The following is a 57,003-nucleotide window of genomic DNA, read 5'->3' on the forward strand; positions in this document are numbered from 1 at the left end:
TCCACCCGCCGCGCGAGGTCCGCCGCGCCGTCTCGATGGCCGACGTCAAGGCCCTCATGCAGGTGCCCGGCATCGGCAAGAAGGGCGCCGAGCGGCTGATCCTCGAGCTCCGCGACCGGCTGGGCGCCACCACCACCGACACGCCGCTCGACGGGGCGCCGGCCGCCGCGGGCTCGCCGATCACCCCGGTGGCGCCGTGGCGCGACCAGCTGTCCTCGGCGCTGGTCGGGCTCGGCTGGTCCAGCCGCGAGGCCGACACCGCGCTCACCGCCCTGGCGCCGGTCGCCGACGAGCAGCTCACCACCACCGGCCGGGTCGACGTCGGGTCGCTGCTGCGGCAGGCCCTGCAGCTGCTGGGCCGGTCGTGAGCGCGCCGTTCGACCGGTCGTTGACCGGGGAGGTCGATCAGGGCATCGGCCGCGACTTCGGCGTCTCGCCGCAGGCGGGCGACGAGGAGCGGGTGGTCGAGTCGGCGCTGCGGCCGCACTCGCTCACCGACTTCATCGGCCAGCCCAAGGTCGCCCGCCAGCTGGCGCTGGTCCTCGAGGGCGCCAAGCGCCGCGGCCGGCCGCCGGACCACGTGCTGCTGTCGGGCCCGCCCGGCCTCGGCAAGACCAGCCTCGCGCTGATCATCGGCTCCGAGCTCGGCACCGCCGTGAAGATCACCAGCGGCCCGGCGATCGAGCGCTCCGGCGACCTCGCCGCGATGCTGTCCAACCTCGGCCCCGGCGACGTGCTGTTCATCGACGAGATCCACCGCATCGCGCGGCCCGCCGAGGAACTGCTGTACATGGCGATGGAGGACTTCCGCGTCGACGTCGTCGTCGGCAAGGGGCCCGGCGCCACCGCCATCCCGCTGGAGATCAACCCGTTCACCCTCGTCGGCGCCACCACGCGGGCCGGCCTGCTCACCGGGCCGCTGCGCGACCGGTTCGGCTTCGTCGGGCAGATGGAGTTCTACGAGCCGGCCGAGCTGCAGCAGGTGCTCGCCCGCAGCGCCGACCTGCTCGGCGTCGAGCTCACCGACGACGGGTCGGCGGAGATCGCGCGGCGCTCCCGCGGCACCCCGCGCATCGCCAACCGGCTGCTGCGCCGGGTGCGCGACTACGCCGAGGTGGAGGCCGACGGCCGGGTCACCCGCGCGGTCGCCCGGGCCGCACTGGCGCTCTACGACGTCGACGAGCTGGGTCTGGACCGGCTCGACCGGGCGGTGCTCGACGCGCTGGTCACCAAGTTCAACGGTGGCCCGGTCGGCGTCAGCACGCTCGCGGTCGCCGTGGGGGAGGAGCCGCACACCGTCGAGGAGGTGTGCGAGCCGTTCCTCGTGCGCGCCGGCCTGCTCGCCCGCACCCCGCGCGGGCGGGTGGCCACCGAGGCGGCCTGGCGGCACCTCGGGCGGCCGGTGCCGCGCGGCGGGATCCCCCTCGGTGGTGTCACAGCCGTCCCGCGTGACCCGGGTTCGTCGTCGGAACCCCTCTTCGACGCCTAGACTCATCGGCGCTGGCGCGCAAGTCGGCCCCTCGCGGGCCGCACGGGTCCCGGCTCCGCGACCCGGTGTCGGCGGGGGCCGGCCCGCGCGCCACGGCCGACGTACCCGAGCGGTCCCGACCCGGACCGCACCGACCGCGTGCACGCGAGCGCGGAAGAGAGGCACCCCCGCCGTGGAACTGTTCCCCCTGCTCCTGCTCGTGCTGGCCTTCGTGGCGCTGGTGGTGCTGCCCGCCCGGGCCCGCAAGCGCCAGCAGAACCAGACGCAGTCGGCGCTGGCGATCGGCGTGCCGGTGACGATGGCCGGCGGCGTGTACGCCACCGTGGCCGGCCTCGACGACCCGGCCACCATCCAGGTCGAGGTGGCCCCCGGCGTGGTCGTCACCTACGCGCGCCAGGCCGTCATCCAGGTCCGCCAGCCGGCGGGCGCGGTGCCCGGCCCGCTGGCCACCGGCGAGACCGTCGTCGAGCCGGTGGAGGAGCCCCTCCGGGACGACCGTCCCGGTGACGGCCCCTCCGGCAAGACCCTCTGACGGGATCCCCGGTGGCCAACCGCGCACTGCCGGCGCGCCGGTACTTCGGCGCGTTCGTCCTGATCGTGGCCGTGATGTACGGCCTCGTCTTCTTCATCGGCTCCGACCGGACGCCGCAGCTCGGCCTCGACCTGCGCGGCGGCACCACGGTCACCCTGACCGCGCGCACGCCCGACGGGCAGGCGCCGGCCCCGGAGGACCTCGAGCTCGCCCGCCAGATCATCGAGCAGCGGGTGAACGGCCTCGGCGTCGCCGAGGCCGAGGTGGTCACCGAGGGCGACACGAACATCGTCATCTCGGTGCCCGGCGACGACGGCGAGCAGGCGCGCGAGCTCGGCCAGACCGCGCAGCTGCGGTTCCGCCCGGTGATCGGGGCGCCGGAGCCCGCCGCCCCGGCCGAGACGAGCGACTCCGCGACGCCGTCCGACCCCGCCGCGCCGACCGACGGCGCCACCCCCAGCGACCCGGCGGCGCCCACCGACCCGGCGGCGCCCACCGACGCCTCGTCGTCGTCGGCCCCGGCCACCGGCAGCGACGGCGCCGTCAGCGATCCCGCCCTCGACCCGGACCGGCCCGCGGTCACGCAGGAGGAGGCCGCGGCGCAGTTCGCCACGCTGACCTGCTCGGCGGAGGACACCCGCAGCGAGGTCGCCCGCCCCGACGACTTCGTCGCGGCGTGCAGCGAGGACGGCACGACCAAGTACCTGCTCGGCCCCACGATCATCGAGGGCACCGAGATCGCCGACGCCAGCGCCGGCACGCAGCAGACCACCGGCGAGTGGGTCGTGCTGCTGGACTTCAACAGCGAGGGCCGGGCCACCTGGGCGGAGTACACCGCCGCCAACGTCGGCAGCAACGTCGCCTTCACCCTCGACGGCCGGGTCGTCTCGGCGCCCACCATCCAGGGCGCCATCAACGGCCAGACCACCATCACCGGCCAGTTCGACCAGGCCAGCGCCGAGGAGCTGGCCAACCAGCTGCGCTACGGCGCCCTGCCGCTGACCTTCGAGCAGGCCACCGCCCAGTCGATCTCCACCGAGCTCGGCGCGGAGCAGCTGCGGGCGGGCCTCATCGCCGGCGCCATCGGCATCGCGCTCGTGTTCGTCTACGCGCTGGTCTACTACCGGCTGCTCGGCCTGGTGATGATCGCCAGCCTTCTGCTGTCGGCGGTCGTGGTCTACGCCAGCCTGGTGCTGCTCGGCCGCGAGATCGGCTTCACGCTGAGCCTCGCCGGCATCGCCGGGTTCATCGTCTCGATCGGCATCACGGCCGACTCGTTCGTCGTCTACTTCGAGCGCCTCAAGGACGAGATCCGCGAGGGCCGCAGCCTGCGGTCCGCGGTGCCGCGCGCCTGGGTGCGCGCCCGCCGGACGATCCTGTCGGCCGACGCGGTGAGCTTCCTCGCCGCGGCGATCCTCTACTGGCTGGCCATCGGGGACGTGAAGGGCTTCGCGTTCACCCTGGGTCTGTCCACGGTGCTCGACCTCGTCGTCGTCTTCCTCTTCACCCACCCGCTCATGGCGGTGCTGGCGCGCTTCAAGGCGTTCGGGCAGAGCCGGTTCTCCGGCCTCGGCCGCGTCGACCGCTCGCGCCGCGCCGGCGACCCGATGGCGGCCGCCGAGCGGCAGCTCGTCGGCGCCGGCAGCGGCGGGCGCGCCACCCAGGACAGGAGCCAGGCATGAGCCGCGAGCAGGACCGGCCCGACGAGGAGCTCCCCGTCGGCACCGAGGCCGACGAGGCGCGCGCGGCCGACGCCGACGCCGCCCGGGACGCCGCGGCCGCCGCGGACGACGACGCACTGGCCGACGCCGGCCTGCCCGCCGAGGGGGAGACCGGCACGCGCCGGGCGCCGCACCGCGCCTCGCTCGCGCACCGCCTCTACAACGGCGAGGCCGGGCTCGACGTCGTCGGCCGCAGCCGCCTGATCTACAAGGTCACCGCGGTCGTGGTGCTCGTCTGCATCGCGTCGATGCTGTTCCGCGGGTTCAACTTCGGCATCGACTTCGCCGGCGGCAACAGCTTCCGGCTGCCCGGCGAGACGTCGCAGCTGGAGCAGGTCCGCGAGGCCGCCACCGAGGCCGGCGCCGACGTCGCCTCGGCCCAGGTGGTCGGTGGCAACACGATCCTGCTGCGCACCGGGGCGCTCGACAACGCCGCCGAGCGCGACGTCATCGAGGCCGTCGCCGACGCCGCCGCGATCGACCCCTCGCAGGTCAGCCCCGAGTCGGTGAGCGCCGAGTGGGGCCAGGACATCACCGACCAGGCGCTGTTGGCGCTGGCGGTCTTCCTCGTCGCGGTGATCGCGTTCCTCGCCATCCGGTTCCAGCCGAAGATGGCGGTCGGCGCGATCGTGGCGCTGCTGCACGACCTGGTGGTCACCGCCGGCGTGTACTCGCTGATCGGCTTCGAGGTCACCCCGTCCACGGTCATCGGCCTGCTGACCATCCTCGGGTTCTCCCTGTACGACACCGTCGTCGTGTTCGACAAGGTCGACGAGAACACCCGCGACCTGTCCGGCAGCGCCCGGATGACGTGGGGCGAGGCCGCCAACCTGGCGGTCAACCAGACGCTCATGCGCTCGATCAACACCTCGGTCATCGCGCTGCTGCCGGTGGCGGGCCTGCTGTTCGTCGGCGCCGGGCTGCTCGGGGTCGGCACGCTCAAGGACCTCGCGCTGGTGCTGTTCGTCGGCCTCGCCGCGGGCGCCTACTCCTCGATCTTCCTGGCCACCCCGATCGTCGCCGACCTCAAGGAGCGCGAGCCGGAGGTGCAGGCGCTGCGCCGCCGGGTGCTCGCCCGCCGGTCGGCCGCCGCCCGCCAGGGCGGGCGCGCCGCGGCCGGCCCGGTCGCCAGCGCCCGCCGCAACCGCCCCGCTGTCCGCGGGGGAGTGGCGCTCGCCGAGCGGGACGCCGACACGCTCGGGCCCGCGCAGGCCGACGTCGTCGTGGAGTCGCCGTCGTCGGTGGGCCCGGAGGCCGCCCGCCGGGCGCCCCGCGGCGCGACGGCGGCCCCGCGGCCCGGCCAGCGCCCGCAGCGGCCGGGTGCCCGCCCCGGCGGCGCCGGCAAGAAGCGCCGGTGACCGGGCAGCCGCTCCCGGCCGCGGGCGCGCCGGTCGACGAGGTCATCGCCGCCCTCGCCGTCGACGTCCCCGACTTCCCGACCCCGGGAGTGCTGTTCCGGGACCTCACGCCGGTGTTCGCCGACGGCCCGGCCTTCCGCCGCATCGTGGAGGGCCTGGCCTCGCCGGCGCAGGAGGACCCCCGGGCGGCCGCCGTGGCGCACACCGACGACGGCGTCCACGGCGACCCGGGCTTCGACGTCGTGGTCGGGGTGGAGGCGCGCGGCTTCCTGCTGGCCGCCGCGGTGGCGCTGCACGCCGGCGTGGGCGTTGTGCCGGTGCGCAAGGCCGGCAAGCTGCCGCGCGAGCGCGTGACCGCCGACTACGCCCTCGAGTACGGCACCGCGAGCATCGAGATGCACACCGACTCGCTGCACCGCGGCCAGCGGGTGCTGCTGGTCGACGACGTGCTCGCCACCGGCGGGACGCTCGCGGCGTCCGTCGCGCTCGTCGAGGAGCTCGGCGCGGTCGTCACCGCGGTCTCGGTCGTGGTGGAGCTCGCCGCGCTCGGCGGGCGGGAGCGGCTCGCGCCGCACGCCGTGCACGCCCTCTGGACCACCTGAGGGTTCCGTCCCGGCACCCACCCGGGCCGTTCGCGGCACGGGCGCGGCTAGCATGGGAGGGGAGTTCCTCCGCTGAAGGCAGGAGACGCCGTGGCCCCCGACGCGCCCGCCACCCGCGTGGCTGCCGCGCGGCCCGGGGAGCCCGAGGGGACGGTGCCGGAGGACCAGCGCGCGCCCCTGCCGGCCCGCCCGCTGGTCCGCCGCCCCGACGACGTGGGCAGCGAGCCGCCCGAGGAGGGCGCCGCCCCGCGGCCCCGCCGGGTCCGCGACCGGCTGGCCCGCCGCATCGTCGCGGGGCAGCGCAGCGAGGTCCGGCCGGTCCTCGAGCCGCTGGCCGCGCTGCACCGCCAGAGCCACCCGAAGGCCGACCTCGCGCTGCTCCAGCGCGCCTACGACGTCGCCGAGGCCGCGCACGCCACCCAGAAGCGCAAGAGCGGCGACCCCTACATCACCCACCCGCTCGCCGTCGCCACCGTGCTGGCCGGCCTGGGGATGGACACCACCACGCTCGTGGCGGCGCTGCTGCACGACACGGTGGAGGACACCGGGAAGACCCTCGAGGCGATCAGCGCCGACTTCGGCCCCGAGGTGGCCCACCTCGTCGACGGCGTCACGAAGATCGACAAGGTCAAGCTCGGCGACGCCGCCCAGGCCGAGACGATCCGCAAGATGATCGTCGCGATGGCCCGCGACCCGCGGGTGCTGGTCATCAAGCTCGCCGACCGGCTGCACAACATGCGCACGCTGCGCTTCCTCCCGCCGGAGAAGCAGGAGAAGAAGGCGCGGGAGACGCTGGAGATCCTCGCCCCGCTGGCCCACCGGCTGGGCATGAACACCATCAAGTGGGAGCTCGAGGACCTCGCGTTCGCCACGCTGTACCCCAAGCGCTACGACGAGATCGTCCGCCTGGTGGCCGAGCGCGCGCCCTCGCGCGACACCTACCTGGCCGAGGTCACCTCGTCGGTCACCGAGCAGCTCAAGGCCGCCAAGATCGAGGCCGTCGTCACCGGCCGGCCCAAGCACTACTACTCGATCTACCAGAAGATGATCGTCCGCGGCCGGGACTTCACCGACATCTGGGACCTCGTCGGCATCCGGATCCTCGTCGACACGGTCCGCGACTGCTACGCCGCGCTGGGCATCATGCACGCGCACTGGCAGCCGGTCCCGGGCCGCTTCAAGGACTTCGTCGCGATGCCGAAGTTCAACATGTACCAGTCGCTGCACACGACGGTGATCGGCCCGCAGGGCAAGCCGGTCGAGCTGCAGATCCGCACGCACGACATGCACCGCACCGCCGAGTACGGCATCGCCGCGCACTGGAAGTACAAGGAGAAGGCCCGCACCGGCGGCCGCCCCGGGCCCGGCGAGTTCGGCGCCACGAAGGCCGGCTCACCCGACGACATGCTGTGGCTTCGCCAGCTGCTCGACTGGCAGCGCGAGGCCCAGGAGCCCGGCGAGTTCCTCGAGACCCTGCGCTACGACCTCGGTCCGCAGGAGGTCTTCGTCTTCACGCCGAAGGGCGACGTCATCAGCCTGCCCGGCGGCGCGACGCCGGTGGACTTCGCCTACGCGGTGCACACCGAGGTCGGCCACCGCTGCATCGGCGCCCGGGTCAACGGCACGCTGGTCAGCCTCGACAGCACGCTGAACAACGGCGACGTCGTCGAGATCTTCACCTCCCGCTCGCCCACGGCCGGCCCGTCGAAGGACTGGCTGGGCTTCGTCGGCTCCTCCCGCGCCCGCACCAAGATCCGGCAGTGGTTCACCAAGGAGCGCCGCGACGACGCCGTCGAGGCCGGCAAGGAGGCGCTCACCCGCGCCATGCGCAAGGCCGGCCTGCCGCTGCAGCGCCTGCTCGGCGGCGACGCGCTGGCCACGCTGGCCAAGGACCTGCGGCTGGCCGACGTCACCGCGCTCTACGCCGCGGTCGGGGAGAACCAGATGTCGGCGGCCTCGGTCGTCGACAAGCTGATCACCGCGCTCGGTGGCGCGGAGGGCGCGGTCGAGGACATCGCCGAGACCGCGATCCCCACCCGCCGGCCGGTGCACCGCCGCGCCGCGGGCGACCCGGGCATCGTCGTCCACGGCATGAGCGACGTGTGGGCCAAGCTCGCCAAGTGCTGCACCCCGGTGCCCGGCGACGACGTCCTGGGCTTCGTCACCCGCGGTGGCGGGGTCAGCGTGCACCGCACCGACTGCACCAACGCCGCCGACCTGCGGCGCAAGAGCGAGCGGCTGGTCGAGGTCGAGTGGGCCAGCCAGCCCGGGTCGGTCTTCCTCGTCTCCATCCAGGTGGAGGCGCTCGACCGGCACCGGCTGCTCTCCGACGTCACCAAGGCGCTGGCCGACGAGCGGGTCAACATCCTGTCGGCGTCGGTGCAGACCAGCCGCGACCGGGTGGCGGTCAGCCGGTTCACCTTCGAGCTGGCCGACCCGGCCCACCTCGGCGCGGTGCTGCAGACGGTGCGCAACGTCGAGGGCGTCTTCGACGTCGAGCGGGTGACCGCCTAGCGGCGCAGCCGGCGCGCTTCAGGCCCGGCGGGCCACCACGGCCCACAGCGGGTCGCCCGGACCCGGCGGGGTGCGCAGCGACACCGCGGCCTCGCCGAAGGCGCCGCTGCGCCGGACCAGCTCGGCCACCAGGGCGCCGTGCTGCTCGTCGGAGGTGGCCAGCCAGCCCCGCACGGCCTTGGTGGGGAAGCACCGGTTCGAGTACGTCACCGCGAGCACCCCGCCAGGGCGCAGCACCCGGCCCACCTCGGCGAGCACCTCGACCGGCCGCGTGAGGTAGTCGATCGACACGCAGCAGACCGCGGCGTCCACGTCGCCGTCGGGCAGCGGCAGCCGCGGGTCGGCGTTGAGGTCGTGCACCACCCGCTCGGTGGCCGCGGCGTTGGCGGCGAGCTCGGCGGCGTTCATGCCGAGCACGACCAGCTCGGCCGGCGGGGTCCGGAAGTGCGACACCCACGACGACATGAGGTCGAGCACCCGGGTGGGTGCCGGGGCCGACCCGTCGATGCCGAGCTCGGCGTAGAGGTCGCCGACCGCGGCGATCGCGCCGTCGTCGATGTGGGTGACCAGCCGCGGCGGCCCGTAGAACTCCGCGTCGGGCCGCTCGTCGGCGCGGTCGAAGAAGCCGGGCGGGAAGCCGGCGTACGGGTCGCCGGCGTACGCGTCGCCGGCCGCGGGGCCGGTCATCCCACCGGCGCCATCGAGGTGATGGTCACCGGGACGTTCGGGGCGCCGCCGCCCGGCGAGGGGTCCAGCGAGCCGTCGTTGCCGTTGGCGGCCACCGCGTCGAGCACCGCGAGCCCGGCGTCGTCGACCGTGCCGACCACCGTGTAGTCGGGGGAGAGCAGGCTGTCGCCCCACACCAGGAAGAACTGGCTGCCGTCCAGACCCTGCCCGCTGTTGGCCATGGCGATCGTGCCGCGCGGATAGGTCTCGTCGCCGTCGACGTCGGTGGCGAACGCGTACGTGGGCCCGCCCGCGCCGGTGCCGGTCGGGTCGCCGCACTGCAGCACCTGCAGGCCGCCGCCGTCGACCTCGCGGTGGCAGGCCGAGCCGTCGAAGAAGCCCTCCTCCGCGAGGTGCAGCGTGCTGGCCGCGGCGCACGGGGCGCCGGCCCGGTCGAGGACCAGGCCGATGTCGCCCAGCGACGTCGCCATCCGCACCGTCACGGTGCCCTCCGCGGGCACCCGCGCGTCGGGCGGGGCGACGTCGACGGCGTACGGGTTGCCCGACCGGGCCGCGACCCACTCGCAGGTCGCCGTCGCCCCCGTCGGGCCCGCGCCGGTGCCGCCGCCCCCGCCCCCGGTGGAGGCGGGCGCGGCGGACCCGGACACGCTGCCCCCGCACGCGGCCAGGGGCACCAGCGCGCCGGCGAGCAGCCCGGCGCGCAGCCGGCGGCTCATCCGACGACGGTCATCGTCTGGATGGTCACCGGGAGGTTGGGCGCGCCGCCGCCCGGGCTCGGCTCGAAGGAGCCGTCGTTGCCGGCCGCGGCGATGGTGTCGAGCACGGCGAGGCCCGCCTCGTCGACGGTGCCGACGGCGGTGTAGTCCGGGGAGAGCTGGGTGTCGACGAAGCAGAGGAAGAACTGGCTGCCGGTGGAGCCGGGGGTGCCGCTGTTGGCCATGGCGATCGTGCCGCGCGGGTAGGTCGTCTCCGGCGTGACCTCCTCGGCGAACTTGTAGGTCGGGCCGCCGGAGCCGGTGCCGGTCGGGTCGCCGCACTGCAGCACGCCGAAGGTGGGCTGGTTGACCTCGCGGTGGCAGGGGCTGCCGTCGAAGAACTGCTGCGAGGCGAGGTACGCGAAGCTCGCCGCGGCGCACGGCGCCTTGGCCCGGTCGAGGGTGAGCGGGATGTCGCCCTGGTCGGTGCTCATGAGCAGCGAGACGGTGCCGCTGGCCGGCGTCGCGGCCGGGTCGGGCGGGGTGCCGGCCTCGGTGAGGTTCGGGTTGCCCGAGGTGTCCGGCGCGTAGGTGCAGGTCACCGTGCCGTCGGCGTTCGTCGTCGCCGGGGCGGCCGTGGCCTCCGGGGCGGCGCTGGTGCTGGTGCCCGTGGCGGCCGCGCTGTCCGGGTCGTCGCCGCCGCCGATGCCGGCGAACAGCGCCACCGCCCCGGCCACCACCGCGACGGCGACGACGGTGACGACGACGAGCAGGTTGCGGCGGCGCTTGCGGGCCAGTTCGGCGCGGCGCTCGAGCTGCTTCTGCAGGCGCCGCTGCGCGGCAACCCGCCGCTGCTTGTTGGTGGGCACGGGTCGGACACTCCTCGGACGGACGGCTGCGCGGCGGGGGCGCAGATCGGGCCTCGGCCGCGGTCCGCGGTCTCCCCGCTGGTCGGTCCGCGAGTGTAGGTGCCGCGCCTGTGGGCGCCCGGTTGCCGGACCGGAGCGGCCGCGATCACCCGCGTAACCTGCACGGGTGCTCATCCGCTCGTTCCCGGCCGGCGCCTTCGGCACCAACTGCTACGCCGTCGCCCCCGGGCCGCGGTCGGAGTGCGTCGTCGTCGACCCCGGCATGGACGCGGTGGAGCCGCTGGCCCGCGTGCTCGCCGAGGACGGGCTCAAGCCGGTCGCCGTCGTGCTCACCCACGGCCACCTCGACCACACGTTCTCCGTGCTGCCGGTCTGCGACGGCTACGACATCCCGGCCTACCTGCACCCCGACGACAACGGGATGCTCAGCGACCCGGCCCGCTGGCACGGCCCGGCGCTCGCGCCGCTGGTCACCGGCGTCCGGCTGCCCGACCCCGCCGACGTGCGCCCGCTCGACGACGGCGCCGTCCTCCCGCTCGCCGGCGTCGAGCTGACCGTGCGCCACGCCCCCGGCCACACCCGGGGCTCCGTCGTCTTCTCCCTCGACCTCGGGGAGGCCCCCGGCCTGCTCGCCGGCGACGTGCTCTTCGCCGGGTCGGTCGGCCGGGTGGACCTGCCCGGCGGCTCCTGGGACGCGATGCTCACCTCGCTGCGCGAGGTGGTGCTGCCGCTCGACGACGAGACCGTCGTGCTGCCCGGCCACGGCCCCGCGACGACGATCGGCCGCGAGCGGGCCACCAACCCCTACCTGGCCGAGGCCGCCGCCGGGGCCGGGACCGCGCCGAAGGGCCGCGGGCTGTGAACGGCCTGACCGCCCCCAAGGGCACCTTCGACGTCCTCCCGCCGGACTCGGCGCGGTTCCTCGCCGTCCGCGACACCCTCACCGCGCCGCTGCGGCGGGCCGGCTACGGCTACGTCGAGACGCCGGTGTTCGAGGAGACCGCCGTCTTCAGCCGCGGGGTGGGGGAGTCCACCGACGTCGTGACGAAGGAGATGTACACCTTCGCCGACCGCGGCGGCCGCTCGCTCACGCTGCGCCCCGAGCTCACCGCCGGCCTCATGCGCGCGTTCATCGAGCACCGGCTGCACACCGGCCCGCTGCCGGTGAAGCTGTGGACCGTGGGGTCGGCCTTCCGGTACGAGCGCCCGCAGGCCGGCCGCTACCGGCACTTCACCCAGGTCGACATGGAGGCCCTCGGCGTCGACGACCCGGCGCTGGACGCCGAGGTGGTGGCGCTGGCGGTGCAGGGCTTCCGCGACCTCGGCCTGCGCGACTTCGAGCTGCTGCTCACCTCGCTCGGCGACGCCACCTGCCGCCCGCAGTACCGCGAGCTGCTCGTGGCCTACCTGGAGAAGCTCGACCTCGACGAGGAGACGCGGCGCCGCGCGGAGATCAACCCGCTGCGCGTGCTCGACGACAAGCGGCCCGAGGTGCAGGCCCAGCTCGACGACGCCCCGCTCATGGTCGACCACCTGTCGGACTCCACGAAGGCGCACTACGACGCCGTCCGCCAGCACCTGACCGACCTCGGCGTGACCTGGACCGAGGCGCCCAAGCTGGTGCGCGGGCTGGACTACTACACCAAGACGACCTTCGAGTTCGTCCACTCCGGCCTCGGCGCGCAGTCGGCGATCGGCGGCGGCGGGCGCTACGACGGGCTGTCGGCCGCGCTCGGGGGGCCCGACGTGAGCGGCATCGGCTACGCCGTCGGCGTCGACCGGACCCTGCTGGCCGTGCAGGCCGAGGGCCTCGACATCGGCGCGACCGCCGGCGTGCAGGCCTTCGTCGTCCCGCTGGGCGCGGAGGCCAAGCGGCTGGCCGTCCGGCTGGTCGGGCAACTGCGGCAGGCCGGGGTGTCCGCGGACACCGTCTACGGCGACCGCGGGCTCAAGGGCGCCATGAAGGCCGCCGACCGGTCGGGTGCCTCGCACGCGGTCGTGATCGGCGAGCGCGACCTGGCCGACGGCGTCGGCCAGCTGAAGGACCTGCGCACGGGGGAGCAACGCGCCGTCCCCGTGGGCGACCTGTACGAGGCGCTGCGGACTGCCGTGACCCAGGAAGTGGGAGAGAACTGATGGAGACCCGACCCCTCGGACGGACCGGTGCCGACGTCGGCGTCGTCGGCCTGGGCACCTGGCAGCTGGGCGGCGACTGGGGCGACGTCGACGAGCGGACCGCGGCCGACGTGCTCGACGCGGCCCTCGACGCCGGTGTGACCCTGCTCGACACCGCCGACGTGTACGGCGACGGCCGCAGCGAGGAGCGCATCCGCAAGGCGCTGGCCGCCCGGTCCGACCGGCCGTTCGTGGCCACCAAGGCCGGCCGCCGCGCCGACCCCTTCGAGGCCGCCCAGTACACGCCGGAGAACCTGCGCGCGTGGGTCGACCGGTCGCGGCGCAACCTCGGTGTCGAGACCCTCGACCTGGTGCAGCTGCACTGCCCGCCCACCGCGGTGTACTCCGACGAGCGGGTCTACGACGCGCTCGACGCGATGGTCACCGACGGCGCCATCGCCGCCTACGGCGTCTCGGTGGAGACCGTCGCCGAGGGCCTGACGGCGCTGCAGCACCCCGGCGTGCAGACCATCCAGGTCATCCTCAACGTGTTCCGCCGCAAGCCGCTGGAGGAGCTGCTGCCCGCGGCCGCCGCGGCCGGTGTCGGCATCCTCGCCCGCGTGCCGCTGGCCAGCGGCCTGCTGTCGGGGAAGTACGACGAGTCGACGACGTTCGGTGCCGACGACCACCGCAACTACAACCGTCAGGGCGAGGCCTTCGACGTCGGCGAGACCTTCGCCGGCGTCCCCTACGAGGTGGGCGTGGCCGCCGCGCGCGAGTTCACCGCGATCTGCGGCGACCGCTCGCCGGCCCAGGTCGCGCTGCGCTGGGTGATCCAGCAGCCCGGCGTCACCTGCGTCATCCCCGGCGCCCGCTCGGTGGAGCAGGCCCGGTCCAACGCCGCGGCCGCCGACCTCCCGGCCCTGACCGACGGCGAGCTGACCGACCTCGAGCGCCTCTACGACGAGCGCATCCGTCAGCACGTGCACGACCGCTGGTGACCCACCCCCTGAGAGAGGCCCTCTAGTGCTCCGCACCCACGACGCCGGCACGCTGCGCGCGTCCGACGCCGGCTCCACCGTCACCCTCGCCGGCTGGGTGGCCCGCCGGCGCGACCACGGCGGCGTCGTCTTCGTCGACCTGCGCGACGCCTCGGGCTACGTCCAGGTCGTCGTCCGCGAGGAGGAGGCGCACGCGCTCCGCAACGAGTTCTGCGTGCTCGTCACCGGCGAGGTCCGGCAGCGCCCGGCGGGCAACGAGAACCCCGAGCTGCCCACCGGCGAGATCGAGGTGGCCGCCGCCGAGCTGCGGGTGCTCTCGCCGTCGGCGCCGCTGCCGTTCCCGATCGAGACCGACGTCGCCGCCGGCGACGACGTCCGCTACAAGTACCGCTACCTCGACCTGCGGCGGCAGGGCCCGGCGCGGATCCTGCGGCTGCGCAGCGAGATCAACCGGGTCGCCCGCGGCGTCATGGCCGGGCACGGCTTCACCGAGGTGGAGACGCCCGACCTCACCCGCTCCACCCCCGAGGGCGCCCGCGACTTCCTCGTGCCGGTGCGGCTGCAGCCGGGCAAGTGGTACGCGCTGCCGCAGTCGCCGCAGCTGTTCAAGCAGCTGCTGATGATCGGCGGGCTGGAGCGCTACTACCAGATCGCCCGCTGCTTCCGGGACGAGGACTTCCGCGCCGACCGGCAGCCGGAGTTCACCCAGCTCGACTTCGAGATGAGCTTCGTCGAGCGCGACGACGTGCTCGCGATCGTCGAGGACGTCGTCCGGGCGCTGTGGCGCGAGCTCGCCGCCTACGACGTCCCCGAGATCCCGCGGATGACCTACCGCGAGGCGATGGACCGGTTCGGGTCGGACAAGCCCGACCTGCGCTTCGGCGTCGAGCTCACCGAGCTGACGTCGTACTTCGCCGACACCCCGTTCCGGGTGTTCCAGGCGCCCTACGTGGGCGCGGTGGTCATGCCCGGCGGCGGGTCGCAGCCCCGGCGCGCGTTCGACGCCTGGCAGGACTGGGCCCGCTCGCGCGGCTACCGGGGCCTGGCCTACGTCACCGTCGGCGAGGACGGCACGCTCGGCGGGCCGGTGGCGAAGAACATCTCCGACGCCGAGCGCGCGGGCCTCGTGGCCGCGGTGGGCGCGAACCCGGGCGACTGCGTGTTCTTCGCCGCGGGCCCGCGGCGGTCCTCGCAGGAGCTGCTCGGCGCCGCCCGCAACGAGATCGCCAAGCGGCTGGAGCTCATCGAGCCGGGCTCCTGGTCGTTCCTGTTCGTCGTGGACTTCCCGATGTTCGAGGAGACCGAGGACGGCGACTGGACCTTCATGCACCACCCGTTCACCTCGCCCACCCCGGAGTGGCGGGACCGGTTCGCCGAGGACAAGGCCAACGCCCTGTCCGACGCCTACGACCTCGTGGTCAACGGCAACGAGCTGGCCAGCGGGTCGGTCCGGATCGCCGACCCCGAGCTGCAGGAGCGGGTGTTCGAGACCCTCGGCATGTCCCGCGAGGAGGCCCGCGAGCGGTTCGGGTTCTTCCTCGAGGCCTTCGCCTACGGGCCGCCGCCGCACGCCGGCGCCGCGCTCGGCTGGGACCGCCTCACCGCGCTGCTGGCCGGCGTCGACTCGATCCGCGAGGTCATCGCCTTCCCGAAGACCGGGGCCGGCTACGACCCGCTGACCGGCGCGCCGACGCCGATTCCCGACGCGCAGCGCAAGGAGGCGGGCATCGACGCCGTCGCCGAGGAACCCGCGCTGCCCGGCGAGCCCGGCGCCCCGGGGCCGAGTGACCCCTCGAAGTGACCCGGCGACCGGGCCGGCTGCCTCAGCCGGCCCGGTCGGCCACCTCGGGCGGCCACACCACCCGGAACCGCTCGAAGACGACCTCGAGGCCGTCGTCCCACGCCTGTCCGCGGGCGGCGAGCGTGCGGGTGAAGTAGCGCAGGTGGCCCGCGAGCCAGCTCGCGCGCGTCCGGTCGCCCTCGCCCTCGTCGTACGCGAAGGCGTCGTCGACGCTGGACAGCGGGCCGATCCGCAGCTCGGTCGTGCGCAGGACCGCGCGGGGGCGCCCGTCGCCGTCGCAGGCGACCCAGTGTCCGCCGATGCGGGGCAGCGGCTCGCCGTCGTCGGCGAAGTCGGCGACCAGGCCGGCGGTGGCCCGCTTGGTGCCGGCGAGCACCAGGCCGATCAGCTCGTCGGCGAGCGCGCGCCCGTCGCCGAAGCGCTCGACGGGCGGGTCGTCCTCGGGCGGGCCGCCGCCCGGCCGCTGCGCGGTGTACGCCGCCCACATCGCCCCGGCCTCGTCGCGTCGCAGGGCGCCCGGCTCCTCGGTGTCCACCGCCGCATCCTCCCCGCCGCCGGCCGCGGTGCGGGAGGATGCCCGCGTCCGGAGGGAGGCCCGCCGTGCGCGTCCTGGTCGCCGCGATGCCCTTCGCCGGGCACGCGACCCCCATGGCGGCGGTGGCCGCCGAGCTGGTCGCCCGCGGGCACGAGGTGCTCGCGTACACCGGCGCCCGGTACGCCGACCGGTTCACCGCCGCGGGGGCGGCCTGGGTGCCCTGGGAGCGGGCGCCGGACTTCGACGACACCGACCTGCGCGCCACCTTCCCCGAGGTCGGCGACGGCCGGGGCATGCGGGCGACGGCCGCCAACCTCGAGCACGTCTTCCTGCGCACCGGCACCGGGCAGGCCCGGGACATCGAGGCGGCCGGGCCGGTCGACCTGCTGGTGAGCGACCAGCTGGCCATCGGCTGCGGCCTGGTGGCCGAGCGGACGGGCACCCCGTGGGCGACGGTCTCGCTGGTGCCGCTGTCGATGCCCTCGCGGGACCTGCCGCCGTTCGGGTCGGGCCTGCTGCCCGGTCGCGGCCGGCTCGGGCGGGCCCGCGACGCGGCGCTGCGGGCGCTGGTGGCCCGGACGGTGGTGCGGCGGATCGACGTCGTGCTCGGCGAGGTGCGGGCCGGGCTCGGCCTGCCGCCGGCCCGGTCCGGGGCACTGTCCGCCTTCGCCTCACCGCAGCTGGTCCTCGCGCACGGGGTGCCCGAGGTCGAGCACCCGCGCAGCGACCTGCCGCGGCAGGTGCACTTCGTCGGCCGGCTGGCGCCGCCGCCGGCCGGGCACGCGGCGCCCGCGTGGCTGCCCGGGCTGCTGGACGACGGCCGGCCGGTCGTGCACGTCACCCAGGGCACCTACGACGTCGACCCGCGCGACCTGCTGCTCCCCGCCCTGCGGGGGCTGGCCGGTTCCGACGTCGTCGTCGCGGCGTCCACCGGGTCGGGGGCGCTGCCAGCGGACGCGGTGCCGCCGAACGCGCGGCAGGCGGAGTTCCTGCCCTACGACGTGCTGCTGCCGCGCACCGCCGTCGTCGTCACCAACGGCGGCTGGGGCGGCGTGCTGGCGGCGCTGGGCGCCGGGGTGCCGCTCGTGGTGGCCGGCGGGACCCTCGACAAGCCCGAGATCGCCCGGCGGGTGGCCGCCTCCGGCACCGGCGTGGACCTGCGGACCGGGCGGCCGGACCCGCGCCGGGTGGCCGCCGCCGTGCACCGCGTGCTGGGCGACCCCGCCTACCGCGCGCGGGCGGCCGCCGTGGCGGCGTCGATGGCGCGGCACGGCGGGGCGCCGGCCGCCGTCGACCTCCTGGAGCGGCTCGCCCGCGACGGTGGCCCGGTGCCGCGCGCCGACGCCGACCCGTGGGGTGTCGGGGGAGCGGTGCCCGCGGGCCCGCCCTAAGGTGCGGCGCATGCCGCTGCGCGCCCGCACCCTGCTCGGACCCGGCCCCTCCAACCCCTACCCGGAGGCGGCGGTCGCGCTGGCGCAGCCGCTCCTCGGGCACCTGGACCCGGTGTTCCTCGGGATCCTCGACGAGACCTCCGAGCGGCTGCGGACGGTGTTCGGCACCGCGAACCGGCGCACGTTGCCGCTGTCGGCCACCGGGTCGGCGGGCATGGAGGCGTCCTTCGTCAACACGGTGGGCCCGGGGGACGTCGTCGTCGTGGCGGTCAACGGGCTGTTCGGCGAGCGGATGGTCGACGTCGCCTCGCGCTGCGGCGCCGAGGTGGTGCGGGTCGACCACGAGTGGGGGCAGCCCGTCGACGCCGCGCGCGTGCTCGAGGCGCACCCCTCGCCCAAGCTGATCGCCGCGGTGCACGCCGAGACCTCCACCGGCGTGCGCTCCGACCTCGAGCCGCTGGCCGCCGGCAAGGGCGACGCGCTGCTGCTGGCCGACTGCGTGACCTCGCTCGGCGGCATCCCGGTGCGCCTGGACGAGTGGGGCGTCGACCTCGCCTACTCCGGCTCGCAGAAGTGCCTGGGCGTGGCGCCGGGCCTCGCGCCGTTCACCATCTCCGACCGGGCGTGGGAGCGGCGGATCGAGAAGCCGCGCAGCTGGTACCTCGACCTCGGCATGCTCGGCGGCTACGCGGGGGAGGCGGCCGGTTCCGGTGGCCGCACCTACCACCACACCGCGCCGACCGGGATGGTCGTGTCACTGCACGCGGGGCTCGGGCGGCTGCTCGACGAGGGCCTCGAGGCGGTGCACGCGCGGCACGCGGAGGCCGGGCGGCTGCTGCACGAGGGCCTGCAGGAGATGGGCCTGGAGCTGTTCGCCGCGGAGGGGCACCGACTGCCGGAGCTGACCACCGTGCGGGTGCCCGAGGGCGTCGACTCCGCGGCGGTGCGCAAGGAGCTGCTCGAGCGCTACGACCTGGAGATCGGTGGTGGCGTCGGCGCCTACGCGGCCACGGTGTGGCGGATCGGCCTGATGGGCCCGAACGCCGCGCCCGACAAGGTGGCCCTGGTGCTGGCGGCCCTGCGCGAGGTCCTCGGCCGCTGAGGCGCGCCCTCCGCTGCCCGTTGATCATCGTCTCGTTGCCGCAGACACGCGCGGACACACCGCCGCGGGCGGCAACGGGACGATGATTCGACTCCTGACGCCGGGTCCACAGCCGCCCCGGCGTCCACAGGTCCCGGCCGGGCCCGGGGAGGTTGCCTCGACCGCACCACGGTCGCGGCGTGGACGACGTGGAACTGCCGCTGGTCTACACCTGGCGCGAGGCACGGAGCGCCGGTGCACGGCGCCGTCAGATCGCCGGGGACGGACGCCGGGTCCCGACCGGTCTCCACCTGTCCTCCGCCGCGGACGACGGCCTGGCGGTGCGCTGCCGTGCGTGGACGCGGCTGCTCCCACCGGACGCCGCATTCGGTCTCGGCACCGCGGCCACGCTGCTCGGCCTCCGGTCTGACCCTCCAGCTGAGGTCGAGGTCGTCCTCCGGCCGCGTCCGGTCCTGCCACAGCGGCGGGGGCTGGCGGTGCACGTCCGCGACCTGCGCGGGGAGGACGTGGTCGACCTCCGGGGACTGCGGGTGCCCTCGGGCGCGCAGACGTTCCTCGACCTGGCGGCACGGCTGACACCGGCGGAACTGGTGGCCGCCGGCGATGCGCTGCTCCGCGCCGGGCACCTCGACGCCGGGGCGCTCGAGCGCCGCCTCGCCCGTGCGAACGGGGTGCGCGGGGTCGTCCGGGCGCGGGAGTGCGCGCCGCTGCTGTCGGCCCGGGCGATGTCCCGACCGGAGAGCCTGCTGCGCTACTGGTTGGTCACCAGCGACCTGCCGGAGCCCAGGTGCAGGTGCCGGTGAACGACCGCCGGGGACGGGTCGTGGCACATGCCGACCTCGGGTACGCCCGGTACCGCGTGGCGGTCGAGTACGAGGGGCGCCAGCACGCCGATCCCCAGCAGTTCGGCCGGGACGTCGACCGGTACTCGCTTCTGGCTGCTGACGGGTGGCTCGTGCTGCGGTTCGCCGGCCGCCACCTCTCGGGGCCGGCGGTGGTGGTGGAGCGGACGCGGCGGGCGCTGCCCAGCCGCGGCTGGCGCCCCGGGAGTCGATCATCGGACGGTTGCCGCCGACACGCGCGGACACGCCGGTACGAGCGGCAACCATCCGATGATCGACACGGCAGGGGAGCCCGGCTCAGGCGTCCAGGCGGGCCAGCTGCTCCGGGGTGAGCCGCACGTCGGCCGCAGCGGCGGAGTCCTGGATCGTCGCCGGCCGCGAGGCCCCCGGGATGGGCACCACGACGTCGGCCTGCGCGAGGTGCCAGGCCAGCGTCACCCGGTACACCGACACCCCGAGCTCCGAGGCCACCTCCGCGAACGCGGGCGCCGTCGCGTCCAGCGAGCCCGCCGCCGTCACCCCGCCGAAGGGGCTCCACGGGATGAACGCCAGCCCGTGGCCGGCGCAGTGGGCGAGCTCGTCGGCCGAGTGCCGCCAGCCCGGCGAGAACTGGTTCTGCACGCTCACCAGCGCCGGGCCCACGATGGAGCGGGCGACGTCGATCTGGGCGACGTCGGCGTTGGAGATGCCCACCATCCGCACGAGGCCGTCGTCGGCGAGCTGGCGCAGCGCGCCCATCGACTCCTCCCACGGCGTCTCGGGGTCGGGCCGGTGGTACTGGTACAGGCCGATCGCGTCGACGCCGAGGCGCCGCAGCGACGCCTCGCACGCCCGCCGCAGGTACGCGGGCGACCCGTCGAGCAGCCAGTCGCTGCCCTCACGGGTGTGCCCGCCCTTGGTCGCCACGAGCACGCCGGACGTGTCGCCCCCGTAGGAGGACAGCGCCTCGGCGACGAGGGACTCGTTGTGGCCGAACTCCGACTCGTCGCGGGCGTAGGCGTCGGCGGTGTCGACGAGGGTCACACCGGCGTCGAGCGCGGCGTGCACCACCGCGACGGCGTCCTCGCGCGAGGGCCGGTCGGTCTTCGTGGACAGGGGCATCGCCCCGAGCCCGATGGCACTGACGGTCTGGTCTCCGATGCGTCGCTGCTGCACGGGGCTGTCGTGCCCCGCGGGTAGCGTCGCTACCCGTGACGAGCCTGTTCGACGAGCCCGCGGAGGCGGGGGGCGACGTCGTCGACCCGGGCGCCCCGCTGGCGGTGCGGATGCGCCCGCGCTCGCTCGACGAGGTCGTCGGCCAGTCGCACCTGCTCGGCCCGCGCGCGCCGCTGCGCCGCCTGGTGGAGGCCGACGAGCCGATGTCGCTGGTCCTCTACGGCCCGCCCGGCACCGGCAAGACCACCCTCGCGCACGTCATCTCCCTGGCCACCAAGCGCCAGTTCGTACAGCTGTCCGCGCTCGACGCCGGGGTGAAGGAGGTCCGCGCGGTCATCACCAGCGCCAAGCGGGAGCTGACCTACGGCGGCCGGCGCACGGTGCTGTTCATCGACGAGGTGCACCGGTTCTCCAAGACCCAGCAGGACAGCCTGCTGTCGGCGGTGGAGGACCGGATCGTCAGCCTGATCGCCGCCACCACGGAGAACCCGTTCTTCTCCGTCGTCAGCCCGCTGCTCTCGCGCAGCCTGGTGCTCGCGCTGCAGCCGCTGTCCGACGACGACGTCCGCACCCTGCTGCGCCGCGCGCTCACCAGCGACCGCGGCCTCGACGGCGCGGTGACGCTGTCCGCCGAGGCCGAGGAGCACCTGGTCCGCGTCGCCGGCGGCGACGGGCGCAAGGCGCTCACCGCGTTGGAGTCCGGGGCGGGCGCCGCGCGGGCCGCGGGTGCCGGCGAGATCGACCTCGCCACGCTGGAGACCGCCGTCGCGCAGGCCGCCGTGCGCTACGACCGGCAGGGCGACATGCACTACGACGTCGCCAGCGCGCTGATCAAGTCCATCCGCGGCAGCGACGTCGACGCCGCGCTGCACTACCTGGCGCGGATGGTGGTGGCGGGGGAGGACCCGCGCTTCATCGCCCGCCGGCTGGTCATCTCCGCCAGCGAGGACATCGGCATGGCCGACCCGACGGCGCTGCAGACGGCCGTCGCCGCGGCCGACGCCGTCGCCTTCATCGGCATGCCCGAGGGGCACTTCCCGCTCGCGCACGCCGTCGTCCACCTGGCCACCGCGCCCAAGTCCAACGCCGTCACGGTGGCGATCTCCGAGTCGGTGGCCGACGTGCGCGCCGGCCTCGGCGGGCCGGTGCCCCCGGGCCTGCGCGACGCGCACTACGGCGGGGCCAAGAAGCTCGGCCACGGGAAGACCTACGTCTACCCGCACGACGCGCCCGAGGGCATCGTGCCGCAGCAGTACCCGCCGGACGCGCTGGTCGGGCGCGACTACTACCGACCCACCGGTCGCGGGGCCGAGGCCGGCATCGGCGCGCGGCTCGCCAAGCTGCGCGCGATCGTCCGCCGCGCCCGCTGACCGCCGGGGGCCGCGACTACTGTTGCCCCGCCGGGGAGGCGACCCTCCCGGCCGCCGACGCAGAAGAGGAGACGCCGCGTGTCCGCAGGAGAGTGGGCCGGACTGATCGCCGCCCTGGCGCTGGTGCTGCTGGTGGTGCTGCTCGCCGTCCCGCTGCTGAAGCTCGGGCGCACCCTCGACGAGGCGACGCTGACCATCCGGCAGGTCCGCGAGCAGAGCCAGCCGATCCTCGGCCAGGCGCAGACGACGATCGCCCAGGTCAACAGCAACCTGGAGCGGGTCGACGACATCACCGGCAACGCGGCCAACGTGTCGAGCAACGTGGCCGCGCTGACCAGCGTCGTCGCCGCCACCGTCGGCAGCCCGCTGATCAAGGTGGCCGCGTTCAGCTACGGCGTGCGCAGCGCCACGAAGAAGCGCCGCGAGGGCCAGGCGATCGCCGAGGCCGCCGCCCGTGACAAGGCCGACCGGCGCGCGCGCCGCGCCGCCCGGCGGGCCGCCTGATGCGCCGGCTGTTCTGGTTGGCGATGGGCATCACCATCGGCGCCCTCGTCGTCCGCAAGCTGTCCCGCGCCGCCGAGAAGATGACGCCCGCGGGCATCGGCGCCTCGATCGCCGAGGGCCTGCGCGACCTCGCCGACGCGATCGGCGACTTCGGCGCCGACGTGCGCGCCGCGGCCGCGGCCCGCGAGGAGGAGCTGCGCGCCGGCACCGGCCTCGACGCGCCGCTGCCCGAGCGCGACACCACCCAGCTGCAGCTGCCCGGCCGGCCCTCCGGCCGGCCATCCGGCCGACACGGCGCCCACGCGGCCGACCGCTGAGCCGCACCCACCCCCGCGGGCCGCGTCCCGCCCCGAACACCGAGTAGGACATGCAGACCGCCGAGATCCGCCGCCGCTTCCTGCAGCACTTCGAGCAGCGCGGCCACACCGTCGTCCCGAGCGCCTCGCTGGTGTCCCCGGACCCGTCCCTGCTGTTCACCGTCGCCGGGATGGTGCCGTTCATCCCGTACCTGACCGGCCGCGAGCCCGCGCCGTTCCCGCGGGCCACCAGCGTGCAGAAGTGCGTGCGCACCCTCGACATCGAGGAGGTGGGCAAGACCACCCGCCACGGCACGTTCTTCCAGATGAACGGCAACTTCTCCTTCGGTGACTACTTCAAGGAGGGGGCCATCCAGCACGCGTGGGAGCTGGTGACCGGCTCCCTCGCCGACGGCGGGCTGGGCTTCGACCCCGACCGCATCTGGGTGACCGTCTACCTCGACGACGACGAGGCCGCGGAGGCCTGGCACCGCATCGCCGGGCTGCCGGAGGACCGCATCCAGCGCCTGGGCAAGAAGGACAACTACTGGCACACCGGCGCCGACGGCCCCGGCGGACCCTGCTCGGAGATCTACTTCGACCGCGGCCCCGGGTACGGCCCCGACGGCGGCCCGCTGGTCGACACGGCCGGTGACCGGTTCCTGGAGATCTGGAACCTCGTCTTCATGCAGTACGAGCTCACCGACGTCCGGAGCAAGGAGGACTTCCGGATCGTCGGCGAGCTGCCGAAGAAGAACATCGACACCGGCATGGGCCTGGAGCGGGTGGCCTTCCTGCTGCAGGGCGTCGACAACATGTACGAGATCGACGAGGTGGCGCCGGTGCTGCGCCGCGCCGCCGACCTCGCCGGCGTCACCTACGGCAAGGACCACGAGGCCGACGTCCGGCTGCGGGTCGTGGCCGACCACGTCCGCAGCGGCCTGATGCTCATCGGCGACGGCGTCACGCCCGGCAACGAGGGCCGCGGCTACATCCTGCGCCGGCTGCTGCGCCGCGCCGTCCGCTCGATGCGGCTGCTCGGCGTCGACGCCGCCACCCTGCCCGAGCTGCTGCCGGTCTCCCGCGACGCGATGGGCGCGAGCTACCCCGAGCTGGTCACCGACTTCGACCGGATCTCCTCGGTGGCCTACGCCGAGGAGGAGGCGTTCCGGCGCACCCTCACCTCCGGCACGGCCTTGTTCGACACCGCCGTGGCGCAGGCCAAGGCCGCGGGCACCCCGTCGCTGACGGGCGAGCAGGCGTTCTCCCTGCACGACACCTACGGATTCCCGATCGACGTCACCCTCGAGATGGCCGCCGAGCAGGGCGTGACCGTCGACGAGGACGGCTTCCGCGCGCTGATGGAGCAGCAGCGCGACCGGGCCCGCGCCGACGCCCGCGCCAAGCGCACCGGCTCGGTCGACGTCGCGGCCTACCGCCGGCTGCTCGCCGAGCACGGCCCCACAGACTGGCGGGCCTACGACACCCTGCGCACCGACTCGCGCGTCCTCGGCGTCGTCGCCGAGCTCGACGACGAGGGCGGCCCGGCCGAGGCCGGCGAGGGCGAGGTCGTGCGCGTCGTGCTCGACCGCACCCCCTTCTACGCCGAGTCCGGTGGCCAGGTGGCCGACGCCGGCACGCTGACCTGGGACGGCGGCCGCGCCGAGGTGCTCGACGTGCAGCGCCCGGTCAAGGGCCTGGTCGTGCACCAGGTGCGGGTGCTCGAGGGCGCGCTGCGCGACGGCGCCGAGCTCACCGCCGAGGTCGACCGCGAGTGGCGGCTGTCGGCGTGCCAGGCGCACTCGGGCACGCACGTCGTGCACGCGGCGCTGCGCCAGGTGCTCGGCCCGCAGGCGCTGCAGTCGGGCTCCTACAACCGGCCCGGCTACCTGCGGCTGGACTTCGCCTGGCAGGGCGCGCTCAGCCAGCAGCAGCGGTCCGACATCGAGGACGTCGCCAACGCCGCCGTCCGCGCCGACCACCGGGTGCGCGCCAGTTACATGACGCTGCCCGAGGCCCAGGCGATCGGCGCGCTGGCGCTGTTCGGCGAGACCTACGGGGAGTCGGTGCGCGTCGTCGAGATCGGCGGCCCGTGGTCGCGCGAGCTCTGCGGTGGCACCCACGTGTCCGGCAGCGCGCAGATCGGCACGCTGGCGCTCACCGGTGAGTCCTCGGTCGGGTCCGGCGCGCGTCGCGTGGAGGCCGTCGTCGGCCTCGAGGGCTTCCGCTACCTGGCCCGCGAGCGCGACCTGGTCCGCCAGCTCGGCGAGCTGCTCAAGTCGCCCACCGACGGGCTCGTCGACCGCGTCGGCGGCGTCCTGTCCCGGCTGCGCGACGCCGAGCGGGAGATCGCCGACCTGCGCGCCGCCCAGACGAAGGCCGCGGCCGGCCGGCTGGCCGCCGACGCCCGCGACGTGGACGGGGTCGCCGTCGTCACCGCCGCGCCCGCGGGACTCGCCGGCGGCGACCTGCGCACCCTCGCCCTCGACGTCCGCGGCCGGCTCGGCGAGCGCCCGGGTGTCGTCTTGCTCGCCTCCGAGGCCGGGGGCAAGGTGGCTGTGGTCGCCGCGCTGACCCCGGCCGCGCAGGCGCGCGGCCTCTCGGCCGGCGACCTGGTCAAGACGGTCACGCCGCTGGTGGGCGGCCGCGGCGGCGGCAAGGCCGACGTCGCGCAGGGCGGCGGCACGGACGCCAGCGGCATCCCCGCCGCTCTCCAGGCGGGCGAACAGGCGGTCGCGACCGCCGCAGGGAGGTGACCGGAGTGCCCGAGCAGCAGCGCCCCGACGAGACCGGCGACGTGAGCGAGCGGCGCCAGCAGGGCCGCCCGGCGGTGCCGCCGTCGCGCCCCCGGCAGGCCCCTCCGCAGCAGCCGGTGCACCACCGCACCGAGCAGATCGACCTGCGCGCCGGCTTCCCGCCGGTGCGCAACGAGACCACCGAGATCGACCTGTCGCAGGGCCTGCCCGCCGGGCTGCCGCTGCCCCCGCGCCGCACACGGCAGGGGCGGCGGCTCGGCCTCGACGTCGGCACGGTGCGGATCGGGGTGGCGCTGTCCGACCCGACGGGCACGCTCGCCAGCCCGCTGGAGACCGTCGAGCGGCGCCGCGACGGCGGTGACCTGGACCGCATCGTCGCCCTCGTCGAGGAACACGAGGTGACAGAGGTGATCGTGGGGGAGCCGAGGCACCTGTCGGGTGCGTCGGGCGCCTCCGCCCGGGAAGCGCGTGCCTACTCTCGGTCACTCGCCGGGCGCATCGGCAGCGTGCCCGTGCACCTCGTCGACGAGAGGCTCTCCACCGTGACCGCAGCCAGTTCCCTGCGGGCGAACGGGCTCGACAGCCGCGCCCAGCGCCCCGTGATCGACCAGGCCGCGGCCGTGGTCATCCTCCAGGCCTATCTCGACTCCCAGCGGGGGCGCTCATGACCCCGCCGGTCCCGCCCTACGGGCGGGGCCGGCCGGTGTCCGACGGCGTCGGCGGGACCGCCGCCGCCGGCTGGCCCGCGCCGCACGGCGGCGTCGGGCCGGCCACCACCTGGCTGCCCGTCGGGCCGTCCGCCCAGCGCGCAGGCGGCCCCGGCCGCGGCGCCTCGCTGCTGGACCGCGACCCGTACCCGGTGACCGCCGGCCGGCACGCCGCGCCCGACGGCCAGCCCGCCCGCGGTGAGACCCCCGCGGCCGCCGCCGACGAGGACCGCACCGGCCCGGTGTCCGGCGGCGCCCGCCCGGGCCCCGGAGCCGAGGGCCTGCCGCCCCGCCCGCAGGGCGCGTGGTCGCGGCTCTCGAAGCGCCCCGACGCCGACCCGGACGCCACCGTCGCGGCCGTGGTCCCGCACGAGGCCGACGCGCCCACCGAGGCGCACCCGCTCGCCGACGTGCACGGGTACCACGAGGACCACCACGAGGACCACCACGAGGACGACCACGGGGACGACCACGGGGACGACGACGCCACCGGCGGCCTGGACGTCCTCGGGGCCGGCGGCCGCGAGGAGCGCCGCCGCGGACGGCGCGGCCGCCGCGCCGAGCAGCACCACGACGACCCGCACCACGATCACCACGACGAGGACCACCCCGCGACCGACGAGCACCCGGTGCTCGGCAGCGGCCGCGGTACCCGCACCGGCCGGCGCCGGCGCAGCCCGCTGGCCAACCTGGTCGCGCTGCTCGTGCTCGCCGCCCTCGTCGCCGGCATCGTCTTCGGCGGCCGCGCGCTCATCGGCCTGGTCAACCCCGAGGCCGAGGACTTCGCCGGCTCCGGTACCGGCATCGTCGACGTCCGCGTCGGCGAGGGCGACACGCTCAGCGACATCGCCCGCACCCTCGTCGACGCCGGCGTGATCGCCTCCGCCGCGCCCTTCGTCGAGGCCGCCGAGACCGAGCCCGCCGCCATGGGCATCCAGCCCGGCGTCTACAGCCTGCGCGCCGAGATGAGCGGCGCCGCCGCCCTCGACCTGCTGCTCGACCCGGCCGCCCGCCAGGTCTCCCGGGTCACCGTGCCCGAGGGCTTCACCGTCGCGGCGACCCTCCAGCGGATCGCCGAGACCACCGGCCTGCCGATCGAGGAGCTGCAGGCGGCCGCCGCCGACCCCGCGGCGCTCGGCCTGCCCGCCTATGCCAACGGTCAGCTCGAGGGCTTCCTCTTCCCGGCCACCTACGACGTCGAGCCCGACGCCAGCGCCGCCGACGTGCTGCGGGCGATGGTCTCCCGGTTCACCGAGACCGCCGCCGACATGCAGCTCGAGCAGCGCGCGGCCGCCGCCGGGCGCTCGGTGTACGACGTGGTCATCGTCGCCTCGATGGTCCAGTCGGAGACCCGGCTCGACGAGGAGCGGCCGAACGTCGCGCAGGTGATCTACAACCGGCTCAACCAGGGCATCGCGCTCGGCATCGACGCGACGCTGGCCTACGGGCTCGGCAAGAACGGCAACGACCTCACCGTCACCGACCTGCGCACCCCCGGCCCGTACAACACCCGCACCCAGCCGGGTCTGGTGCCCACGCCGATCAGCTCGCCCGGCGAGGCCAGCCTGGAGGCGGCGCTCGCGCCCACCACCGGCGGCCTCCTCTACTACGTCCTCGAGTCGCAGGACGGGCGGCACTTCTTCACCGCCAGCTACGAGGAGTTCATGGCCGCCCGGCAGCGCTGCGCCGACGCCGGCCTCGGGTGCGGTGGCTGACCGGCCGGTGCCCGGAGACGGTCCCGCCGGCCGGGCGGCCGTCCTCGGCCGCCCGGTCGGGCACTCCCTCTCGCCGCTGCTGCACCGCGCGGCCTACGCGGCGCTCGGCCTCGAGGGCTGGACCTACGACGCCCTCGACGTCGGCGCCGAGGACCTGCCCGACCTGCTGGCCGGCCTCGGCCCCGAGTGGCGCGGCTTCTCGGTGACCATGCCGTGCAAGCAGGCCGCCGTCGCCGTGGCCGACGAGGTCGAGCCGCTGCCCCGGCTGCTCGGCGCGGCCAACACCCTCGTGCACACCGGCAGCGGGTGGCGGGCGGAGAACACCGACGTCCACGGCGTCGGCATGGCGCTGCAGGTCGGCGGCGTCGAGCGGGTGGCCCACGCGGCGGTCGTCGGCGCCGGCGGGACGGCGGCCGCCGCGGCCGTGGCGCTGGCCGAGCTGGGTGCGGAGACCGTCGACGTCCTGGTGCGCGAGCCGTCCCGGGCCGCCGACGTCGCCCGGGTGCTCGGCACCCTCGGCGTCGAGGCCGCCGTCCGGCCGCTCGCGCCCGGCCCGGTCGAGGCGCCGGTGGTGGTCAGCACCGTGCCGATCGGCGCCCACCCCGACCTCGCCGGGCTCTCCTGGCGGTCCGGCCAGACCCTGCTCGACGTCCTCTACGCGCCGTGGCCCACCCCGGTCGCCGCGGCCGCGGAGGCGGCCGGCGCCACCGTGGTCAGCGGACTGGAGGTGCTGTTCTGGCAGGCCACCGTCCAGGTGGAGCTCATGACCGGGCAGCCGGCGCCGATCGGCCCGATGCGGGCCGCCCTGGACGCCCGCTGACCGCGCCCGGCTGAGCAGACGACCCGCCCGACCCGTGGACGACGTCCTGCCGCGCGGGGTGCTGCTCGCCCTCGCCGTCCTGACCGCCGCCGCCGGCCCGCTGCTGGCCCGCACCGCCGTCCGGCTGGCCACCCGGCTGCCGTCGGCCCGGGCGACCCCCACCCGCGCCCTGGCCACCGCCGCCGTCCTGGCCGTGCTCCTGTGCGGCGCGGTGCTCCTCGGCGGCGCCCGGCCGGCCACGCTCGCCTACGCCTGGGCGGCGGGCGCCGCCGTCGTCCTCGCCCAGGTCGACCTCGCCGTCCACCGGCTGCCCGACCGGGTCACCTACCCGGCCGCCGCCGTCTGCGGGGCCGCCCTCCTCGCCGACGCCGCGCTGCTCGGCACCTGGCCCGCGTTCCTGCGGGCGCTGCTGGCCGCGGCCGCCGCCGGCGGGATCGCGCTGCTCGCCGCGCTCGCCGGGCCCTCGGGCCTCGGCCTCGGCGACGTCAAGCTGCTCGCGCTGCTCGGCCTGCTGCTCGGCTGGTCCGGCTGGGGCGCGCTGCTGGCCGGGGTGTTCCTCGGCCTGCTGGCCGGCGCGGGCCTGTCGCTGGTGCTGGTGGCCGCCGGCCGCGCGGGCTGGCGCACCCCGGTGGCGTTCGGCCCGCCGCTGCTGCTCGGCGCCGTCCTGGCCCTCCTGGGGCAGGGACCGCTGGCCTGAACCGGGGCCCGGCGGCCCGGCTGGCACAATCCCGTGCATGTTGCGCTGGCTGACCGCCGGTGAGTCGCACGGCCAGCAGCTCACCGCCATCCTCGAGGGCCTGCCCGCCGGCGTGCGGGTCACCACCGCCGACCTCGACGTCGACCTGGCCCGCCGCCGTCTCGGTCACGGCCGCGGCGCCCGGATGTCCTTCGAGCAGGACGCCGTCACCCTGACCGGCGGCGTCCGGCACGGCGTGACCATGGGCGGCCCGATCGCGGTCCAGGTCGGCAACACCGAGTGGCCCAAGTGGACGACGGTCATGGCGGCCGACCCGGTCGATCCCGAGGTGCTCGCCGGGCAGGCCCGCAACGCCCCGCTCACCCGGCCGCGCCCGGGCCACGCCGACCTCGCCGGCATGCAGAAGTACGGCTTCGACGACGCCCGCCCGGTGCTCGAGCGGGCCAGCGCCCGCGAGACCGCCGCCCGCGTCGCGCTCGGCGCCGTCGCGCGCGCCTTCCTGCGCCAGGTGCTCGACGTCGAGGTGGTCAGCCACGTCGTCGCCATCGGGCCGGTCACCGTGCCCGACGGCATCGTCCCCGGCCCGCAGGACAACCCGCGCATCGACGACGACCCGGTCCGCTGCGCCGACCCGGCCACCAGCGCGGTCATGGTCGCCGAGGTCGACGACGCCCGGAAGAACGGCGACACCCTCGGCGGCGTCATCGAGGTCGTCGTGCACGGCCTGCCGCCGGGCCTGGGCAGCCACGTGCACTGGGACCGCCGCCTGGACTCCCGGCTGGCGGGGGCGCTCATGGGCGTGCAGTCGGTGAAGGCGGTCGAGGTCGGCGACGGCCTGGAGACCGCGCGCCGCCGCGGCTCGGTCGCCCACGACGAGATCGTCCGCGAGGGCGAGCGGATGCGCCGGGTCACCGACCGCGCCGGCGGCATCGAGGGCGGCATGACCAACGGCGAGGTGCTGCGCGTCCGCGCCGCCATGAAGCCGATCTCCACCGTGCCGCGCGCGCTGGCCACCGTCGACGTCGCCACCGGCGACGCCGCCGTCGCGATCAACCAGCGCAGCGACGCGATCGCCGTCCCACGCGGTGCGGTGGTCATGGAGGCGATGGTCGCGCTGGTGCTCGCCGACGCGGTCCTGGAGAAGTTCGGCGGCGACTCGGTGACCGAGACCCGCCGCAACGTGCAGGGCTACCTCGACGCGCTCCCGTTCCGGTGACGGGTCCGCTCCTCGTCCTGGTCGGGCCGCCGGCGTCGGGCAAGACCACCGTCGGGACGGCGGTGGCGGCGGCGCTCGGCCTGCCCTTCCGCGACACCGACGCCGACGTCGAGGCCACCACCGGCACCAGCGTCGCCGACCTGTTCGTCACGCACGGCGAGCAGCACTTCCGCGACCTCGAGGAGCAGGCGGTCGCCCGGGCACTCGCCGAGCACGACGGCGTCCTCGCCCTCGGCGGCGGCGCGGTGCTCAGCGCGGCCACCCGGGCGCTGCTCGTCGCCCACGGCCGGGCGGGCGGCACCGTCGTGCACCTCGACGTCGACCTGCCCTCGGCAGCCAAGCGGGCCGGCCTGTCCCGCGACCGCCCGCTGCTGGCCGTCAACCCCCGGGCGATGCTGCGCACCCTGCTCGAGCAGCGCGCCCCCCTCTACGCGGAGGTCGCCACCGTGGTCGTCCCCACCGGGGGTCGCACCCCCGAGGACGTCGTCGCCGACGTGCTCGCCGCGCTGCCCGCGGGGGCCGGGCGATGAGCCGGACGACGAGGCGGGTGACGGTCGCGGGGGAGAAGCCCTACGACGTCGTCATCGGCGCCGGCGCGCAGGCCGAGCTCGGGCTGGTGCTCGCCGGGACGCCGAAGGCCGCCGTCGTGCACGCCCCGCCGCTGGCCGCGCTGGCCGGGGCCGCCGTCGAGACGCTGCAGACCGCGGGCGTCGCCGCCGAGGCCGTCGTCGTCCCCGACGGCGAGGCCGCCAAGACCGCGCAGGTCGCCGCGGCCGCGTGGGAGGAGTTCGGCCGGCTCGGCCTCACCCGCTCCGACGCCGTCGTCGGCGTCGGCGGGGGAGCGGTCACCGACCTCGCCGGGTTCCTCGCCGCCACCTGGACCCGCGGCATCCGCGTCGTCCACCTGCCCACCAGCGTGCTCGGCATGGTCGACGCCGCGGTCGGCGGCAAGACGGGCATCAACACCGCGGCGGGCAAGAACCTCGTCGGCGCGTTCCACCCGCCGGCCGGGGTGCTCGCCGACACCGACGTCCTCGCCGGCCTGCCGGACGCGGAGTTCCGCTCCGGCATGGCCGAGGTGGTCAAGTGCGGCTTCATCGCCGACGGCACCATCCTCGACCTGCTCGCCGCCGACCCCACCGGCCGCCGCGACACCGAGGAGCTCGTCGAGCGCGCGGTGCGGGTGAAGGCCCACGCGGTGGGCCAGGACCTCTTCGACACCGGGGTGCGCGAGTACCTCAACTACGGGCACACCCTCGGCCACGCGATCGAGCGGGTCGAGGACTTCGGCTGGCGGCACGGCGAGGCGGTCGCCGTCGGGCTGGTGTTCGCCGCCGAGCTCGGCGCGCAGGCCGGCACGCTCACCCGCGCCGAGGCCGACCGGCACCGCGAGCTGGTGGCGGCGATGGGCCTGCCGACCACCTACCGCGGCGACTGGGCGGCGCTGCAGGCGGTGATGCGGGTGGACAAGAAGGCCCGCGGCGCGACGCTGCGCTTCGTCGTCCTCGACGGGATCGGCAACCCGACGATCCTGACCGACCCCGAGCAGGCGTGGCTGGACGCGGCGTGGGCCGCGGTATCGGAGGAACAGTGACGATCCAGGTGCTCAACGGGCCCAACCTCGGTCGGCTCGGCACCCGCGAGCCGGAGATCTACGGCCCGACGACGTACGCCCAGCTCGTCGACCTCCTCGAGACGGCGGGGCGCGAGCTCGGCATGGAGGTCCGGGTCCGGCAGACCGACGACGAGGCCGAGATGCTCCGCTGGGTGCACGAGGCCACCGACGCCCGCGACCCGGTCATCCTCAACCCGGCTGCCTGGTCGCACACCTCGATCGCGCTGCACGACGCCCTCGCCGCGCTCCAGTCGCCGCTGGTCGAGGTGCACATCAGCAACGTGCACAAGCGGGAGCCGTTCCGGCACCACTCCTACGTCTCGGCCGTGGCCGACGGCGTCATCGCCGGCCTCGGCGTCGAGGGCTACGTGCTCGCGCTGCAGTGGATGTCGCTGCGGGGCCACCGGTGACCGGGCGTGCCGCCGAGCGGCGGGAGCGGCTGCGGGCGACGGCGGCCGAGCGGGGCCTCGACGCCGTGCTGGTCACCAACCTGCTCAACGTGCGCTACCTGACCGGGTTCACCGGCTCCAACGGCGCGCTGCTGCTGCGCGCCGACGGCGGCGACGTCTTCGGCACGGACGGCCGCTACACCACCCAGGCCGGCACCCAGGTGCCCGACCTCGAGCTGCTCGTCGACCGCGCCACCGTGCCGGCGCTGGCCCGCGAGGCGGTGACCCGCGGCGCCGGCCGGCTCGGCTACGAGAGCCACGAGGTGACCGTCGACGGGCACCGCCAGCTCGAGCGGGTGCTCACCGACGCCGCCGCCGGCGGCACCGTGCCGGAGCTGGTCAGCGTGCAGCGCGCCGTCGAGGCGCTGCGCGCGGTCAAGGACGACGACGAGGTCGACGCGCTGCGCCGGGCCTGCGCGGTCGCCGACCGGGCGCTGGCCGAGCTGGCCGCCGACGGCGCGCTCCGCCCGGGCCGCACCGAGCTGGAGGTCGGCCGCGAGCTCGACGCCCGCATGCTCGCGCTGGGCGCCGAGGCGCCGTCGTTCGAGACGATCGTGGCCACCGGCGCCAACTCCGCCATCCCGCACCACCGGCCCGACCGCACGGTGCTGGCCGGCGGCGACTTCCTCAAGCTCGACTTCGGCGCCACCGTCGACGGCTACCACTCCGACATGACCCGCACCGTGGTGCTCGGCCACGCCGCCGACTGGCAGCGCGAGGTCTACGCGCTGGTCGCCGAGGCGCAGGCCGCCGGCCGGGCGGCGCTGGCGGTCGGGGCCGACGTCGTCGCCGTCGACGCGGCCTCCCGCGACGTCATCGCCGCGGCCGGCCACGCCGACCACTTCACCCACGGCCTCGGGCACGGCGTGGGCCTGGAGATCCACGAGGCGCCGGGCATCGGCCCGCTCGGCGCGGGTAGGCTGGCCGCCGGCATGGCCGTCACCGTGGAGCCCGGGGTGTACCTGCCCGGCCACGGCGGTGTCCGGATCGAGGACACGCTGGTCGTCACGGCGGACGCGCCCGAGTTGTTGACCCTCACGAGCAAGGAACTGCTGGTCCTCTAGATGGCTACCACCAACGACCTCAAGAACGGCATGGTCCTCAACCTCGACGGCCAGCTGTGGTCCGTCACCGAGTTCCAGCACGTCAAGCCCGGCAAGGGCGGCGCGTTCGTCCGCACGACGCTGAAGAACGTGCTCTCGGGCAAGGTCGTCGACCGCACCTTCAACGCCGGCACCAAGGTCGACACGGCCACCGTCGACAAGCGGAACATGACCTACCTGTACCGCGAGGGCAACGACTTCGTCTTCATGGACGGCGACACCTTCGAGCAGATCTACGTCCCGTCCGAGACCGTCGGCGGCGGCGCGGACTACCTGCTCGACAACACCGAGGTCGTCGTCGCGGTGCACGAGGGCACCCCGCTCTACGTCGAGCTGCCGGTGACCATGGAGCTCGTCGTCCAGCACACCGACCCGGGCCTGCAGGGCGACCGCTCCACCGGCGGCACCAAGCCCGCCACCCTCGAGACCGGCGCGCAGATCAACGTGCCGCTGTTCGTCAACACCGGCGACAAGCTCAAGGTCGACACCCGCGACGGCCGGTACCTCGGCCGCGTGAACTGATCGCGCCGCTGCACATGGCCGCACGCACCAAGGCGCGCAAGCGCGCCGTCGACGTCCTCTATGCGGCCGACCTCCGCGGCGCCGACCCGCTGGAGATGCTGCGCGAGCGCGTCGCGCACGCCAACCCGCCGGTGCCCGAGCACGCCGTCCGGCTGGTGGAGGGCGTCGCCGCCCACGCCGGCCGCATCGACGAGCTGATCGAGGAGCACGCCCGCGGCTGGTCGCTGGACCGGCTGCCCGACGTCGACCGCGCGATCCTGCGCATGGCGGTCTTCGAGCTGCTGTGGGCCGACGACGTGCCCGACGCCGTGGTGATCGACGAGGCCGTCGAGCTCGCGCGGGCCCTGTCCACCGACGAGTCACCGGCCTACGTCAACGGCGTCCTCGGCGCCATCCTCGACGCCGAGGTCCCCACCTCCTCCTGACCGGGCGCCGCCGGCTCAGCCGGCGTCGTGCACGGTGACGGCGTAGCCGTCGGGGTCGGCGAAGGTGAACGCCCGGCCGAAGGGGGTGTCGGCCGGCGGCGCCAGGATCGTCACGCCGTCGGCGGCCATGCGGTCGTGCAGCGCCTGGCTGTCGTCGGCGGCCAGCCACAGCGCCACGCCCAGGCCCGGGCGGGGCCGGGCCGCGGCCGGGTCGACGCCGGGCAGCGGCTCGCGGACGGCGAAGGGCACCGGCGTGGTGGCGAAGACGACCGCGCCGGGCGGGCCGGCCGGAGCGCGGCGCAGGCCGAGGGAGTCCGCGTAGAAGGCCGCCGAGCGCTCGAGGTCGGTGACCTGCAGGGCGACGAAGTCGGGTCCGGTGACGGGCATGGCTGCTCCTCCGAGGTATGTCAGGACGTTGACATGGTCGAGTGTGTCAGGATCCTGACATGAGTCAAGGGGACGCGGTCGGCGACGTCGACCGGGCGGTGGGCTACGTGCTCAAGCAGGCCGCGACCGTGCTGCGCGGCGCCATGGACGCCGCCCTGCGGCCGCTGGGCCTGACGGTGTCGCAGTACGCGACGCTGGAGCTGCTCGACCAGCGGCCCGGCTCCTCGGTGGCGGAGCTCGCCCGGGCGGCCTTCGTGACGCGGCAGGCGATGACCGGCGTGCTCGCCGGCCTCCAGGACGGCGGCTGGGTGTCGCGGCCGGCGGTCGCGCCGCAGGGCCGGGCGCTGCCGGCGACGGTCACCGACGAGGGGCGACGGCGGCTGCGCGAGGCCAGCGCCGCCGTCGCCGGGGTGCAGGAGCGGATGCTGGCCGGCCTGACGCCGGACCGGCGCGAGCGCCTGCTGGCCGACCTGCAGGCGTGCGTGGCCGCGCTCGAGCCGGGCGCCTGAGGGCCGGGCGGGCGGGCCTGAGGAGCGGGCCACAGGGGCGGGCTCAGGGGCGGCGGCCGGTGCCCGCGGCGGCGGTGAGCATCGCGGCCATCCGGGCGCTCGACTGCCGCCGGGTGGCCCGGCGCAGCGCCTCGCGGCGGCGGGTGGCGAGCAGCAGCTCGGGGTCGGGCAGGGCGACCGGTGGGCTGGTGTGCACGGGATCTCCTCGCGTCGTGCGCCGTGTGCTCGGCGACGGGCCGGACGCTAGGAGCACCCACCGACAGTTCCGGGACCGAGCGCGGTCACCCGCTCGCGCACCGTGACGGGCGGTGCGCGGAGGACGCCGCGAGCGTCGCCCACCGGGGGAACCCGACGTCGCGACGGCCCGCTGCGTGCACGCAGCGCGGCCGGGGGAGGCCCCGGAGCGCGCCGCGTGCACACACCGCCGCCGGGCCGGGCGGGCGACGCGGCCCGGACGCGACGAGGCCCGCCCCGGCGGGTGCCGGAGCGGGCCTCGGAGGTGTGTCGGGATCAGCGCGGGGCGCGGCGCCGGTCCCAGGTCTCGTCGTCGTCCTCGGCGCCGGCGCCCATGCCGTCCATCCCGCCGGGGTTGAGCACGCCCCACTCGATGAGCCGCGTCGTGAGCTCGTCGGGGCTCATGTCGTAGATGATCGCCAGCGACTTGAGGTCCTCCGCGCGGATGGAGAGGACCTTGCCGTTGTAGTCGTGCCGCTGCGCCTGGATGGTCGAGGCGTAGCGGGCCAGCGGGCCGGCCTCGTCGGCGGGCAGCGAGCCCAGCGACTCGAGGTTGAGCACGATCTTCGTGGTCGAGGTGACCGCCGAGCTCGGCCGCGGGTCGGGCAGCAGCTCCGAGACCGGGACGCCGTAGAAGACGGCCAGCTCCGAGAGGCGCTGCACGGTCACCGCGCGGTCGCCGCGCTCGTAGGAGCCGACGACGACGGCCTTCCAGCGACCGTGCGACTTGTCCTCCACGCCCTGCAGGGACAGCCCCTGCTGGTTGCGGATGGCCCGCAGCCGGGCGCCCAGGGCCCGCGAGTAGTCCGTGCTCATGCGTCTCTGCTCACTGTCCGTCGTGGTGGAGGAGGCTCGTTGGTGACTGAGCGTACTGGTTCGCCGGGAGGTGCGACAGCGGCTCCCTCCTCCTGGGGAATCCTTCACTCCCCGTGCCCACCTGCGGTAGCGCGACGCGCGACGACGGTCACACGGGAGGGTGCAGTACCGTCGACGCCGGTCCACCCCACTCCTTTAACGACCCGTCCCGTGAGGCGGGGAAGGAGGCCTGATGGCCGGCTCCCCGGAGCCCCCTGCCGGTCGCACGTCCGCGCCCGGCGTCCTGCTCGCCCCCGCCGACGTCGCCCGCGTGGTCGACCGGATGGCGCACCAGCTCATCGAGAAGGCCGGCGACGCCCTCGCCGACCTGGTGCTGGTCGGCATCCCCACCCGCGGCGCCCCGCTCGCCCGGCGCCTGGCCGCCCGCGTCGCGGCCTTCAGCGGCACCACGGTCGACACCGGCACCGTCGACATCACGCTCTACCGCGACGACCTGCGGCTGCGCGGCGTCCGGGCGCTGGAGGACACCGTCCTGCCCGACGCGGGCATCGACGGCCGGCTCGTCGTCCTCGTCGACGACGTCCTGTTCTCCGGCCGGTCGGTCCGGGCGGCGCTGGACGCGCTGCGCGACCTCGGCCGGCCCCGCGCGGTGCAGCTCGCGGTCCTCGTCGACCGCGGCCACCGCGAGCTGCCGATCCGCGCCGACTACGTGGGCAAGAACGTGCCCACCTCGCGCGCGCAGAAGGTGCGCGTGCACCTGGCCGAGACCGACGGCACCGACGAGGTGCTGGTGACGGAGGGAGCCGGGTGAAGCGGCACCTGCTGGAGAGCGCCGACCTCGACCGCGACGACGCCACGCTCGTCCTCGACACCGCCGCGCAGATCGACCAGGCGCTGGCCGGCCGCGAGGTCAAGAAGCTGCCCACGCTGCGCGGGCGCACGGTGGTGAACCTCTTCTACGAGGACTCCACCCGCACCCGGATCTCCTTCGAGCTCGCGGCCAAGCGCCTGTCGGCCGACGTCATCAACTTCTCGGCCAAGGGCAGCAGCGTCTCCAAGGGCGAGAGCCTCAAGGACACGGCGCTGACGCTGGAGGCGATGGGCAGCGACGCGATCGTCGTCCGGCACGCGGCCTCGGGGGCCCCGCACCGGCTGGCGAACTGGGTGCAGGGCAGCGTGGTCAACGCCGGCGACGGCACCCACGAGCACCCGACGCAGGCCCTGCTGGACGCCTACACGATCCGCCGCCGGCTGGGCCGCCTCGACGGCGTCCGGGTGGCGATCGTCGGCGACGTCCTGCACAGCCGGGTGGCGCGGTCCAACGTCTGGCTGCTGACGACGCTCGGCGCGCAGGTCACCCTCGTCGCCCCGCCCACGCTGCTGCCGGTGGGCGTCGGGTCCTGGCCGGTGGAGGTCTCCTACGACCTCGACGCCGTCCTGCCCAAGGCCGACGCGGTGATGATGCTGCGCGTCCAGGCCGAGCGGATGAACGCCTCCTTCTTCCCCAGCGCGCGCGAGTACAGCCGCCGCTACGGCCTCGACGCCGTGCGGATGGCCGCGCTGTCCGACGACGCGATCGTCATGCACCCCGGCCCCATGAACCGCGGCATGGAGATCGCCGCCGACGTCGCCGACTCGGTCCGCTCGACGATCGTCGAGCAGGTCGGCAACGGCGTCTCGGTCCGCATGGCCGTCCTGTACCTGCTGCTCGGAGGCAACGCGTGACCACGCTGATCAAGGGGGCGCGCGTGCTCGGCGGCGAGCCCGCCGACCTGCTGCTCAAGGACGGCCGGGTCGCCGCGGTCGGCGGCCGGCTGTCCGCGACCGGCGCCACCGTCGTCGACGCCGACGGGCTAATCGCCCTGCCCGGCCTGGTCGACCTGCACACCCACCTGCGCGAGCCCGGCCGCGAGGACGCCGAGACCGTCGAGACCGGCAGCCGGGCCGCGGCCCTCGGCGGGTTCACCGCGGTGCACGCCATGGCCAACACCGACCCGGTCGCCGACACCGCCGGCGTCGTCGAGCAGGTGTGGCGGCTGGGCCAGGAGGCCGGGCTGGTCGACGTCGTCCCGGTCGGGGCGGTGACGGTGGGCCTCCGGGGCGAGCGGCTGGCCGAGCTCGGCGCCATGGCCGACTCCGCCGCCCGCGTGCGGGTGTTCTCCGACGACGGGCACTGCGTCGCCGACCCCGCGCTCATGCGCCGGGCGCTGGAGTACGTGAAGGCCTTCGACGGCGTCGTCGCCCAGCACGCCGAGGAGCCGCGGCTCACCGTCGGCGCGCAGATGAACGAGGGTGACCGCTCGGCCCGGCTCGGGCTGACCGGCTGGCCCGCCGCCGCCGAGGAGGCGGTGATCGCCCGCGACGTGCTGCTCGCCCAGCACGTGGGCGCGCGGCTGCACGTCTGCCACGTGTCCACGGCCGGGTCGGTGGAGATCCTGCGCTGGGCGAAGTCCCGCGGCGTCCAGGTCACCGCCGAGGTCACCCCGCACCACCTTCTGCTCACCGAGGCCTGCGCCGAGTCCTACGACCCGGTGTTCAAGGTCAACCCGCCGCTGCGCACCGACGAGGACGTGCACGCCCTCCGCGCGGGCCTGGCCGACGGCACGATCGACGCCGTCGCCACCGACCACGCGCCGCACGCGGTGGAGGACAAGGAGAGCGAGTGGGCGCAGGCCCGGCCCGGGATGCTCGGGCTGGAGCAGGCGCTGTCCGTGGTGCTCGAGACGCTGGTCGAGCCCGGTCTGCTCGACTGGGCGGGCGTCGCCGACCGCATGTCGGTGCGCCCGGCGGCCATCGGCCGCCTGGACGGGCACGGGCGCCCGCTGGCGCCCGGCGAGCCCGCCAACCTCCTGCTGCTGGACCCCGCGGCCCGGGCCACCGTCGACCCGGCCGCGCTGGCCAGCCGCAGCCGCAACAGTCCCTACGCCGGCCGGGAGCTGCCCGGCCGGGTCGTCGCCACGTTCCTGCGGGGCGAGGCGACGGTGCTCGACGGAAAGGCAGTGAAGTGACCGAGGCGATCCTCGTGCTCGAGGACGGGCGGACGTTCCGCGGCGAGGCCTACGGCAAGGTCGGCACGACGGTCGGGGAGGCGGTGTTCGCCACCGGGATGACCGGCTACCAGGAGACGCTGACCGACCCCAGCTACGCCGGCCAGATCGTCACCATGACCGCGCCGCACATCGGCAACACCGGCGTCAACGGCGAGGACGACGAGAGCCGCCGCATGTGGGTGGCCGGCTTCGTCGTCCGCGACCCCGCCCGCCGCCCGGCCAACTGGCGGGCCACCGGCAGCCTCGACGACGAGCTCGCCGCGCAGGGCGTCGTCGGGATCAGCGGCATCGACACCCGCGCGCTCACCCGCCACCTGCGCGAGCGCGGGGCGATGCGGGCCGGGATCAGCAGCGAGTCCACCGACCCCGACGCGCTGCTCGCCCGGGTCCGGGCCGCCGAGGGCATGACCGGCGCCGACCTCGCGCCGCGGGTGAGCACCGGCGAGCCCTACGTGGTCCCGGCGGTGGGGGAGCGGCGGTTCACCATCGCCGCGCTCGACCTCGGCATCAAGACGGCGACCCCGCGGCACCTGGCCGCGCTCGGCGTCGAGACGCACGTGCTGCCCTCGACGGCGACCGCCGCCGACCTGCTGGCCCACGGCTCCGACGGCGTCTTCCTCTCCAACGGCCCCGGCGACCCGGCCGCGGCCGACTACGCCGTCGCCGCGGTGCGGGGCGTCCTCGACGCCGGCCGGCCGCTGTTCGGCATCTGCTTCGGCAACCAGATCCTCGGCCGCGCGCTGGGCCTGGGCACCTACAAGCTGCGCTTCGGCCACCGCGGCCTGAACCAGCCGGTGCTCGACCGGGTCAGCGGCACGGTGCGGGTGACCAGCCACAACCACGGCTTCGCCGTCGACGCGCCGCTGGACCGGACCACCGACACCCCGTACGGCCGGGCCGAGGTGAGCCACGTGGGCCTCAACGACGACGTCGTCGAGGGGCTCCGGCTGCTCGACGCCCCGGCGTTCAGCGTCCAGTTCCACCCGGAGTCGGCGGCCGGCCCGCACGACGCCGCGCCGCTGTTCCAGCGCTTCGTCGACCTGATGGACGCCCACCGGCGGGACGGCGCGGCCGTCAGCCCCGCGCCGGTCGTCGAGCACAGCACGGGGGAGAAGGCCTGATGCCCAAGCGCACCGACATCGAGCACGTCCTGGTCATCGGCTCCGGGCCGATCCTCATCGGCCAGGCGGCGGAGTTCGACTACTCCGGCACCCAGGCCTGCCGCGTGCTGCGCAGCGAGGGCCTGCGGGTCAGCCTGGTGAACAGCAACCCGGCGACGATCATGACCGACCCCGACGTCGCCGACGCCACCTACGTCGAGCCGCTGACGCCGGAGTTCGTCGAGCGGGTCATCGCCAAGGAGCGCCCCGACGCGCTGCTGGCCACCCTCGGCGGGCAGACCGCGCTCAACATCGCCATCGGCCTCTACGAGAACGGCACGCTCGAGAAGTACGGCGTGCGGCTCATCGGCGCCGACGTCGACGCGATCAACCGCGGCGAGGACCGGCAGAAGTTCAAGGACATCGTGCGCTCCATCGGCGCCGACGCCCCGCGCTCGCGGGTCTGCTCCACCGTCGAGGAGGCGCTGGAGACCGCCGCCGAGGTCGGCTACCCGGTCGTCATCCGGCCGAGCTTCACCATGGGCGGCCTCGGCTCGGGCTTCGCCACCGACGAGGCGATGCTGCGCCGGATGGCCTCCCACGGCCTCGCGGACTCCCCGGTGCACACCGTGCTCATCGAGGAGTCGGTGCTCGGCTGGAAGGAGTACGAGCTCGAGCTCATGCGCGACCGCAGCGACAACGTGGTCGTCATCTGCTCGATCGAGAACGTCGACGCGATGGGCGTGCACACCGGCGACTCGGTCACGGTGGCGCCGGCCATGACGCTCACCGACGTCGAGTACCAGCGGATGCGCGACGTCGGCATCGCGGTGCTGCGCGAGGTCGGCGTCGACACCGGCGGCTGCAACATCCAGTTCGCCGTCAACCCCGCCGACGGGCGCCTGGTCGTCATCGAGATGAACCCGCGGGTCTCCCGGTCGTCGGCGCTGGCGTCGAAGGCCACCGGCTTCCCGATCGCCAAGATCGCCGCGAAGCTCGCCATCGGCTACACGCTCGACGAGATCACCAACGACATCACCGGCGTCACCCCGGCGGCGTTCGAGCCGACGCTGGACTACGTCGTGGTGAAGATCCCGCGGTTCGCGTTCGAGAAGTTCCCCGGCGCCGACCCGCGGCTGACCACGACGATGAAGAGCGTCGGCGAGGTCATGGCGATGGGCCGCAACTTCCCCGAGGCGCTGGGCAAGGCCATGCGCTCCACGGAGACGAAGGTGGCCGGCTTCTGGACCGGCGCGCCCGACCCGCGCTCGGCCGACGAGCTGCTCGAGGCGCTGCGCACCCCGGTCGACGGGCGGCTCTACACCGCCGAGGCGGCCCTGGCGGCCGGCGCCACCGTCGAGCAGGTGGCGCAGGCCAGCGGCTTCGACCCGTGGTTCGTCGACCAGATCGCCCTGGTGCAGGAGGTCGCCGCCGAGGTCCGCGACGCCCCGGCGCTCACCCCGGACCTGTTGCGCCGCGCCAAGCGCTACGGCCTGTCCGACCGGCAGGTCGCGGCGCTGCGGCCGGAACTCGCGGGCGAGGACGGCGTCCGGGTGCTGCGCTGGCGCCTGGGCATCCGGCCGGTCTACAAGACCGTCGACACCTGCGCCGCCGAGTTCGCCGCCCGCACGCCCTACCACTACTCGTCCTACGACGAGGAGACCGAGGTCGAGCCGCGGGAGAAGCCGGCGGTGCTCATCCTCGGCTCGGGGCCCAACCGGATCGGGCAGGGCATCGAGTTCGACTACTCGTGCGTGCACGCGGTCATGGCGCTGCAGGACGCCGGCTACGAGGCCGTGATGGTCAACTGCAACCCCGAGACCGTCTCCACCGACTACGACACCGCCGACCGCCTCTACTTCGAGCCGCTGACCTTCGAGGACGTCCTCGAGGTGGTCGAGGCCGAGCGCGCCGCGGGCCCCGTCGCCGGGGTCATCTGCACCCTCGGCGGGCAGACGCCGCTGGGCCTCGCGCAGCGGCTCAAGGACGCCGGCGTGCCGGTGCTCGGCACCTCGCCGGAGGCGATCGACGACGCCGAGGACCGCGGCGCGTTCTCCCGCGTCCTCGCCGACGCCGGCCTGCTCGCCCCCACGCACGGCACCGCGACGACGTTCGCCGAGGCGCGCGCGATCGCCACCGGCATCGGCTACCCGGTGCTCGTGCGGCCCTCCTACGTGCTGGGCGGGCGCGGCATGGAGATCGTCTACGACGACGCCACGCTCGAGGCCTACATCGCCAAGGCCACCGACGTCAGCCCCGAGCACCCGGTGCTGGTCGACCGGTTCCTCGAGGACGCCGTGGAGATCGACGTGGACGCGCTCTACGACGGCACCGAGCTCTACCTCGGCGGCGTGATGGAGCACATCGAGGAGGCCGGCATCCACTCCGGCGACTCGGCGTGCGCGCTGCCGCCGATCACCCTGGGCTCCGCCGACCTCGAGCAGATCCGCGCCGCCACCGAGGCGCTGGCCGCCCGGATCGGCGTCCGCGGGCTGATGAACGTGCAGTACGCGCTCAAGGACGACGTCCTCTACGTGCTGGAGGCCAACCCGCGCGCCTCGCGCACGGTGCCGTTCGTGTCCAAGGCGACGGCGGTGCAGCTGGCCAAGGCCGCCGCGCGGATCGCGGTGGGCGAGACCGTCGCCGAGCTGCGCGCCGCGGGCGTGCTGCCGGCCACCGGCGACGGCATCGACCTCGCCGAGCGGGCGCCGATCGCGGTCAAGGAGGCGGTGCTGCCCTTCCACCGGTTCCGCACCGTCGAGGGCCACGGCGTGGACACCGTGCTGTCGCCGGAGATGAAGTCCACCGGCGAGGTCATGGGCCTCGACGACGGCTTCGGCACCGCGTTCGCCAAGTCGCAGGCCGCCGCCTACGGGCCGCTGCCGACCGAGGGCACGGTGTTCGTGTCGCTGGCCAACCGCGACAAGCGCGCCGCCGTCTTCCCGATCAAGCGGCTCGCCGACCTCGGCTTCCGGGTGCTCGCCACCGCCGGCACCGCGCGGGTGCTGCGGCGCAACGGCGTCGGGTGCGAGGTGGTCGGCAAGTACAGCGAGGGCCCGGGCAACTGCGTCGAGCGGATCCTGGCCGGCGACGTCGACATCGTCGTCAACACGCCCTTCGGCTCGCCGGGCAACAGCGGGCCGCGCCTGGACGGCTACGAGATCCGCACCGCGGCGGTGTCCGCCGGGATCCCGTGCATCACCACGGTGCAGGGGATGGCCGCGGCCGTGCAGGGCGTCGAGGCGCTGCGCCGCGGTGACCTGGGGGTCCGCAGCCTGCAGGAGGTCCACGCGGCGCTCACCGCCACCCCGTGAACAGCCTTCGTAGCGCTCTTGGCTCCCCTCCCGGCGCGGTGAGGGCCGTGCGGGACGAGCTGGTGGCGCGCGGGCTGCTCGACGGGCTGCCGGCGGCGTTCCTGGCCGGGGTCACCCGGTTCGCGACGCCGCCGGCGCCCGAGCTGAACGCCCTGCGCGCCGGCGCCGAGGGGCTGGCCGCGCGGCTGGCGTCGGGGGAGGCCGGGGACGACGACCTGCCGCTGCTCACCCGCGTGCTGTTCCTCGGCCGGCTCGGCGGGGTGCTCGCCGCGCACGGGGTGCGGACGCCGTCCTACGACCTGCTCGGCTCCTACCGGGACAACCTGACGACGCCCGTCGGCCCGCGGCTGCCCGAGCGCCCGCGGGCCGGCGACCGGCGCTGGCGGGTCCTCGGCCGCGACGTCGCCTTCCCGGTCGGCGTGCCCGCGTGCGTGCTCAACGGCGGCGAGGAGTGGGTGCGCTTCCACGCCCGCAACGGCTTCAGCGTGCTCACCTACAAGACCGTGCGCAGCCGCGCGCACGAGCCGAACGAGCAGCCCAACTGGACGTTCGCGCCGCGCCCGCCCGGCGACGGGCCCGCCGACGAGGTCGTCTCCGACCCGTGGGACTGGACGGCGCCCGGCGACCCCGGCGTCAGCACCGTCAACTCCTTCGGCGTCCCCTCCCCGGCTCCGGCGGAGTGGATGGCCGACCTGGAGCGGTCGCTGGCCGCCGTCGACGACGACCAGCTGCTCCTGGTCAGCGTGATGGGGACAGGCGCCGGGACCGACCTGGCCGACGACTTCGTCGCCGTGGCGCGGCTCGCGCAGGAGGCCGGCGCCGGGGTGGTCGAGCTGAACCTGTCCTGCCCGAACACGCTGTCGGCCTCGCCGGACGGCGTGAAGCCGCCGCTGTGCCTCGACGCCGACGCCACCGTCGCGGTGGTCGAGGCCGTGCGCCGCGGCCTCGACGACCGCACCGCCCTGGTCGCCAAGATCTCCTGGCTCGACGAGCCGCGGCTGGCCGCGCTGGTGCCCCGGATCGGCCCGCTGGTCGACGGCGTCGCGGGGATCAACACCGCGGCGAGCCGGGTGGTGCGCAGCGACGGCGAGCCGACGTTCCCGGGCCGCGCGGTGGCCGGGTTGTCGGGCGCGGCCGTCCGCGAGCGGGCGCTGGACGCCACCCGGCGGCTGGTCGCGCTGCGCGAGGCCGGCGGGCACCGCTTCGATGTCCTGGCCATGGGCGGGGTCACCGACCCGGCCTCCTTCGCCGCGCTGTGGGAGGCCGGCGCCGACGCCGTGCAGTCGGCGTCGGGCGCCTTCGCCGACCCCTTCCTCGCGCGCGACTGCATCGCCGCGCACGGGGAGACCCTGTCCCGGTCGGTGCCGCGGTGACGGCCCCCTTCGGGCAGCGCCTCGCGGACGTCGTCGCCGCCCGCGGGCCGCTGTGCGTGGGCCTGGACCCGCACGCGCCGCTGCTCGAGCGCTGGGGCCTGCCCGACTCCCCGGACGGTCTCACCCGCTTCACCGACGCCGTCGTCGGCGCGCTCGCCGGGCAGGTGGCGGTGCTCAAGCCGCAGTCGGCGTTCTACGAGCGGCACGGCTCGCGCGGGCTGGCCGTGCTGGAGGAGGGCGTCGCGCGGGCCCGGGCGGCCGGGGCGCTCGTGCTGCTCGACGCCAAACGCGGCGACATCGGCTCCACCATGGACGCCTACGCCGACGTCCTGCGGCCGGAGCACCCCTGCGCCGTGGACGCGCTCACCGTCAGCCCGTACCTCGGCCCCGGGTCGCTGCAGCCGGCCGTGGACACCGCGAGGCTCACCGGCGGCGGCCTGTTCGTGCTCGCCCGCACCTCCAACCCCGACGCCGGCACGCTGCAGTCCGCCGCGGTGGGGGAGCGGAGCGCCGCGCAGGTCGTCGTCGACACCGTCCGGGGGTGGAACACGCCGGGCTGGGTGGTGGGCGACCCGCTGCCCGACCTCGGCGCGGTGCGGGACCAGGCCTCGCGCTGGGGCGCCACGACCGGGTCCTTCGGCGTCGTCGTGGGGGCCACGCTGCGCGAGCTGGACGTCGACCTCGACGGCCTCGGCGGGCCGGTGCTGGCCCCCGGCCTCGGCGCCCAGGGCGGCACCCCGGCCGACCTGCGGCGGCTGTTCGGCGCCGGCCGCGCCGTCGTGCCCACGGTCTCCCGCGACGTGCTCGCCGCGGGCCCCGACGCCGCGGCGCTGCGGGCGGCCGCGGCCCGGTGGGCCGAGGAGCTCGCGCGGTGAGGCGGGCGCTGCCCTGGGGGGTCGCGGCGCTCGGGCTCGTCCTCGTCGTCGCCGGGGTCGCCGTCTTCTGGCGGGAGAACCTCCCGGGGACGGTGACCTACGGCGGGAGCTACGCGCCGCTGACGCCGACCCGGGCGTACGAGAGCTCCCTGCAGCTCTCCTTCGACCGCGTCGACGTCCTCTGGACGTACCGCCACCTGGCGGGAGCCGGGCTCGCGGTGCTCGGCGCGCTGGTGCTCGCCGGGGTGGGCGGCTGGGCGCTCGGCCGCAGGTCGGGACGGCGCGGCGCCCGCTGACCCGGCGTGTCGCGGCACGGCTGTCGCGATCCCGTCGGGCAGTCCTGTCCCGTTCCGTATATGGTGTGACCTGCGTGTCTCACGGTCGGTCATCCGAGCGGTACACACAGCGTCACCTTCGGACGCTCAGAGATCGAGAACCTCGCGCGCACCGCGCGTGACCTGCGGATTCCCGGTTACTAGGTTGACCGCCGGGCCCGAGCAGCCGGGGCCGGACCCGCTGAGGCGGCACGAGACACAGCACAGAGACGCCGGGGCGAACAGGGCCCCGGCGACGACACGATCGGAACGCACCATGCCCCTTCCTGACCTGTCACCCGAACAGCGCGCCGCCGCCCTGGAGAAGGCCGCCGCGGCCCGCAAGGCCCGCGCCGAACTGCGCGAGCGGCTCAAGAGCAAGGGCGCCACGGTCGGCGACGTCCTCAAGCAGGGTGAGACCGACGAGGTGATCGGCAAGATGCGGGTCTCCGCGGTCCTGGAGTCCCTGCCCGGCGTCGGCAAGGCCCGTGCTGCGAAGATCATGGAGCGGCTCGAGATCTCGCCGACCCGCCGCGTCCGCGGCCTGGGCGCCAACCAGCGCCGGGCCCTGGAGGCGGAGTTCGGCGGGGAGCAGGTCGTCGCCGACCAGGTGCCCGCCGACTCGGCGAGCTGACCGGCCGCACGGCACCACCCCGCACCACCGCACAGGACCACCGCACCAGGACGAGGACGCCGTGCCCAGAGCCCACCAGTCCCCGGTCCCGGCGCGCCTGACGGTGCTCTCCGGCCCCTCGGGGGTGGGCAAGGGCACCGTGGTGGCGGAGGTCCGCCGGCGCTACCCCGAGGTGTGGCTCTCGGTCTCGGTGACCACCCGCGCGCGCCGTCCCGGCGAGGTCGACGGAGTGCACTACCACTTCATCGACGACGCCGCGTTCGACCGGCTGGTCGCCGAGGACGGCCTGCTCGAGTGGGCCGAGTACGCCGGCAACCGCTACGGCACACCGGCCGCCCCGGTCCGCGAGCGACTCGCGACCGGGGCGCCGGCGCTGCTCGAGATCGAGCTGCAGGGCGCCCGCCAGGTCCGCGCCCGCGCCCCGGAGGCGCAGCTGGTGTTCCTCGCGCCGCCGTCGTGGGGCGAGCTGGAGCGCCGGCTGGCCGGCCGCGGCTCGGAGACCCGCGCCGTCCAGGAGCGCCGGCTGGCCATCGCGCAGGCCGAGCTGGACGCCGCCGGGGAGTTCGACGTCGTGGTCGTCAACGACGACGTCGCACGGGCCGCGGACGAGTTGGTATCCTTGCTAGCTGCGCCGTCGTCCGGGAGGACGGTCGGCGCCTCCGAGTGACCGGCCGCCCGAGGCCCCTCACTCCCGCCGATCGAACGAGGAGCACGCCCGCCCGTGTCCGGAGTCGCACCTGCCCCCGAGGGCATCACCAACCCGCCGATCGACGAGCTGCTCGAGCGCACCAGCAGCAAGTACGGCCTGGTGATCTTCGCCGCCAAGCGCGCGCGCCAGATCAACGCCTACTACAGCCAGCTCTCCGAGGGCCTGCTGGAGTACGTCGGCCCGCTCGTCGACACCGCGCCCCAGGAGAAGCCCCTCTCCATCGCGCTGCGGGAGATCAACGAGGGTCTGCTGACCCACACCGCCGGCGAGAACTGAGCGCCCGGCACCCAGAACGGATGACGACGCCCCCGGCCCAGGCCGGGGGCGTCGTCGTGTCCGGGGGAGGATGGAGCGCATGAGCCGGATCGTGCTGGGCGTGGGCGGCGGCGTGGCCGCCTACAAGTCGGCCCTGCTGCTGCGCGCGCTGACCGAGGCGGGCCACGACGTGCGCGTCGTCCCCACCGAGTCGGCGCTGCGGTTCGTCGGCGCCGCCACCTTCGAGGCGCTGTCGGGGAACCCCGTCACCTCCGACGTCTGGCACGACGTCCCCGAGGTGGCCCACGTCCGGATCGGCCAGACCGCCGACCTCGTCGTCGTCAACCCGGCCACCGCCGACCTGCTCGCCCGCGCCGCCTCCGGCCGCGCCGACGACCTGCTCACCGCCACGCTGCTCACCGCGCACTGCCCGGTGGTGTTCGTGCCGGCCATGCACACCGAGATGTGGCTGCACCCGGCCACCCGGGACAACGTCGCCACGCTGCGCCGGCGCGGGTCGATCGTGCTGCCACCCGCCGTCGGCCGGCTCACCGGCCCCGACTCCGGGCCCGGCCGGCTGCCCGAGCCCGCCGACGTCGCCGCGCTCGCCCAGGTCGTGCTCGCCGCCGGCGCCGACGCGCTGCGCGCCGACCTGACCGGCCGCCGCGTCGTGATCAGCGCCGGCGGCACCCGCGAGCCGCTGGACCCCGTCCGCTACCTGGGCAACCGCTCCTCGGGAAAGCAGGGCTGGGCGCTGGCCCGCGTGGCCGCCGCCCGCGGCGCCGACGTCACCCTCGTGGCCGCCAACGTCGAGCTGCCCGCGCCGTTCGGCGTCCGCGTCGTCCCCGTCGGGACGGCGGAGGAGCTGCGCGCGGCGATGCTGGCGGAGGCCCCGGAGGCCGACGTCGTCGTCATGAGCGCCGCCGTCGCCGACTTCCGGCCGGCCACGGTCGCGGCCACCAAGCTGAAGAAGAAGGACGACCCCAGCGAGGTCCCCGAGGTGCGGCTGGTCCGCAACCCCGACGTGCTCGCCGAGCTGGTCACCAAGCGCACCCCCGGCCAGCTCGTCGTCGGCTTCGCCGCCGAGACCGGCGACGCGGACGGTGACGTGCTCGCCCACGCCCGCGCCAAGCTCGCCCGCAAGGGCTGCGACCTGCTCGTGGTCAACGACGTCTCCGGGGGCGGCGTGTTCGGCCGGCCCGACAACGCCGCCGTCGTGCTGTCCGCCGACGGCACCGCCACCGACGTGCCGCACGGCAGCAAGGACGCCGTCGCGGCGGCCGTGTGGCAGGCGATCGCCCCCCGCCCGGCCTGACCGTCGGCTGCCGCCCCGGTGTCGCGCCGGTAACGTGCTCACGCGGCGCGGGCACACCGTGGCCGTACCTCAGTCACTGCAGCAGGGAGAACCGAGTGCCACGCCGTCTCTTCACGTCCGAGTCGGTGACCGAGGGCCACCCCGACAAGATCGCCGACCAGATCTCCGACGCGATCCTCGACGAGATGCTCGCGCAGGACCCGCGCAGCCGCGTCGCCGTCGAGACCCTGATCACCACCGGCCAGGTGCACATCGCCGGCGAGGTCACCACCGCCGGCTACGTCGACATCGCCGACATCGTCCGCAGGACGGTGCTGCGGATCGGCTACGACTCCTCGCGCAAGGGCTTCGACGGCGCCTCGTGCGGCGTGAGCGTCTCCATCGGCGCGCAGTCGCCCGACATCGCGCAGGGCGTGGACACCGCCTACGAGGCGCGCACCTCCGGCGCCGCCGACGACGACGAGATCGAGCGCCAGGGCGCCGGCGACCAGGGCCTGATGTTCGGGTACGCCACCGACGAGACCCCCGAGCTCATGCCGCTGCCGATCGCGCTGGCCCACCGGCTCTCGCGCCGGCTGGCCGCGGTCCGCAAGGACGGCTCGGTGCCCTACCTGCGCCCCGACGGCAAGACCCAGGTCACCGTCGTCTACGAGGACGACCGGCCGGTCGGCGTCGACACCGTCGTCGTCTCCTCGCAGCACGCCGAGGACATCTCCATCGAGCAGCTGCTCACCCCCGACGTGCAGGAGCTCGTCGTGGAGCCGGAGCTGCAGGCCCTCGGCCTGCCCACCGACGGCTACCGGCTGCTGGTCAACCCCACCGGCAAGTTCGTCATCGGCGGCCCGATGGGCGACGCCGGCCTGACCGGCCGCAAGATCATCGTCGACACCTACGGCGGCATGGCCCGCCACGGCGGCGGCGCGTTCTCCGGCAAGGACCCGTCGAAGGTCGACCGCTCCGGCGCCTACGCCATGCGCTGGGTGGCCAAGAACGTCGTCGCCGCGGGCCTGGCCCGCCGCTGCGAGGTGCAGGTCGCCTACGCCATCGGCGCCGCCCACCCGGTCGGCCTGTTCGTCGACACGCACGGCACCGGCACGGTCGCCGACGACGTCCTGGAGAAGGCGGTCACCACGGTGTTCGACCTGCGCCCGGGCGCCATCGTGCGCGACCTGGACCTGCTGCGGCCGATCTACGGCCCGACCGCCGCCTACGGCCACTTCGGCCGCACCGACGTCGAGCTGCCGTGGGAGCGCACCGACCGGGCCGACGCGCTCCGGTCGGCCGTCGGCGCCTGATCGCCGCAGCAGCGGGTCCCGTCGTACCCCGGGGGGAGACTCCCGGGACGACGACCGGACGGAGAGCGCCCTGAGCACGGCCGCACCACCTCCCGGCGACCCGGGTCACCCTCCGGTGGCCCGGGTCGTCGTCGACGTGCCCCTGGCGCACCTGGACCGCGCGTTCGACTACGCGATCCCCGAGGACATGGCCGGTGAGGTCCGCGCGGGGTGCCGGGTCCGGGTGCGCTTCGCCGGGCAGCTCGTCGACGGGTTCGTGCTGGAGCTGGCGGACTCCAGCGAGACCGGCCGCAAGCTCGCGCCGCTGGCCAAGCTGGTGTCCTCCGAGCCGGTGCTCACCCCGGAGGTCGCGGCGCTGGCCCGCTCGGTGGCCCAGCGCTGGGGCGGCACGCTCGTCGACGTGCTGCGCCTGGCCATCCCGCCGCGCCGCGCCGCCGCGGAGAAGCGGCCGCCCGCCGAGCCACCGCCGCCCCCGGAGCCGCCCGACCCGGCCGGCTTCGCGCGCTACCCGACCGGGCCCGCGCTGCTGGCCGCCGTCGCCGAGGGCCGCCCCGCCCGCGCGGTGTGGACGGCGCTGCCCGGCGAGGACTGGCCGGCCCGGCTGGCCGAGCTGTGCCGGGCGGCGCTGTCGGGCGGGCGCGGCGCGCTCGTCGTCGTCCCCGACGGCCGCGACCTCGACCGGCTGGAGGCCGCCGCCGGCGCCGTCCTGCCGGCGGGCTCGTTCGTGGTGCTGCGCGCCGACGCCGCCCCCGACGCCCGCTACCGGCGCTTCCTCGACGCCGCCCGCGGGAGCGCCAAGGTCGTCCTCGGCACCCGCGGGGCGGCGTTCGCGCCCGTCGCCGACCTCGGCCTGGTGGCCGTCTGGGACGACGGCGACGACCTGCACGCCGAGCCCCGGGCGCCCTACGCGCACGCCCGCGACGTGCTCGTGCACCGCGCCCACCTGACCGGCTGCGCCGCCGTCGTCGCGGCCACCGCGCGCACCGCCGAGGCCGCGCTGCTGGTGGAGAGCGGCTGGGCGCACGAGCTGGCCGCCGAGCGGGCCACCCTGCGGGCGGTCATGCCGCGGGTGCAGGCGCTGGGGGAGGACTCCGAGCTCGCCCGCGACCCGGCCGCCCGCACCGCGCGGCTGCCCAGCCTCGCCCACCGGGTGGCCCGCGCGGCGCTCGCCGAGGGCACCCCCGTGCTCGTGCAGGTGCCGCGCGCCGGCTACGCGCCCGGCCTGTCCTGCGACCGCTGCCGGGCACCGGCCCGCTGCGCGGTGTGCGCCGGCCCGCTCGGCATCTCGCCCACGCCCGGCCCCGGCGGCTCCCGCATCCCCGCCTGCCGGTGGTGCGCCCGCCCGGCCACGGTCTTCGACTGCCCGCACTGCCACGGCACCAAGCTGCGCGCCTCCGTCGTCGGGGCCGCCCGCACCGCCGAGGAGCTCGGGCGGGCGTTCCCCGGCGCACCGGTGCGGGTGTCCGGGCGGTCGTCGGGCGTGCTGCCGACGGTCTCCGGCGGCCCGGCGCTTGTGGTGGCGACGCCCGGCGCGGAGCCCGTCGCCGAGGGCGGCTACGGCGCCGCGCTGCTGCTCGACTCGTGGGCCCTGCTCGGCCGCGCCGACCTGCGGGCGGGGGAGGAGACGCTGCGCCGCTGGATGAACGCGGCCACGCTGGTGCGCCCGCGGGGCACCGTCGTCGTCGCGGCCGACGCCGCGCACGCCGTCGTCCAGGCGCTGGTGCGCTGGGACCCGGGCTGGCTCGCCGAGCGCGAGCTCGCCGACCGGCGCGCGCTCGGCTTCCCGCCGGCCACCCGGATGGCGGCGCTGTCGGGGTCGCCGGCGGCCCTCGCGGAGTTCCTCGAGGCCGCCCGGCTGCCCGGCGACGCCGACCTGCTCGGGCCGGTGCCGGAGCCGCCGCGGCCCGGGCAGGAGGGGGAGCGGGAACGCTACCTGGTGCGGGTGCCGCGCGCGGAGGGCACGGCGCTGGCCACCGCGCTGGCGGAGGTGCAGGGCGTGCGCAGCGCCCGGAAGGCGAGCGAGCACGTGCGGGTGCAGCTCGATCCCCTCGAGCTGGTCTGAGCCCGCGGGGCGCGACCCCTCCCTGTCGGGTCCCCGCACGATCAGGCGGCCTGGTCGTGCCGCGTCCTGGCGCACCTCCGGCGGTGAGCCAGGACGCGCCACGGTGGGCCCGCCTGATCGTGCGCGAGGCGGCCCTGGTCCGGGCCGGCGGGTGCGCGGGAGGGCGCCACCTACGATCGACCGGTGAGCGTCACCCCCATCCGGCTGCTGGGCGACCCCGTCCTGCACCGGCCCGCGGCACCGGTCGTCGACTTCGACGCCGAGCTGCGCGGGCTGGTCGCCGATCTGACCGAGACCATGCACGCGGCCGGGGGAGCCGGCCTCGCCGCGCCGCAGATCGGCGTCGGCCTGCGGGTGTTCACCTGGTACGTCGACGGCGAGGTGGGGCACCTGGTCAACCCGTCGGTCGACCTGGTCGGCGACGAGACCGAGGAGGCGCCCGAGGGGTGCCTGTCCATCCCCGGCTACCGCTTCGACTGCCGCCGCCACCTGCACGTGGTGGCGACCGGCTGGAACCAGCACGGCGACCCGGTCCGGGTGGAGGGCTCGCACCTGCTGGCCCGCGCGGTGCAGCACGAGGTGGACCACCTCGACGGCGTGGTGTTCGTCGACCGGCTCGACCCCGAGGCCCGCACCGCCGCCCTGGCCGCGCTCGCCGAGGCGGAGTGGCAGGGCATGCAGGCCTGGGTCCCGCGCGTGGAGGTGAGCCCCCACTGAGGCTCCTGTTCGCGGGGACCCCCGAGGCCGCCGTCCCGTCGCTGGAGGCGCTGCTGGCCTCCGACCACGAGGTGGCCGCCGTCCTCACCCGCCCCGACGCCCGCTCCGGCCGCGGCCGGAAGGTCAGCCGCTCCCCGGTGGCCGAGCGCGCCGACGCCGCCGGCCTGCCCGTGCTGCAGCCCCGCTCGCCCCGGGAGCCGGAGTTCCTCGCGGAGCTCGCCGGCCTCGCCGTCGACTGCGCGCCCGTGGTCGCCTACGGCGCGCTCGTCCCGCCCGCGGCGCTCGACCTGCCCGCGCACGGCTGGGTCAACCTGCACTTCTCGCTGCTGCCGGCCTGGCGCGGCGCGGCGCCGGTGCAGCACGCGGTCATGGCCGGCGACGAGGTCACCGGCGCCTGCACGTTCCGGCTGGAGCAGGGCCTGGACACCGGCCCGGTGTTCGGCCTGGTCACCGAGCCGATCGGCCCGCGCGACACGGCGGGCGACCTGCTCGGCCGGCTCGCCGTCAGCGGCGCCCGGCTGCTCGTCGCCACCCTCGACGGCATCGCGTCCGGGGAGCTCGAGCCGCAGCCCCAGCCGGCCGAGGGCGTGAGCCTCGCGCCGCGCATCGAGACCGCCGACGCCCGCGTCGACTGGGACCTGCCCGCGCACGTCGTCGACCGCCGGGTGCGGGGCGTGACGCCGGCGCCCGGCGCCTGGACCACCTGGCGCGGCGACCGGTTCCGCCTGGGCCCGGTCGAGCCGCTGCCGACGTCGCTGGCGCTGGAGGCCGGGGAGGTGTCGGTCGGCCCGACGGGCGTCGTCGTCGGCACCGGCCGCGGCGCCGTGCGGCTCGGCGACGTGCAGCCCGCCGGCAAGCGGATGCACCCGGCCGCCGACTGGGCCCGCGGCGCCCGTCCCGCCGCCGGCGAGCGGTTCGGGGCATGAGCGGCCCGCCCCGGCGTCCCGCCGGCCCGCGCGGGGGACAGCGCGGGGGAGAGCGCGGCGGGCACCGTGACCGCCGCCCGCCCCGCCGGGCCCCGCTCGACGGCGCCCGCCTCACCGCCTACGACGTCCTCGACGGCGTCTCCGCGCGCGAGGCCTTCGCCAACCTGCTGCTGCCCCAGCTGCTGCGCGAGCGGCAGCTCGAGCCCCGTGACGCCGCCTTCGCCACCCAGCTGGCCTACGGCGCGCTGCGGGCGCAGGGCACGCTCGACGCCGTCCTCGCCCGGCTGGTCGACCGCCCGCTGGCCGACCTCGACCGCCGGCTGCTGGACCTGCTGCGCCTGGGCGCCTACCAGCTGGTCGACCTGCGGGTGCCGGCGCACGCCGCCGTCGCCACCACCGTCGACCTCGTGCGGGCGATCGTCGGGCCCGGCGCATCGGGCCTGGCCAACGCGGTGCTGCGCAAGGTGGCCGCCGGCGGCGACCGCGCCGCGTGGCTCGCGCAGCTCGGGGCCGACGGCGACCGGCGGCTGGCCCTGGCCACCGACCACCCCGAGTGGATCGTGGCCGCCTGGCGCGAGGCGCTGGGCGGCGGTGCGGCCGGGGAGGCCGAGCTCGAGGACGCGCTGCTCGCCGACGACGCCGCCCCCGAGGTGCACCTGGTCGCCCGGCACGTCGACCGCGCGGAGCTCGCCGAGGAGTCCGGCGGGACGCCCGGGCCGTGGTCGCCGTACGCGGTCCGCCTGGGCGGGGGAGACCCCGGCCGGCTGCCGTCGGTGCGGGCCGGCCGGGCCGCGGTGCAGGACGAGGGCAGCCAGCTCGCCGCGCTGCTGCTCACCCGCGCGCCGCTGGAGGGGCCCGACGCCCGCTGGCTCGACGTGTGCGCCGGCCCCGGCGGCAAGGCCGGCCTGCTGGCCGCCGTCCGCCCGGCCGGGGTGCACCTCACCGCCGCCGACCGGGCGCCGCACCGCGCCGAGCTGGTGCGCGGGGCGCTGGCGGGGGAGGACGACGTCGAGGTGCTCGTCGCCGACGGGCGGGAGCCGCCGTGGGCGGAGGGCTCCTTCGACCGGGTCCTGCTCGACGCGCCGTGCACCGGCCTGGGCGCGCTGCGCCGGCGGCCGGAGGTGCGCTGGCGGCGCACGGCCGACGACGTCGCGCCGCTGGTGGAGCTGCAGACGGCGCTGCTGGACCGTGCGCTGGCCTCGGTCCGCCCCGGCGGCGTGGTTGCGTACGTGACGTGCTCGCCGCACGCGGCGGAGACGGTCGGGGTCGCCGACGCCGCGGCCGCCCGCGACGACGTCGAGGTGCTGCCCGTGGCGCCGCTGTTCGGCGAGGTGCCCGGGGTGGAGCGCGGGCCCTACGGGCAGCTGTGGCCGCACCGGCACGGCACCGACGCGATGTTCCTGGCCCTGCTCCGCCGCACCCGCTGACCCGGCGGGCCGGGGGTCCGCGTCAGCGGCCGCCGAGCAGCGTCAGGACGACGACGAGCAGCACGTAGCCGCAGGAGAGGGCGAGCAGGCGCCGGCCGCCCAGCCACGGCTCCCACCACGGCACGGGGGGTGCCGGGCGCGCGGGCCCGGGCCGGTCGGCCACCCACCAGGCCGCGGCGAGCGTCTGCCGCCGGTGCCACAGCGCCAGCGCCGTGTAGCCCGCGACGAGCACGACGGCGGCCGGCAGTGAGGTCGCGGGCCGGTCCCAGTCGCCCTGCAGGAGCAGCACGGCGGGCAGCACGGGCATCGCCCGGCCCATCCAGTGCAGCCGGAGCACGCGGCGGGCGTACCGGTCCAGCCGGGTGCGCAGCTCGGGCCCGGGGTCGGTGTGGGTGCGCAGCGCGTGCCGCATCCGCGCGACCTCGGCCGCGCGGCGGGACAGTCCCGGCACCACCGGCGTGAGCAGCGCCAGGGCGGCCGCCACCCCGGCCACCGCGGTGAGCAGCGCCCAGGCGGCGGTGCCGTGCAGGCCCGCGTAGTCGCCGGTGAGCAGCATCCGCGGCACGCCCAGCCCGAGGACGACGGCGGGCAGCAGCAGCCCCGCCGTCCCGGTCTCCGGCGCGCGGTGCGGCTCGGGCCGGACCGTCACCGAGCCGTGACGCACGGTCACCGGATCACCCGACGGCCAGGTCGGCCGGCGGGCGACGGGGGACGCCGTGGTGCGCACGATCACGGACGGTAGCTGCCGCCGGGCCGGGGCGCCTCCCGGTCACCCGCCCCGGCGACCCCCGTCCAGGGCAGGTCCCTCGGGTCCGGGGACGGATCGCCGGGTGCACGCACCGCGCCGCCCCACCCACCGGACCGCGCGGCGTGCACATCCGTTCCGGATCCGCCGTGGCTCGCCTAGCCTGCCCCGCCGTGCCCTGGCTCCCCGACGACTTCGTCCACCCGACCCGCGCCGACCTGCCCACCGGTCAGCACCTGCGCCCGATCCGCGCGTCCGACACCCCGATCGACTTCCCCGCCGTCATGGGCTCCCGCGAGCGCCTGTGGGGCACCTACGGCGAGGCGTGGGGCTGGCCGCCCG

58 protein-coding genes (2 of these 58 cut by a window edge) are annotated in these 57,003 nt (G+C 75.9%); 49 read left to right on the forward strand and 9 right to left on the reverse strand.

Features of this window, described 5'->3' with window-relative positions:
- The 7 genes from ruvA to ACI79X_RS04360 form a co-directional block, all read left to right on the forward strand.
- A protein-coding gene (gene ruvA / locus ACI79X_RS04330) for a Holliday junction branch migration protein RuvA (protein ID WP_457024188.1) crosses the window boundary here: on the forward strand, positions 1 to 368 show its 3' portion. Its footprint begins 271 nt before the window's first position; the window shows 368 of its 639 coding nt (coding positions 272-639); the start codon falls outside the window, past its left edge; its stop codon occupies positions 366 to 368.
- Positions 365 to 1,489, forward strand: coding sequence for a Holliday junction branch migration DNA helicase RuvB (gene ruvB, locus ACI79X_RS04335; protein ID WP_457024189.1), 1,125 nt, complete (start codon positions 365 to 367; stop codon positions 1,487 to 1,489). Before ruvA ends, ruvB begins: the two co-directional genes overlap by 4 nt.
- Positions 1,490 to 1,661: 172 nt before the next feature.
- Positions 1,662 to 2,021 (forward strand): preprotein translocase subunit YajC, encoded by a 360-nt coding sequence (locus ACI79X_RS04340; protein WP_083629013.1) that lies wholly within the window; start codon positions 1,662 to 1,664, stop codon positions 2,019 to 2,021.
- Positions 2,022 to 2,032: 11 nt separating this feature from the next.
- Complete coding sequence (gene secD / locus ACI79X_RS04345; protein ID WP_457024190.1) at positions 2,033 to 3,703, forward strand: protein translocase subunit SecD; 1,671 nt, start codon at positions 2,033 to 2,035, stop codon at positions 3,701 to 3,703.
- Positions 3,700 to 5,100, forward strand: coding sequence for a protein translocase subunit SecF (secF, locus tag ACI79X_RS04350; protein WP_457024191.1), 1,401 nt, complete (start codon positions 3,700 to 3,702; stop codon positions 5,098 to 5,100). Before secD ends, secF begins: the two co-directional genes overlap by 4 nt.
- Positions 5,097 to 5,702 carry an adenine phosphoribosyltransferase gene (locus ACI79X_RS04355; RefSeq protein ID WP_457024192.1) on the forward strand — a complete coding sequence of 202 codons (606 nt, stop codon included), beginning with the start codon at positions 5,097 to 5,099 and terminating at the stop codon, positions 5,700 to 5,702. The genes secF and ACI79X_RS04355 overlap by 4 nt, the downstream gene beginning before the upstream one ends.
- Before the next feature lie 90 nt (positions 5,703 to 5,792).
- Positions 5,793 to 8,216: a RelA/SpoT family protein gene (locus tag ACI79X_RS04360; RefSeq protein WP_457024193.1), complete on the forward strand. Its 2,424-nt coding sequence runs from the start codon at positions 5,793 to 5,795 to the stop codon at positions 8,214 to 8,216.
- An 18-nt stretch (positions 8,217 to 8,234) separates the two neighbouring features.
- Here ACI79X_RS04360 and ACI79X_RS04365 read toward each other — a convergent pair whose 3' ends face one another.
- From ACI79X_RS04365 to ACI79X_RS04375, 3 genes are read right to left on the reverse strand one after another with little or no spacing between them, the layout of a single operon-like run.
- Complete coding sequence (locus ACI79X_RS04365) at positions 8,235 to 8,903, reverse strand: class I SAM-dependent methyltransferase (protein WP_457024194.1); 669 nt, start codon at positions 8,901 to 8,903, stop codon at positions 8,235 to 8,237.
- A complete protein-coding gene (locus ACI79X_RS04370; protein WP_457024195.1) occupies positions 8,900 to 9,619 on the reverse strand; it encodes a peptidylprolyl isomerase in 720 nt (239 codons plus the stop codon). Before ACI79X_RS04370 ends, ACI79X_RS04365 begins: the two co-directional genes overlap by 4 nt.
- Positions 9,616 to 10,467 (reverse strand): peptidylprolyl isomerase, encoded by an 852-nt coding sequence (locus ACI79X_RS04375; RefSeq protein WP_457024196.1) that lies wholly within the window; start codon positions 10,465 to 10,467, stop codon positions 9,616 to 9,618. The genes ACI79X_RS04370 and ACI79X_RS04375 overlap by 4 nt, the downstream gene beginning before the upstream one ends.
- Before the next feature lie 166 nt (positions 10,468 to 10,633).
- Between ACI79X_RS04375 and ACI79X_RS04380 the strand changes: the two genes are divergently transcribed.
- Genes ACI79X_RS04380 through aspS form a run of 4 tightly spaced genes read left to right on the forward strand, consistent with a single transcriptional unit; the run spans position 10,634 to position 15,384 of the window.
- Positions 10,634 to 11,329: an MBL fold metallo-hydrolase gene (locus ACI79X_RS04380; protein WP_457024197.1), complete on the forward strand. Its 696-nt coding sequence runs from the start codon at positions 10,634 to 10,636 to the stop codon at positions 11,327 to 11,329.
- Positions 11,326 to 12,603 carry a histidine--tRNA ligase gene (gene hisS / locus ACI79X_RS04385; RefSeq protein ID WP_457024198.1) on the forward strand — a complete coding sequence of 426 codons (1,278 nt, stop codon included), beginning with the start codon at positions 11,326 to 11,328 and terminating at the stop codon, positions 12,601 to 12,603. The genes ACI79X_RS04380 and hisS overlap by 4 nt, the downstream gene beginning before the upstream one ends.
- The gene (locus tag ACI79X_RS04390) at positions 12,603 to 13,583 is read left to right on the forward strand and encodes an aldo/keto reductase (protein ID WP_457024199.1); all 981 of its coding nucleotides are present in this window, start codon (positions 12,603 to 12,605) and stop codon (positions 13,581 to 13,583) included. Before hisS ends, ACI79X_RS04390 begins: the two co-directional genes overlap by 1 nt.
- A gap of 25 nt (positions 13,584 to 13,608) precedes the next feature.
- Positions 13,609 to 15,384, forward strand: coding sequence for an aspartate--tRNA ligase (aspS, locus tag ACI79X_RS04395; protein ID WP_457024200.1), 1,776 nt, complete (start codon positions 13,609 to 13,611; stop codon positions 15,382 to 15,384).
- Positions 15,385 to 15,406: 22 nt separating this feature from the next.
- On the opposite strand, the gene ACI79X_RS04400 is transcribed toward aspS, so the two are convergent.
- Positions 15,407 to 15,919 carry an ASCH domain-containing protein gene (locus tag ACI79X_RS04400; protein ID WP_457024201.1) on the reverse strand — a complete coding sequence of 171 codons (513 nt, stop codon included), beginning with the start codon at positions 15,917 to 15,919 and terminating at the stop codon, positions 15,407 to 15,409.
- Positions 15,920 to 15,984: 65 nt separating this feature from the next.
- Here ACI79X_RS04400 and ACI79X_RS04405 point away from each other — a divergent pair, with 65 nt between their 5' ends.
- The 4 genes from ACI79X_RS04405 to ACI79X_RS04420 all read left to right on the forward strand — a co-directional run bounded on the left by ACI79X_RS04405 (position 15,985) and on the right by ACI79X_RS04420 (position 19,586).
- Positions 15,985 to 17,310, forward strand: coding sequence for a glycosyltransferase (locus ACI79X_RS04405; RefSeq protein WP_457024202.1), 1,326 nt, complete (start codon positions 15,985 to 15,987; stop codon positions 17,308 to 17,310).
- Between the two features lie 10 nt (positions 17,311 to 17,320).
- On the forward strand, positions 17,321 to 18,412 hold the full coding sequence (locus ACI79X_RS04410; RefSeq protein ID WP_457024203.1) for a pyridoxal-phosphate-dependent aminotransferase family protein: 1,092 nt from the start codon (positions 17,321 to 17,323) through the stop codon (positions 18,410 to 18,412).
- Between the two features lie 179 nt (positions 18,413 to 18,591).
- Positions 18,592 to 19,215, forward strand: coding sequence for a hypothetical protein (locus ACI79X_RS04415; RefSeq protein ID WP_457024204.1), 624 nt, complete (start codon positions 18,592 to 18,594; stop codon positions 19,213 to 19,215).
- A 56-nt stretch (positions 19,216 to 19,271) separates the two neighbouring features.
- Complete coding sequence (locus tag ACI79X_RS04420; protein WP_457024279.1) at positions 19,272 to 19,586, forward strand: DUF559 domain-containing protein; 315 nt, start codon at positions 19,272 to 19,274, stop codon at positions 19,584 to 19,586.
- On the opposite strand, the gene ACI79X_RS04425 is transcribed toward ACI79X_RS04420, so the two are convergent.
- Entirely contained in the window at positions 19,552 to 20,409 is an 858-nt protein-coding gene (locus ACI79X_RS04425; protein ID WP_457024205.1) for an aldo/keto reductase, read from the reverse strand. The two genes, ACI79X_RS04420 and ACI79X_RS04425, sit on opposite strands and share 35 nt — an antisense overlap.
- A gap of 35 nt (positions 20,410 to 20,444) precedes the next feature.
- On the opposite strand from ACI79X_RS04425, the gene ACI79X_RS04430 reads away from it, so the two are divergent.
- The 15 genes from ACI79X_RS04430 (at position 20,445) to nusB (ending at position 34,604) form a co-directional block, all read left to right on the forward strand.
- Positions 20,445 to 21,779, forward strand: a complete 1,335-nt coding sequence (locus ACI79X_RS04430; protein ID WP_457024206.1) for a replication-associated recombination protein A — start codon at positions 20,445 to 20,447, stop codon at positions 21,777 to 21,779.
- 78 nt (positions 21,780 to 21,857) lie between these two features.
- Positions 21,858 to 22,283 carry a DUF948 domain-containing protein gene (locus ACI79X_RS04435; protein ID WP_073422557.1) on the forward strand — a complete coding sequence of 142 codons (426 nt, stop codon included), beginning with the start codon at positions 21,858 to 21,860 and terminating at the stop codon, positions 22,281 to 22,283.
- A complete protein-coding gene (locus ACI79X_RS04440; RefSeq protein ID WP_457024207.1) occupies positions 22,283 to 22,600 on the forward strand; it encodes a hypothetical protein in 318 nt (105 codons plus the stop codon). The genes ACI79X_RS04435 and ACI79X_RS04440 overlap by 1 nt, the downstream gene beginning before the upstream one ends.
- A gap of 50 nt (positions 22,601 to 22,650) precedes the next feature.
- Positions 22,651 to 25,335: an alanine--tRNA ligase gene (gene alaS, locus ACI79X_RS04445; RefSeq protein WP_457024208.1), complete on the forward strand. Its 2,685-nt coding sequence runs from the start codon at positions 22,651 to 22,653 to the stop codon at positions 25,333 to 25,335.
- A 5-nt stretch (positions 25,336 to 25,340) separates the two neighbouring features.
- The gene (gene ruvX, locus ACI79X_RS04450; protein ID WP_457024209.1) at positions 25,341 to 26,003 is read left to right on the forward strand and encodes a Holliday junction resolvase RuvX; all 663 of its coding nucleotides are present in this window, start codon (positions 25,341 to 25,343) and stop codon (positions 26,001 to 26,003) included.
- Complete coding sequence (gene mltG / locus ACI79X_RS04455) at positions 26,000 to 27,757, forward strand: endolytic transglycosylase MltG (RefSeq protein WP_457024210.1); 1,758 nt, start codon at positions 26,000 to 26,002, stop codon at positions 27,755 to 27,757. Before ruvX ends, mltG begins: the two co-directional genes overlap by 4 nt.
- Entirely contained in the window at positions 27,750 to 28,577 is an 828-nt protein-coding gene (locus ACI79X_RS04460; RefSeq protein ID WP_457024211.1) for a shikimate dehydrogenase, read from the forward strand. Before mltG ends, ACI79X_RS04460 begins: the two co-directional genes overlap by 8 nt.
- A 34-nt stretch (positions 28,578 to 28,611) precedes the next feature.
- Positions 28,612 to 29,274 carry a prepilin peptidase gene (locus tag ACI79X_RS04465; RefSeq protein ID WP_457024212.1) on the forward strand — a complete coding sequence of 221 codons (663 nt, stop codon included), beginning with the start codon at positions 28,612 to 28,614 and terminating at the stop codon, positions 29,272 to 29,274.
- Positions 29,275 to 29,311: 37 nt separating this feature from the next.
- Entirely contained in the window at positions 29,312 to 30,490 is a 1,179-nt protein-coding gene (aroC, locus tag ACI79X_RS04470) for a chorismate synthase (RefSeq protein ID WP_457024213.1), read from the forward strand.
- Positions 30,487 to 31,020 (forward strand): shikimate kinase, encoded by a 534-nt coding sequence (locus tag ACI79X_RS04475; RefSeq protein WP_457024214.1) that lies wholly within the window; start codon positions 30,487 to 30,489, stop codon positions 31,018 to 31,020. Before aroC ends, ACI79X_RS04475 begins: the two co-directional genes overlap by 4 nt.
- Before the next feature lie 17 nt (positions 31,021 to 31,037).
- Positions 31,038 to 32,084 carry a 3-dehydroquinate synthase gene (gene aroB / locus ACI79X_RS04480; RefSeq protein WP_457024215.1) on the forward strand — a complete coding sequence of 349 codons (1,047 nt, stop codon included), beginning with the start codon at positions 31,038 to 31,040 and terminating at the stop codon, positions 32,082 to 32,084.
- Complete coding sequence (aroQ, locus tag ACI79X_RS04485) at positions 32,081 to 32,515, forward strand: type II 3-dehydroquinate dehydratase (protein WP_457024216.1); 435 nt, start codon at positions 32,081 to 32,083, stop codon at positions 32,513 to 32,515. The genes aroB and aroQ overlap by 4 nt, the downstream gene beginning before the upstream one ends.
- Positions 32,512 to 33,618, forward strand: a complete 1,107-nt coding sequence (locus ACI79X_RS04490; RefSeq protein ID WP_457024217.1) for a M24 family metallopeptidase — start codon at positions 32,512 to 32,514, stop codon at positions 33,616 to 33,618. Before aroQ ends, ACI79X_RS04490 begins: the two co-directional genes overlap by 4 nt.
- Entirely contained in the window at positions 33,619 to 34,179 is a 561-nt protein-coding gene (efp, locus tag ACI79X_RS04495; protein WP_457024218.1) for an elongation factor P, read from the forward strand.
- 14 nt (positions 34,180 to 34,193) lie between these two features.
- On the forward strand, positions 34,194 to 34,604 hold the full coding sequence (gene nusB, locus ACI79X_RS04500; RefSeq protein WP_457024219.1) for a transcription antitermination factor NusB: 411 nt from the start codon (positions 34,194 to 34,196) through the stop codon (positions 34,602 to 34,604).
- Between the two features lie 15 nt (positions 34,605 to 34,619).
- Here the strand turns inward: nusB and ACI79X_RS04505 are convergent, their stop codons facing one another.
- Entirely contained in the window at positions 34,620 to 34,991 is a 372-nt protein-coding gene (locus tag ACI79X_RS04505; protein WP_457024220.1) for a VOC family protein, read from the reverse strand.
- A gap of 59 nt (positions 34,992 to 35,050) precedes the next feature.
- Between ACI79X_RS04505 and ACI79X_RS04510 the strand changes: the two genes are divergently transcribed.
- On the forward strand, positions 35,051 to 35,500 hold the full coding sequence (locus ACI79X_RS04510) for a MarR family winged helix-turn-helix transcriptional regulator (RefSeq protein WP_457024221.1): 450 nt from the start codon (positions 35,051 to 35,053) through the stop codon (positions 35,498 to 35,500).
- Between the two features lie 43 nt (positions 35,501 to 35,543).
- Here the strand turns inward: ACI79X_RS04510 and ACI79X_RS04515 are convergent, their stop codons facing one another.
- Entirely contained in the window at positions 35,544 to 35,696 is a 153-nt protein-coding gene (locus tag ACI79X_RS04515; protein WP_457024222.1) for a hypothetical protein, read from the reverse strand.
- 314 nt (positions 35,697 to 36,010) lie between these two features.
- Positions 36,011 to 36,550, reverse strand: coding sequence for a transcriptional regulator BldD (bldD, locus tag ACI79X_RS04520; protein ID WP_457024223.1), 540 nt, complete (start codon positions 36,548 to 36,550; stop codon positions 36,011 to 36,013).
- A gap of 232 nt (positions 36,551 to 36,782) precedes the next feature.
- On the opposite strand from bldD, the gene pyrR reads away from it, so the two are divergent.
- The 17 genes from pyrR to ACI79X_RS04605 all read left to right on the forward strand — a co-directional run bounded on the left by pyrR (position 36,783) and on the right by ACI79X_RS04605 (position 55,916).
- A complete protein-coding gene (gene pyrR, locus ACI79X_RS04525) occupies positions 36,783 to 37,361 on the forward strand; it encodes a bifunctional pyr operon transcriptional regulator/uracil phosphoribosyltransferase PyrR (protein WP_457024224.1) in 579 nt (192 codons plus the stop codon).
- The gene (locus ACI79X_RS04530; RefSeq protein WP_457024225.1) at positions 37,358 to 38,275 is read left to right on the forward strand and encodes an aspartate carbamoyltransferase catalytic subunit; all 918 of its coding nucleotides are present in this window, start codon (positions 37,358 to 37,360) and stop codon (positions 38,273 to 38,275) included. The genes pyrR and ACI79X_RS04530 overlap by 4 nt, the downstream gene beginning before the upstream one ends.
- Positions 38,272 to 39,558 carry a dihydroorotase gene (locus tag ACI79X_RS04535; protein ID WP_457024226.1) on the forward strand — a complete coding sequence of 429 codons (1,287 nt, stop codon included), beginning with the start codon at positions 38,272 to 38,274 and terminating at the stop codon, positions 39,556 to 39,558. Before ACI79X_RS04530 ends, ACI79X_RS04535 begins: the two co-directional genes overlap by 4 nt.
- Positions 39,555 to 40,721: a glutamine-hydrolyzing carbamoyl-phosphate synthase small subunit gene (gene carA, locus ACI79X_RS04540; RefSeq protein WP_457024227.1), complete on the forward strand. Its 1,167-nt coding sequence runs from the start codon at positions 39,555 to 39,557 to the stop codon at positions 40,719 to 40,721. The genes ACI79X_RS04535 and carA overlap by 4 nt, the downstream gene beginning before the upstream one ends.
- Complete coding sequence (gene carB / locus ACI79X_RS04545; RefSeq protein ID WP_457024228.1) at positions 40,721 to 44,014, forward strand: carbamoyl-phosphate synthase large subunit; 3,294 nt, start codon at positions 40,721 to 40,723, stop codon at positions 44,012 to 44,014. Before carA ends, carB begins: the two co-directional genes overlap by 1 nt.
- A gap of 38 nt (positions 44,015 to 44,052) precedes the next feature.
- On the forward strand, positions 44,053 to 45,387 hold the full coding sequence (locus tag ACI79X_RS04550) for a dihydroorotate oxidase (protein ID WP_457024229.1): 1,335 nt from the start codon (positions 44,053 to 44,055) through the stop codon (positions 45,385 to 45,387).
- Positions 45,384 to 46,262, forward strand: a complete 879-nt coding sequence (pyrF, locus tag ACI79X_RS04555) for an orotidine-5'-phosphate decarboxylase (protein ID WP_457024230.1) — start codon at positions 45,384 to 45,386, stop codon at positions 46,260 to 46,262. The genes ACI79X_RS04550 and pyrF overlap by 4 nt, the downstream gene beginning before the upstream one ends.
- A complete protein-coding gene (locus tag ACI79X_RS04560) occupies positions 46,259 to 46,558 on the forward strand; it encodes a hypothetical protein (RefSeq protein WP_457024231.1) in 300 nt (99 codons plus the stop codon). The genes pyrF and ACI79X_RS04560 overlap by 4 nt, the downstream gene beginning before the upstream one ends.
- Positions 46,559 to 46,853: 295 nt before the next feature.
- Positions 46,854 to 47,210 (forward strand): integration host factor, actinobacterial type, encoded by a 357-nt coding sequence (mihF, locus tag ACI79X_RS04565; RefSeq protein WP_457024232.1) that lies wholly within the window; start codon positions 46,854 to 46,856, stop codon positions 47,208 to 47,210.
- A 61-nt stretch (positions 47,211 to 47,271) separates the two neighbouring features.
- Entirely contained in the window at positions 47,272 to 47,877 is a 606-nt protein-coding gene (gene gmk / locus ACI79X_RS04570) for a guanylate kinase (protein ID WP_457024233.1), read from the forward strand.
- A gap of 54 nt (positions 47,878 to 47,931) precedes the next feature.
- Positions 47,932 to 48,195 carry a DNA-directed RNA polymerase subunit omega gene (gene rpoZ / locus ACI79X_RS04575; protein WP_012949163.1) on the forward strand — a complete coding sequence of 88 codons (264 nt, stop codon included), beginning with the start codon at positions 47,932 to 47,934 and terminating at the stop codon, positions 48,193 to 48,195.
- Positions 48,196 to 48,274: 79 nt separating this feature from the next.
- Positions 48,275 to 49,489, forward strand: a complete 1,215-nt coding sequence (coaBC, locus tag ACI79X_RS04580) for a bifunctional phosphopantothenoylcysteine decarboxylase/phosphopantothenate--cysteine ligase CoaBC (RefSeq protein WP_457024234.1) — start codon at positions 48,275 to 48,277, stop codon at positions 49,487 to 49,489.
- 95 nt (positions 49,490 to 49,584) lie between these two features.
- Positions 49,585 to 50,784 carry a methionine adenosyltransferase gene (gene metK / locus ACI79X_RS04585; RefSeq protein ID WP_457024235.1) on the forward strand — a complete coding sequence of 400 codons (1,200 nt, stop codon included), beginning with the start codon at positions 49,585 to 49,587 and terminating at the stop codon, positions 50,782 to 50,784.
- 115 nt (positions 50,785 to 50,899) lie between these two features.
- Entirely contained in the window at positions 50,900 to 52,846 is a 1,947-nt protein-coding gene (locus ACI79X_RS04590; protein WP_457024236.1) for a primosomal protein N', read from the forward strand.
- Between the two features lie 183 nt (positions 52,847 to 53,029).
- Positions 53,030 to 53,563 (forward strand): peptide deformylase, encoded by a 534-nt coding sequence (gene def / locus ACI79X_RS04595; protein WP_073422532.1) that lies wholly within the window; start codon positions 53,030 to 53,032, stop codon positions 53,561 to 53,563.
- A complete protein-coding gene (gene fmt / locus ACI79X_RS04600) occupies positions 53,512 to 54,489 on the forward strand; it encodes a methionyl-tRNA formyltransferase (protein ID WP_457024237.1) in 978 nt (325 codons plus the stop codon). Before def ends, fmt begins: the two co-directional genes overlap by 52 nt.
- Positions 54,486 to 55,916 (forward strand): RsmB/NOP family class I SAM-dependent RNA methyltransferase, encoded by a 1,431-nt coding sequence (locus ACI79X_RS04605; RefSeq protein ID WP_457024238.1) that lies wholly within the window; start codon positions 54,486 to 54,488, stop codon positions 55,914 to 55,916. Before fmt ends, ACI79X_RS04605 begins: the two co-directional genes overlap by 4 nt.
- 22 nt (positions 55,917 to 55,938) lie before the next feature.
- On the opposite strand, the gene ACI79X_RS04610 is transcribed toward ACI79X_RS04605, so the two are convergent.
- Entirely contained in the window at positions 55,939 to 56,643 is a 705-nt protein-coding gene (locus ACI79X_RS04610) for a hypothetical protein (protein ID WP_457024239.1), read from the reverse strand.
- Positions 56,644 to 56,834: 191 nt separating this feature from the next.
- Here ACI79X_RS04610 and ACI79X_RS04615 point away from each other — a divergent pair, with 191 nt between their 5' ends.
- Positions 56,835 to 57,003 carry the 5' portion of a hypothetical protein gene (locus ACI79X_RS04615; RefSeq protein WP_457024240.1) on the forward strand. 329 nt of this gene lie beyond the right edge of the window, so 169 of the gene's 498 nt are visible here — the first part of the coding sequence; its start codon is at positions 56,835 to 56,837; its stop codon lies beyond the right edge, outside the window.

Source organism: Geodermatophilus sp. SYSU D01119, assembly GCF_054049975.1.

Bases quoted from the DNA above. Each gene is read 5' to 3' on its own strand.
- mihF (WP_457024232.1), top strand. From the start codon at position 46,854: ATGCCCCTTCCTGACCTGTCACCCGAACAGCGCGCCGCCGCCCTGGAG.
- ACI79X_RS04605 (WP_457024238.1), top strand. From the start codon at position 54,486: ATGAGCGGCCCGCCCCGGCGTCCCGCCGGCCCGCGCGGGGGACAGCGC.
- nusB (WP_457024219.1), top strand. From the start codon at position 34,194: ATGGCCGCACGCACCAAGGCGCGCAAGCGCGCCGTCGACGTCCTCTAT.
- ACI79X_RS04510 (WP_457024221.1), top strand. From the start codon at position 35,051: ATGAGTCAAGGGGACGCGGTCGGCGACGTCGACCGGGCGGTGGGCTAC.
- ACI79X_RS04440 (WP_457024207.1), top strand. From the start codon at position 22,283: ATGCGCCGGCTGTTCTGGTTGGCGATGGGCATCACCATCGGCGCCCTC.
- mltG (WP_457024210.1), top strand. From the start codon at position 26,000: ATGACCCCGCCGGTCCCGCCCTACGGGCGGGGCCGGCCGGTGTCCGAC.
- ACI79X_RS04370 (WP_457024195.1), bottom strand. From the start codon at position 9,619: ATGAGCCGCCGGCTGCGCGCCGGGCTGCTCGCCGGCGCGCTGGTGCCC.
- carB (WP_457024228.1), top strand. From the start codon at position 40,721: ATGCCCAAGCGCACCGACATCGAGCACGTCCTGGTCATCGGCTCCGGG.
- secF (WP_457024191.1), top strand. From the start codon at position 3,700: ATGAGCCGCGAGCAGGACCGGCCCGACGAGGAGCTCCCCGTCGGCACC.
- ACI79X_RS04410 (WP_457024203.1), top strand. From the start codon at position 17,321: ATGCCGCTGCGCGCCCGCACCCTGCTCGGACCCGGCCCCTCCAACCCC.
- pyrR (WP_457024224.1), top strand. From the start codon at position 36,783: ATGGCCGGCTCCCCGGAGCCCCCTGCCGGTCGCACGTCCGCGCCCGGC.
- efp (WP_457024218.1), top strand. From the start codon at position 33,619: ATGGCTACCACCAACGACCTCAAGAACGGCATGGTCCTCAACCTCGAC.
- alaS (WP_457024208.1), top strand. From the start codon at position 22,651: ATGCAGACCGCCGAGATCCGCCGCCGCTTCCTGCAGCACTTCGAGCAG.
- coaBC (WP_457024234.1), top strand. From the start codon at position 48,275: ATGAGCCGGATCGTGCTGGGCGTGGGCGGCGGCGTGGCCGCCTACAAG.
- ACI79X_RS04365 (WP_457024194.1), bottom strand. From the start codon at position 8,903: ATGACCGGCCCCGCGGCCGGCGACGCGTACGCCGGCGACCCGTACGCC.
- ACI79X_RS04505 (WP_457024220.1), bottom strand. From the start codon at position 34,991: ATGCCCGTCACCGGACCCGACTTCGTCGCCCTGCAGGTCACCGACCTC.
- bldD (WP_457024223.1), bottom strand. From the start codon at position 36,550: ATGAGCACGGACTACTCGCGGGCCCTGGGCGCCCGGCTGCGGGCCATC.
- aroC (WP_457024213.1), top strand. From the start codon at position 29,312: ATGTTGCGCTGGCTGACCGCCGGTGAGTCGCACGGCCAGCAGCTCACC.
- ACI79X_RS04390 (WP_457024199.1), top strand. From the start codon at position 12,603: ATGGAGACCCGACCCCTCGGACGGACCGGTGCCGACGTCGGCGTCGTC.